The sequence below is a fragment of the Leptolyngbya sp. FACHB-60 genome (assembly GCF_014695775.1).
In the GTDB taxonomy this organism is placed as follows: domain Bacteria; phylum Cyanobacteriota; class Cyanobacteriia; order Phormidesmidales; family Phormidesmidaceae; genus Nodosilinea.
On sequence record NZ_JACJOX010000032.1, the window covers coordinates 1 to 41430 of the forward strand.

General features: G+C 55.7%; 28 protein-coding genes and 1 pseudogene. 13 read left to right on the forward strand and 16 right to left on the reverse strand.

Annotated features, from left to right (window positions below):
* Window positions 1-282: 282 nt before the first annotated feature.
* From H6F57_RS13545 to H6F57_RS13560, 4 genes are all read right to left on the reverse strand, one after another.
* On the reverse strand, window positions 283-2034 hold the full coding sequence (locus H6F57_RS13545) for an alpha-amylase family glycosyl hydrolase (RefSeq protein ID WP_190625386.1): 1752 nt from the start codon (window positions 2032-2034) through the stop codon (window positions 283-285).
* Window positions 2035-3094: 1060 nt separating this feature from the next.
* Window positions 3095-4198, reverse strand: a complete 1104-nt coding sequence (locus tag H6F57_RS13550) for a hypothetical protein (protein ID WP_190625387.1) — start codon at window positions 4196-4198, stop codon at window positions 3095-3097.
* A gap of 799 nt (window positions 4199-4997) precedes the next feature.
* Window positions 4998-5351 carry an antibiotic biosynthesis monooxygenase gene (locus H6F57_RS13555; RefSeq protein ID WP_190625388.1) on the reverse strand — a complete coding sequence of 118 codons (354 nt, stop codon included), beginning with the start codon at window positions 5349-5351 and terminating at the stop codon, window positions 4998-5000.
* A gap of 90 nt (window positions 5352-5441) precedes the next feature.
* On the reverse strand, window positions 5442-5948 hold the full coding sequence (locus tag H6F57_RS13560; protein WP_190625389.1) for an Hsp20/alpha crystallin family protein: 507 nt from the start codon (window positions 5946-5948) through the stop codon (window positions 5442-5444).
* A 126-nt stretch (window positions 5949-6074) separates the two neighbouring features.
* Here H6F57_RS13560 and dinB point away from each other — a divergent pair, with 126 nt between their 5' ends.
* Window positions 6075-7142 (forward strand): DNA polymerase IV, encoded by a 1068-nt coding sequence (gene dinB / locus H6F57_RS13565; RefSeq protein ID WP_190625390.1) that lies wholly within the window; start codon window positions 6075-6077, stop codon window positions 7140-7142.
* 8 nt (window positions 7143-7150) lie between these two features.
* On the opposite strand, the gene H6F57_RS13570 is transcribed toward dinB, so the two are convergent.
* Together H6F57_RS13570 and H6F57_RS13575 are read right to left on the reverse strand one after the other, a co-directional pair.
* Entirely contained in the window at window positions 7151-7669 is a 519-nt protein-coding gene (locus H6F57_RS13570) for an MAPEG family protein (RefSeq protein ID WP_190625391.1), read from the reverse strand.
* Window positions 7670-7768: 99 nt separating this feature from the next.
* Window positions 7769-7972 carry a hypothetical protein gene (locus H6F57_RS13575; RefSeq protein WP_190625392.1) on the reverse strand — a complete coding sequence of 68 codons (204 nt, stop codon included), beginning with the start codon at window positions 7970-7972 and terminating at the stop codon, window positions 7769-7771.
* 438 nt (window positions 7973-8410) lie between these two features.
* Here H6F57_RS13575 and H6F57_RS13580 point away from each other — a divergent pair, with 438 nt between their 5' ends.
* Both H6F57_RS13580 and H6F57_RS13585 read left to right on the forward strand, forming a co-directional pair.
* Window positions 8411-9919 (forward strand): NarK family nitrate/nitrite MFS transporter, encoded by a 1509-nt coding sequence (locus tag H6F57_RS13580; RefSeq protein WP_190625413.1) that lies wholly within the window; start codon window positions 8411-8413, stop codon window positions 9917-9919.
* A gap of 228 nt (window positions 9920-10147) precedes the next feature.
* Window positions 10148-11503: a chloride channel protein gene (locus H6F57_RS13585; RefSeq protein WP_190625393.1), complete on the forward strand. Its 1356-nt coding sequence runs from the start codon at window positions 10148-10150 to the stop codon at window positions 11501-11503.
* Window positions 11504-11697: 194 nt separating this feature from the next.
* On the opposite strand, the gene H6F57_RS13590 is transcribed toward H6F57_RS13585, so the two are convergent.
* The 3 genes from H6F57_RS13590 to H6F57_RS13600 all read right to left on the reverse strand — a co-directional run bounded on the left by H6F57_RS13590 (window position 11698) and on the right by H6F57_RS13600 (window position 14267).
* Window positions 11698-12441 carry an alpha/beta hydrolase gene (locus H6F57_RS13590; protein ID WP_190795011.1) on the reverse strand — a complete coding sequence of 248 codons (744 nt, stop codon included), beginning with the start codon at window positions 12439-12441 and terminating at the stop codon, window positions 11698-11700.
* 295 nt (window positions 12442-12736) lie between these two features.
* Window positions 12737-13423, reverse strand: a complete 687-nt coding sequence (locus tag H6F57_RS13595; RefSeq protein WP_190625395.1) for a class I SAM-dependent methyltransferase — start codon at window positions 13421-13423, stop codon at window positions 12737-12739.
* 199 nt (window positions 13424-13622) lie between these two features.
* Window positions 13623-14267 (reverse strand): Type 1 glutamine amidotransferase-like domain-containing protein, encoded by a 645-nt coding sequence (locus tag H6F57_RS13600; RefSeq protein ID WP_190625396.1) that lies wholly within the window; start codon window positions 14265-14267, stop codon window positions 13623-13625.
* 424 nt (window positions 14268-14691) lie between these two features.
* Between H6F57_RS13600 and H6F57_RS13605 the strand changes: the two genes are divergently transcribed.
* Window positions 14692-15756, forward strand: a complete 1065-nt coding sequence (locus H6F57_RS13605; RefSeq protein WP_190625397.1) for a hypothetical protein — start codon at window positions 14692-14694, stop codon at window positions 15754-15756.
* A 292-nt stretch (window positions 15757-16048) separates the two neighbouring features.
* Complete coding sequence (locus H6F57_RS13610; RefSeq protein ID WP_313933556.1) at window positions 16049-17929, forward strand: acetate--CoA ligase family protein; 1881 nt, start codon at window positions 16049-16051, stop codon at window positions 17927-17929.
* Window positions 17930-18243: 314 nt separating this feature from the next.
* Here the strand turns inward: H6F57_RS13610 and H6F57_RS13615 are convergent, their stop codons facing one another.
* Complete coding sequence (locus H6F57_RS13615; protein WP_190625399.1) at window positions 18244-19350, reverse strand: alpha/beta hydrolase; 1107 nt, start codon at window positions 19348-19350, stop codon at window positions 18244-18246.
* A gap of 510 nt (window positions 19351-19860) precedes the next feature.
* On the opposite strand from H6F57_RS13615, the gene H6F57_RS13620 reads away from it, so the two are divergent.
* Both H6F57_RS13620 and H6F57_RS13625 read left to right on the forward strand, forming a co-directional pair.
* Window positions 19861-20202 carry a cupin domain-containing protein gene (locus H6F57_RS13620; RefSeq protein WP_190625400.1) on the forward strand — a complete coding sequence of 114 codons (342 nt, stop codon included), beginning with the start codon at window positions 19861-19863 and terminating at the stop codon, window positions 20200-20202.
* Window positions 20203-20412: 210 nt separating this feature from the next.
* On the forward strand, window positions 20413-20700 hold the full coding sequence (locus H6F57_RS13625) for a hypothetical protein (RefSeq protein WP_190625401.1): 288 nt from the start codon (window positions 20413-20415) through the stop codon (window positions 20698-20700).
* Between the two features lie 173 nt (window positions 20701-20873).
* Here the strand turns inward: H6F57_RS13625 and hpnH are convergent, their stop codons facing one another.
* The gene (hpnH, locus tag H6F57_RS13630) at window positions 20874-21884 is read right to left on the reverse strand and encodes an adenosyl-hopene transferase HpnH (protein ID WP_190625402.1); all 1011 of its coding nucleotides are present in this window, start codon (window positions 21882-21884) and stop codon (window positions 20874-20876) included.
* A gap of 408 nt (window positions 21885-22292) precedes the next feature.
* Here hpnH and H6F57_RS13635 point away from each other — a divergent pair, with 408 nt between their 5' ends.
* From H6F57_RS13635 to H6F57_RS13645, 3 genes are read left to right on the forward strand one after another with little or no spacing between them, the layout of a single operon-like run.
* The gene (locus tag H6F57_RS13635) at window positions 22293-23138 is read left to right on the forward strand and encodes a phytoene/squalene synthase family protein (protein WP_190625403.1); all 846 of its coding nucleotides are present in this window, start codon (window positions 22293-22295) and stop codon (window positions 23136-23138) included.
* 34 nt (window positions 23139-23172) lie between these two features.
* On the forward strand, window positions 23173-24561 hold the full coding sequence (locus tag H6F57_RS13640; protein ID WP_190625404.1) for an aspartate aminotransferase family protein: 1389 nt from the start codon (window positions 23173-23175) through the stop codon (window positions 24559-24561).
* 8 nt (window positions 24562-24569) lie between these two features.
* Window positions 24570-25679 carry a sulfotransferase gene (locus tag H6F57_RS13645; protein ID WP_190625405.1) on the forward strand — a complete coding sequence of 370 codons (1110 nt, stop codon included), beginning with the start codon at window positions 24570-24572 and terminating at the stop codon, window positions 25677-25679.
* Here H6F57_RS13645 and H6F57_RS13650 read toward each other — a convergent pair.
* Window positions 25637-27265 (reverse strand): cyclic peptide export ABC transporter, encoded by a 1629-nt coding sequence (locus H6F57_RS13650; RefSeq protein ID WP_190625406.1) that lies wholly within the window; start codon window positions 27263-27265, stop codon window positions 25637-25639. The genes H6F57_RS13645 and H6F57_RS13650 overlap by 43 nt on opposite strands.
* A 151-nt stretch (window positions 27266-27416) precedes the next feature.
* On the opposite strand from H6F57_RS13650, the gene H6F57_RS13655 reads away from it, so the two are divergent.
* Both H6F57_RS13655 and H6F57_RS13660 read left to right on the forward strand, forming a co-directional pair.
* On the forward strand, window positions 27417-30164 hold the full coding sequence (locus H6F57_RS13655) for an efflux RND transporter permease subunit (RefSeq protein ID WP_190625407.1): 2748 nt from the start codon (window positions 27417-27419) through the stop codon (window positions 30162-30164).
* Window positions 30164-30838 carry a hypothetical protein gene (locus H6F57_RS13660; RefSeq protein WP_190625408.1) on the forward strand — a complete coding sequence of 225 codons (675 nt, stop codon included), beginning with the start codon at window positions 30164-30166 and terminating at the stop codon, window positions 30836-30838. The genes H6F57_RS13655 and H6F57_RS13660 overlap by 1 nt, the downstream gene beginning before the upstream one ends.
* Window positions 30839-30862: 24 nt before the next feature.
* Here the strand turns inward: H6F57_RS13660 and H6F57_RS13665 are convergent, their stop codons facing one another.
* Together H6F57_RS13665 and H6F57_RS13670 are read right to left on the reverse strand one after the other, a co-directional pair.
* Entirely contained in the window at window positions 30863-31417 is a 555-nt protein-coding gene (locus H6F57_RS13665; protein ID WP_190625409.1) for a Uma2 family endonuclease, read from the reverse strand.
* 60 nt (window positions 31418-31477) lie between these two features.
* The gene (locus tag H6F57_RS13670) at window positions 31478-32650 is read right to left on the reverse strand and encodes a glycosyltransferase (protein ID WP_190625410.1); all 1173 of its coding nucleotides are present in this window, start codon (window positions 32648-32650) and stop codon (window positions 31478-31480) included.
* Window positions 32651-32834: 184 nt separating this feature from the next.
* Here H6F57_RS13670 and shc point away from each other — a divergent pair, with 184 nt between their 5' ends.
* Window positions 32835-34805: a squalene--hopene cyclase gene (gene shc, locus H6F57_RS13675; RefSeq protein WP_190625411.1), complete on the forward strand. Its 1971-nt coding sequence runs from the start codon at window positions 32835-32837 to the stop codon at window positions 34803-34805.
* A 139-nt stretch (window positions 34806-34944) separates the two neighbouring features.
* On the opposite strand, the gene H6F57_RS13680 is transcribed toward shc, so the two are convergent.
* Together H6F57_RS13680 and H6F57_RS13685 are read right to left on the reverse strand one after the other, a co-directional pair.
* Window positions 34945-40839, reverse strand: coding sequence for an EAL domain-containing protein (locus tag H6F57_RS13680; protein ID WP_190625412.1), 5895 nt, complete (start codon window positions 40837-40839; stop codon window positions 34945-34947).
* 342 nt (window positions 40840-41181) lie between these two features.
* Window positions 41182-41430: pseudogene (locus H6F57_RS13685) on the reverse strand (hypothetical protein); the annotation flags it as partial.

Sequence of the window (41430 nt, forward strand, 5' to 3'; positions counted from 1 at the left end):
GGTTGGTTAAAAAGCCGCATTCGAAAACTCCTTCCCCATGACGATGGCTTGCGGGCTGCCATCGAGTCAATCCTCAAGCAAGCAGTGTCCTAACCTAAGTGGCTTTAGCTATAGCTCTGTGCGTGAAGTAGCGCTGCGCTTCCGTGGCAAATTCTGGCAGTTTGACTAGGTAGGCGTCGTCTTCCTCAGACCAAAGGATATTAGTCCGATATTAGAGTGATGTCATAGCCTTCTCACTCAAGGGGAATCTAAGCTATCTAGATCCCCCTCAAGGCTATTAGGCTACAGCAGCGTTGGCATAGTGTCGTCGTGGGCGGAGTTGGGCTTGTTGGTGATCCACACCGACTGATAGGGAGCCAGTTCATAGATGGCGCGATCATCGGTAAACCGGTGGCCGCTGATTAGGTCGTACCAGTCATCGGTGCTGACTAGATTGAGCTCACTCAGCTGTAGGTCTTGAGGCTGGTCACTCAAGTTGTGCACCGAGAAAATGCTCTGATCGCGGCTCAGACTCTGCCGCCAAAAGGCAAACAGGGCCGGGTTCATCGGGTGCAGCGTGTACTGGGTGGCGTTGGGGTGAAATGAGGTCTGCTGGCGACGAATCTTGATCAGTCGCTTGAGTTCCGCCAGTACTTTGGCGTGGGAGGTGGTGGGGTCAGCCAGAGCCGTTTCTAGCGTCTTAAGATCCCACTTATAGCGGTTGATGGTGCGGTTGTGACCGGTTTCTTCAACACCTTCGGTGTAGTTGTGGGTGGCCAGCAGACTATGAATATAAAAAGCGGGAATACCCTCCAGCGCCATCATGATGGTCTGGGAGCAGAGAAACCGCTCTACCTGCCACTGGTCTTCGCCCTTAACGGTACCCTTGAGGGCATCGAAAAGCGAAATGTTGAGCTCGTAGGGCGACTCGGTGCCGTCGGGGCGACTGCGCATGCTGATTTTGCCACCAAAATTACGCATGGCCGCAATTAGCTGCTCATGCTCGTCGCCCGTCAGCAACCCTTCGGCAGGGCGCATGCCAATGCCGTCGTGGGAGGCGGTGAAGTTGAAGTAGGCGCAGCCAATGGGGGCCGGCGGCATGCTCATCATCCAAGTTTTGAGGTGGTCGGCGCGGCCCTGCATGAGCGCGTTCAGCAGCAGCGGCGGCAGACTGAAGTTATAGATCATGTGGGCTTCGTTGCGGTTGCCAAAGTAGCTGAGGTTCTCGCGGTTGGGCACGTTGGTCTCGGTGATCAACGAAATGCCGGGGTCAACCAGCTGCAAGATCTCGCGGAACAGACGCACGATGGCGTGGGTTTCGGACAGGTGCATGCAGTTGGTGCTGTGCTTTTTCCACAAAAAGCCCACTGCATCGAGGCGAATGTAGCGCGCCCCGGCCTCGACGTAAGCCAGGATGATTTTGACGTACTCAATCAGCACGTCGGGGTTCTCGAAGTTGACGTCGACCTGGTCGGCACTGAAGGTCGTCCAGACGTGCTTCTCCCCTGCGGCGGTTTCTACGGGGGTCAGCAGTGGCGAACTGCGGGGCCGCACCACCTGAGACAGGTCTTCGCTGGGGTCAGCGGTGATGAAATAGTTGCGGCCGGGCAGTTCGTTTTGCTTAAACTGCTCAAACCACTCGTGCTGGCTGGAGATGTGGTTGATCACCAGGTCGGCCATCAGGTTGAAATTGGTGGCGATCCGCTTGATGTCTGCCCAGCTGCCCAGCTCGGGGTTGACCTTGAGATAGTCAATGATAGCAAAGCCATCGTCGGAGCTGTAGGGAAAGAAGGGCAGAATGTGGACGCCGGTAATGGTGTCGTAGAGGTGGGTTTCAAGAAACTCGGCCAGCACCGACAGCGGAGGGCGATCGCCATCGCAGATGGTATCCCCATAGGTGATTAGCAGAACGTTGTTGTGGTTCCACTTTTTAAGATCTTCGCGGCCTGAGGGGCACAGAGTGTCTTTAATCAGGGCAAAGATTTCGGTGGTCAACCGCTCGGCTGTTTCCGGTGGGTAAACCTTTTCTAGCAGGGGTTTGATGTTATTGGTCACGCGACAATAGGGTGGGCTATCTACAGAAATATCTAGCTTATTTATAGAATGATTTTGAGGGGCCGTCTGGGCTGCAACGTTTTGGTGTGAGGTGGGTGCAGATTGCTTAGTACGATTTTTAGCGACAGTCATATTAACCTACAGTTTTCAGTAGTGGTTTACGGTAGTCTTTGCATCAAAAAGCAGTTGCCGCCGGGGGGATATTTCCCCCGAACAGCGCCTGATGGTAAGCATTGACGGCCTACCCAGTAGGGCTAACCAGCTAGCCTATTGGGTGGGCCGCTTTGGGCCCAAAGCATGACGAGTAAACAGCTGCACCATCCCGTCGTATCGGCTTGGGAAATTGGATGGTACAAGCGTTTGCGTTGTTGCTAGAGCTGCTGTGGACTAATGCCACGCAATTACCATCGATGAGTTCCGAGGATTCCCGCCGCTAGGGGCGAAGAAAACACGGGGTAACGGTGGCAATGGCTAAATAACAGAGTTTTAGTGACGAATTTCAGATAGATGTTGTTTCGATCGCTGCGTAACGGCAGGTGATGACCGTCACACTTTTTCTCCCTGGGATAGTTCTGATGGTGGCATAGGTCACTTTAAAGCGTTGGCGCTAGGCCACGAAGTTCATAGCTTCTTAGGTATATCTTCGGAGTCTTCACAAAGCCTTGAGCACAGAGTCTTGAGGTGGACTGCATACAATACACAGCTGGAGCGTTTGTGCTGTGAGTACCTATAGATGAGGTTGAAATTTTAGAACGCTACTGAAGGGGCGATCGCGCAATTCTAAGGCCGGCTGCGTCTACGGTCAAACCTATACGGATCTGCGCAACTTCTACAAAATCGTGGGTCAACGGCTTGCCCTGCGATCGCCAAGATCTGGCGAGGGGGAAATGAGAGAATGGGGGTTCAGCGATGGTCTTTTGACCAGCAGTCTGTCAAACCGAAGTTGACAGGTTTATAGGGGTAAAGGGTCAAGGTCAATGGTTTGAGGCTTTCTGTGAACCTTGCACCTTAAACCCTTGACCCTTCACCCCTAACTCATCCACCCCATACCCATCAACCCCTATTTCCCAGTCACGACGCCCCACATATAGTCTTCAAAGGAGCCTTCGCCTAGGTCTACGGAGAAAATCTTCCCCCAGCTGTAGCACTTAAAGCGAATGTGGCCGCTGTCATGCTTATACCAAACGCCGTTGTCAATGCTGAGGTCGCCTTGGTAAGCAACCCAGTGGTTAGGATAAGCCACGGTGGGCGCACTACCGCCGAGCATAGCGGCGTCGATCAGGATAAAAGCCACACCCCCCTGGCGACGGGCAGCGTCTGCGCTTTTCATGGCGTCAAATTCGCCATAGACAAAGGTGGATTCGAAATCAACCTGGCTGTAGCCCAAAACTTCAGAAATCCAGCCCTTCATTTCCCAGGGGGTGGTGATGCCAGCAACGTTGTTTTCGAGGCTGCCAGAGTCGCCAGTGACCGGAAAGATCAGGTTTTCGGCATCGCGCAGGGTAGCAATCAACATCCAGTCGGCGGCAGACATGCCAGAGCGAATTTTGCTCTGCCGAAGCCCGTCGGAGGGGCGCACGGTTTTAGTGCGTCCACGGAATTGGCCAGTTTCGTAGAGAGAGCGGCAGAAGTCAACGTAGCGGGCGGGCTGTTTAGACACCAGCTCAAACACAATGGCGGTGGGGCCGCAGAAGGGGGTGTAGTTTTGGTCAATGTTGAGCGGGTTGGCCACCGTAGCGCGAATGTCTTGAATCAGCTCGGATTTGGTGATTTGAGGCCATACTCCCGGTTGGGAAGATTGCTCAAAGGCGGCGATCGCCGCGGCAACCGGGTCAACGTCAGGTATATCAACGACCTGGTAGCGCAGTTGGTAGTTAGCCCCATCGCGGGTAAACGCGGCGGTAGCGCCCGAGGTTAGCCCAGAGGTGATACGAACGGAGCCTAAAAAATCGTCGGCGTCGGGGGAGTCTTCGTCCCAAAGTTTAATGTCTACACCGTTGTTAAAGGCGTAGGTTTGGTTGAGAGACCAGGTTTGCCCATTGTTGAGGCTGCGCTTGAGGTGGGGCTGCAACGTGCCATCCACAAGAACTTCGAGGCGGCACTCGTCGGCACCCCAGTCCTCGGTTTCGTTGCACTTGAGCTGGCCCAAAATTAATTGACGCATGGGGAGATTCCTTAGGGTGAATATGTTGACTTCAAAAACTTCACCCCGTCCCCATAAATTTACTGACTCAACCCAACCTTTGAGACCAGAGAAAAATTTGGCACAGCGCTATCTGGACAGTCAGCCTTGAACGGGCTAAGCAGCGCTTCACAAGTTGCATTCAGCTTTTGAAAGAGCTGTAATTATCGATTCTCTTTGAGCTTTTTGCTGCTTGTAGGCGAACACCATAAAACCGTCGGCGTAGCCAAGCTGCCTTGATTGAATTAAGAAACAGAAGTCGAATTTGACTCAGAACCGGCTTGTAGTAAAAGAACGAAAATAGAAGAGCGAAAAATGAAAAAATGATCTAAAGGCTTGAGCCCTAACATTTTGAGCTGTTTTAGGCCCAGGCTTCACTTGCTATGGTCACAAATTACCGACCAGCTGCTGGCAGGTGTGCAAATTTCGCGATCGCCGCCAAGCCTACTGCATTCTGCGCACCTCGATCGCGCTTGCTGAGGCGATGTGAAGAACGGCTTGGGGTTTACGGGCAGCAGCGTCGGTGGCAGCGACAGCATTCAGCCAGTTGCAGAAGTGATAGCGGCGCTGGTGGGAGCGTAGGCGAATGAAGGGTGGGGGATGGAGTTAAGAAATTGGTCGTGGGAAATTTTTGGGGTTCCGGCTACTCTCAACATCATGGGCTCAAGGATGGTAGCCGCCTGGTGACGAGCTCCCATGGGTAGCTCGATCTAGACAATTAGGCTAAAGCTGAGCGCCTTTTGAAGCAGCACTAAAAACGCTCAGCTCGGCAGCATTTAAGCTATTTGGCCCCAGCACTGGTAGCGGCCAAAATTTGGGGCAGGCCAATTTCGCTACATACTTCGTAGAACGAGGTCACGGGCGGCGTCTCAAACAGGTGGGCGATTTTGCCCAAGATCTTTTGATAGACTTCGCTTTGGTTATCGTCCATATCCTCAATGCTATCCCAGAGAATGATGGCGATGCCGCGATCGCTGCCGGGTTCTTGCAGCAGGTAAGCTCCTTGGAAACCTTTGGTGTAGGTCGATACCGCCTTTTCATAAAGCTGGCGGGCTTCGCTAAAACAGCCGGGTTTAAACTCCCCAATAGCTACATAAGCGTACTTGTGGCGCAAAAAATCGTCGAAGTCAGTCATAAATGGAATCAGTCCTAGGTCTCATCGTAGATCTAGTGTCGATCAGATGTTGACACCCAATCCTTTTTCTTACCTAGGCTTTAGATTCTGTTACCGATCTTCTAACAGACGCTGCCCCCAAGCTTTGAGCGCTAGCCCTAACCCCACCCGAGCCCGCTGCCAGCTCTGCATGAACCGCTGACCCCAGCCTTTGGCCTTGGGCAACGTCACCACGATCGCCCCGCCCCGGTAGGCCACCTGCACCTGGCGATCGAGCACTCGCTCGGGCAGCGGCACCGTCTGCTGAAAATAGTTGATCCCCAGACTCTGAATCAGCGGACTACGGTAGCCCGACTGCCGCTGGCCCGAAAACGTCAGCGACTTGCCAGTGACCCGCACCTGCACAGCCTGGGGCTCTACACCCGGCAAAAAGGCTGTTACCACCAGAGCGTTGGCGGTGTCTTCAATCTCAATGGAGGGCAGCTGTACTCGGCCTGTGGGGGACAGCCCAAGGGGCATCAGGGCAGCAGCGATAGCATTCATCTGGGCCTGGGCTGCACCCAAACTCCACATGGACTGAGCATTCGGGGGTTGAGACGATGATTGCCAAGTGGCCATAGCCCTAACTCTCTGTTTTCTATACTTAAATCATCGCGGCAAGTCCGCTATTCCGTAGGGAGGAAAGCCCCCTGTCCTAAGGTGGTATAACCGCCATGCTCCGCTAGTCAATGTCCGCGATCGCTGATGCGAAAAATTATCCATGTCGATATGGACGCTTTCTACGCTTCCGTAGAGCAGCGAGACTTTCCCCAGTACCGAGGCCGGCCCCTGGTAGTTGGCGGTCGTCCTGAGCAGCGGGGGGCCGTCGCGGCAGCCAGCTACGAGGCCCGCAAGTACGGCATTCATTCCGCTATGCCCGCCCGCATCGCCCAGCAGCGTTGCCCCGAGCTGATCTTTGCTCGACCTCGCTTCGACGTTTATAAAGAAGTCTCGGGTCAAATTCGAGAAATTTTTCACCGCTACACCGATCTAGTCGAACCGCTGTCTCTTGACGAAGCTTACTTGGATGTCACTACCAACGCCCTAGAGGAGCCCTCAGCCCTGGTGCTGGCCCGTGCCATCAAGGCCGACATCCACAGCACCACCCAGCTCACGGCCTCGGCGGGGGTGTCGGTCAACAAGTTTCTCGCCAAAATGGCTAGCGGCCAAAACAAACCCGACGGCCTCACCCTGATTTTGCCTGAGCAGGCCGAGGCCTTTGTTGCCGCCCTGCCCATCGAAAAGTTTCACGGCATTGGCTCTGTCACCGCCCGCAAAATGCACGCCCTGGGTATTGTCACCGGGGCCGACCTGCGCCAGTGGGCTGAGGCCGACTTGGTGCAGCACTTTGGCAAGGTGGGGCACTTCTACTACCGCGTCGCCCACGGCCAGGACGATCGCCCCGTCAACCCCAACCGCATTCGCAAATCGCTCGGGGCCGAGCGATCGTTCTCGCCCGACCTGACCACTTTGGCTGACATGCTAACCGCCCTCGATCGCGTCGCCGACGAGGTGATCAGCCGCCTGCAAGAACAGCGCCGCCGGGGCTACACCCTCACCCTCAAGGTCAAGTACGCTAACTATCGGCAGATCACGCGCAGCCGCACCTTTGTCACCGCCATTGGCGCTGAGTCGCCCATTTTGCAATGGGCCGAAGAAATGCTATTGGCCCATTGCGATCGCAGCCAGCCCGTTCGCCTGCTCGGCCTCATCCTCTCTAACCTAGAACCGACCGGAGGGCCCGACCATGTGCAGCTGTCCCTAGAAGTTTAGGACGCCACCTAGGCTACCCCTTGGCTTAACGTCAGCAGCGCCGTATAGACGCAGGCTCCAGCACCGACAAGGTAGACAAACCAAGTCAGGAAGAACCCGATCGCCCGACCCGGCGACGGCCCATAGGTTTTAATCAGTCCCCAGGCGTGAGCGATGCGAGCCACAGTCAGCGTAATGCCCAACATCCACACTAGCCAGGCTGAAGCCTGAATCAATTCCAGTGCCAAAATGAACAGTAGGGCGAGGGGAACGTGCTCAACAAAATTGCCGTAGGCCCGCACTTTGCGCTGCAACAGGCCATCGTCGCCAGTCTTAGGGGCCACTATTTTTTGCGCATAGCCTTCGACAAAGGCAGCCCATTTACCTGGGTTTTCTAGGTAGTCTGGCTGGTTTGAGACATCGGCTTGAGATGCTCCGTGCCAAATGCGAGTGCTGGTGCGCTCCATCACTACTAGGTAAGACAGGGCTAGGGCAATGAAGCCGTGCAAGCCAATAAACAAGGTTGAGATGGGAATGAGGTTAGCCATACAGCTCACCCAATTGAGTAGCTGCCAAAATTTAACCACAAAACTCAAAGGCCGTTGACAACGGAGAGGGAGGGCCTTCTATCGGTTCAAACTGTACAGCTAGTCAGCTTTTTGCCCTAACCCCTGCCAAAGCGCGGCTTCGCTGGGCATCACCAAACTTTGGCCTGACGTTTCGGCCTGCTCGATCGCAACTAGGGTCGTGGCAGTGCCGACAAAAGTGGCGGCGGCAAAGACAGCGGCAACAGTGGCTACCATCTCTAGGCGGTGAAGGGCGATCGCAACTTGAGGATCTTGAAATCTCATCAGACGGCACGAGAAGGAAATTATCTGATCTAATTCTATCGTTTTTGTAGCTAAAGATACAGAAATTCTCCAGAAACCTTTTTCAATTTTTTACTGCGCAGTTGCAACAAACGCAGTGTGGCAGCGCAGAAAAGCCATCAGCGCAGGTGTTTTGTAAGCACTTACACAGAGCATTTGTGAGTTCGCTATTAGTCTTTCCCTATGAAAAAGATTTATTTGTCGGCAACCCTTTTCTTGGCGATTTCAGCTCACTGAGCTTAGGCTTGCCCGCGTTTAAGTTTTTCCAATGCTGACGAAAGTTCCCAGGTTTTCTAACCTATTAGCGCGCTTTTGAATAGATCTTGGCCCTATGGCTGAGACTGCGACCACGCTAGTTTATTGCCAATTCAATGCGGCTAGATTGGGTTTCTGGGGCAATCATCTATCTGGAGTTGAGTAATCATGGCTGGATTGTGGTCCTTTAACGGCAGGCACAAAATCCTGCATATGACGTGGTTTGCATTCTTTTTGACATTTGTGGTTTGGTTTAACTTTGCCCCGTTGGCCACGGCCATTAAGGCAGATTTGGGGTTGAGCGACCCGCAAATGCGCACCATTGCCATCTGCAACGTGGCGCTGACGGTGCCTGCCCGCATCATTGTCGGCATGGTGCTCGATCGCTTTGGGCCACGCATTACCTACTCTTGTCTACTGATCTATACGGCGGTTCCGTGCCTAGCCTTTGCCCTGGCTCAAACCTTTGAGCAAATGGTCTACTCTCGCCTGGCGCTGAGCATTGTCGGCTGCGGCTTTGTGATCGGCATTCGCATGGTGGCCGAGTGGTTTGAAGACAACGAAATCGGCCTGGCCGAGGGCATCTACGGCGGCTGGGGCAACTTTGGCTCGGCTGGGGCAGCTTTTACGCTACCCTCGATCGCCGCGGCGCTGGGCTTTTTGACAGCGGGCCAGGTGAACTGGCGACTGGCGATCGCCCTCACCGGCATCGCCGCCGCCTGCTATGGCGTGGTCTATTACTTCAACGTCACCGATACGCCGCCGGGCAAGGTCTACCAGCGCCCCCCCAGCAGCGCCGGGATGGAAGTTACCAGTCAGCGTGATTTTTGGCTTTTGCTGGCGACCAATATTCCCCTGGTGGGGGTGCTGGGGCTGATTGCCTGGCGTCTGACCAAGGTGGGCTTTATCGGCAGCCAGGCGTTGGTGGTGATCGGAGTGCTTTTAGTTGGGCTCTACCTATTTCAGTCTTACAACATTTGGCGGGCCAACAAGCCGCTAATGACCGGCGCAAAGCGCTACCCTCCTGAGGAACGCTACAAGTTTTCCCAGGTGTTTAATCTCGAAATGGCCTACGTGGCCTGCTTTGGGTCTGAGCTGGCGGTGGTGTCGATGCTGCCTACCTACTTTGAGCGCGGCTTTGGGCTCACCGCCGCCGTTGCTGGTGCGGTAGCTGGCATGTATGCCTTTATGAACCTGGTAGCGAGGCCGGGCGGCGGTTTGATCTCCGACAAACTGGGCAGCCGCAAGCTGACTTTGGTGGTGACCATTGCGGGCACGGGCGTGGGCTACCTACTGTTCAGCATGTTTGGCCAGGGCATTCCGATTCTCTTTGTGGTGCTGATGACCATGGTGGCGTCGTTCTTTGTGATGGCTGCGGAGGGGGCCACCTACGCCATTGTGCCGCTGGTGAAGCCCCGCATTACTGGGCAGATTGCGGGCAATGTAGGGGCCTACGGCAACGTCGGAGCAGTAGTTTATCTAACGGTGTATAGCCTCCTGCCCCAGGGTGTGGCGGGCGACAAGCTGTTCTTTCAAATGCTGGGCTGTGTGGCGTTGATCGTCGCCTTTTTGAATGCCTTCACCCTGAAGGAGGTGGTGGGTTCCCACGCCGAGCACGGGGTGCCGATACCCGCAGGCGTGGCGGTGGAGCAGGGCGATTCCCCTCGCCGGTAGTTTCTGTCTTAGCGAGCGTAGGGTGAATTGTTGCTGCCCACCAACCATTGGGCAGCAACAATTCACCCTACCGCTGCTGAATCAAATCATGAACCTCGTAGGGGCGCAGCACGCTACGCCCCTACCCAGCCTATATAGAAATTTTGAGGCGATCGCACAGCATCCCTTCAGGGAATCGCACAGCATCCCTGAGGAACCGCACCCTGTCCCATATTGTGAGGCCAGACCATGACGGCATCTATGGATTTTGAGGACGCGACTGCTGAAGAGACCGCTCCCCGCGACCTCGACTATGCCCAAACCATGCTGGCTGCCGCCGCCATCGGCCTTGTGGGCGGCATCGTGGCCACCACCTATTACCTGGTGCTGGAGGGGTTTATGCACCTGGTGTGGCACACCCTGCCTGAAATGCTCGACCCCCTCTTTAGCGAAAGCTTTCCCGCCACCAACTATGTGTGGATTGCAGCCGGCGTGGGCGGTCTGCTGGTGGGGCTAACGCTGTATCTGATGGGTCTGCCCGGTGAGGTTTCTTTTGTGGTTGAAAAGGTGCACGACCCTGGTCGCATCGACATTAAGCAGAGCCCGGCGATGGTGGTGGCGTCGTTATTCTCAATTGTGGCAGGGGGCAGCGCCGGGCCGGAGGCTCCGCTGGTGCAGGTCAATGGCAGCGTCGGCGGCTGGATGGCCCAAAAGCTGGGCCTCACCCTGCGCACCACGCGGATTTTCACCTTTTGTGGCATGGCAGCGGCGCTCGGAGCTTTCTTTGGTGCACCCCTAGGCGGTGCTCTATTTGCCCTAGAAATTCCCCATCGGCGGGGGCTGGAGTATTATGAAGCGCTGATTCCGGCGACTCTGGCAGCAATTCTCAGCTTTGTGGTGTTTCGCCTGACCACAGGGCTTTCTATTGGCGGCATGTATCACTTCACGTCGATACCACCGCTGACGCTGATAAATTTGGCAGAGGGGGCAGTGCTGGGAGCGATCGGGGCGGCGGTGGCGGCGCTGTTTGTGCTGGTGTTTCGCACGGTGGGCTGGCTGACGCGGCCCCTGGAACACCGCACGATTTTGCTGGCTACCCTAGGCGGGCTTTCCATTGGCTTAATTGCTCTGGTGTTTCCCCAAACGCTGTTTTTTGGCGAGCGCGAAATCGAGACCATTATCAAAACCGGCTCGACCTTTGGCGTCACCATGCTGCTGCTGATTGGCCTAGCCAAAATGCTGGCAATTAGCTGCACGCTGCACTCGGGCTTTCGCGGTGGCTTTATCTTTCCGCTGTTTTACATTGGGGCGGCGGTGGGGCTGGCGATCGCTCTCGGCTTTCCGCAGGTGCACCCCACCATTGGCATGGTCTGCATGATGGCGGCGGTGAATGTGGCGATTACCAAAACTCCAATCAGCACTACGGTGATTCTCAGCGTGCTGTCAGATACGGCGATGGTGCCGGTGATTGTGATTGCCAGCCTAACCAGCTTTTTGCTGACGATTAACTTGAGTATGATTAAAACCCAGCGGGCTCGTCCGCTGCCTGGCGGCAGCGCTTACAACCCCGAGAGTGCCGCGCCACGGCTCCAACCTCAGGGATAAGCCGCTATTGCCCTAGGGTTCAAAGAAGCAATAAATAAGTTTCCTGGGGAATAGACTTTTTCAAGTTATCAGTTGTTGCCTAACGACCCCGCTCACCGGACACAGATAACTTTTGTACATCAACCGACCATGTTTCTACGTTCCGGTGCAGCGCGATTGTTCGACTGCTGGAGCAGTTGTATCTCTTTCACTCCTCACTTCGATGCCACCCCCTCCAAAAACCGCATCACAGCTCGATTGAATGGCTCAGGAAATTCCATCCAGCAATTATGTCCACCACGTTCTAAGACTACCAACTCAGCTTTTGGAATCTTGGCAGCAAGTTCCTCTGAAAATTCTATAGGAATGAAAATATCATCTCCACCAATCAACACTAGGGTCGGAACTGAGATTTGGCTGATTTGCGATCGCGTGTCATGCTCCATAAGCGCAGCAACTTGTCCGGCAAAACCGTGAGTGGATAGCGGATGAGGATGAGCGATCGCAAGATTGACTGAAACCGTCACCCTTTCGTCATCTTCAAAAAATTCGTTTGTGTAAACCCACAAAAAGCCTTCTCGTATGCGGGTTTCTAAAGATACATTTTCGTTAAGCATCCTCAACCAGGTCTGGACTAAATGTTTTGCTTTAGTGGGAAATTGGGCGGCGGTTGTGTTGAGTAACAGACTTTTCACTACTTCTGGATATTTCAGCGCAATAATCTGGGCAATCATGCCACCCATTGAAAAGCCCAAAATATGAGCGTTGTCCACATTCAAAAACTTCAACAGGGCGACAGCATCATCCGCCATCATTTCGGTTGAGTAGTCCTCATTGGGAGCATCAGTTTGCCTAACACCGCGATTATCGAACACGACTACTTGATAATTCTGAGAAAAAACAGAAACTTGATTGAACCATGTGCTGCTATCCATGCTCAATCCGTGAATCAAAACCATAGGTTCACCACTGCCGTGAACTTCATAGTACATCTCAATGTTGCCAATCCTGGTTCTAGGCATTCTGCATCTTTTCCATTGCAGGACGACGTTCCTATTTTGCCTCATCAGCATCTCTGAATCGAGATTGAACGATTTTGGACAGAATTGCTAGTGATCACCTCTCACCAAACAATCTTCAAACTACGCCCTAACCAAACAACTGAACGAAGCAATCGAACGCTCCCAATCACCCGCCGCAGATAACCTCAATTCTAACCGATGAGCTCTCAACGGTCAGTGTGCATTGGGGTTGTTATGCCGCTGCTGGCTTCTCCCAAACCACTGAATAACGCCAGAACAAATGTTTCCTGACTTTTGCTCCTCTTAATATACTTGTGTAAATTCGTCGTGCTTGGGAAATACTGAGGTATTCATCTGTACGGAGATGCTCTCTTATAGCAGCGGCAGCTTCAGGCGATTGCTGAATATGGCTATTCTTGAATGCCTGAAATAACCAATTCAAGGGAACTGCAACGAAATCACTTATCTTATCTCGCCAGTTCTCATGTTCAAGCAAATCCAAAATTATCAATCTGCCACCAGGATTTAAAGCAGCTTTGAGATCGGGTAATAAAGTTTCAATCGGCACATGATGAAGGGTAGCGATAGACACGATCGCATCAAATTGTTCGGCTGTTGATTCCCACTGCATGACATCGGCAACTTGAAAATCAATATTCGAGAACTGTCTTGAACGTTGCCTCGCAACCTCAATCATATTGGGAGATAAGTCAGTCGCAATGACCTTTTCAAAACGTTTCGACAGAAGACGTGAAAACTCACCTGTTCCACAACCAACATCAAGAGCAACTTGGCGTTGAACTGGCAAATGTTTGAGTAAGAAGCTGTGATAATGGTTATTGTGATCCCACCCCTCTTGGTCATGTAGAGCAATGCGATCAAAATCATTCTGTATCTTCTGCTTCAGGCTCTCATTCATACCGATTCATGATTCGATAGTTCAACACTGAGTTATTCCTCCACTGACAACCTCAAGATAACTTAACCTTGAACACTGACAAACAAGCTTCAAGAACCGTCCCCGGCGAGAGCTTACGGCATAACGTTCCCGACCAGCGGCGGTAGATCACTTCGAACTTAGCACTAGTGGCTCTCGTCCGTCCGCTGCGTTGGGGTTGTTATGCGCCACTAGTGGATCTAAGCAAAGTAGGTTGACCAAATAGATGAACTTGGTTATTGAGAATGACTATACCCTCTTCGTCATTACATAGGTAAGTGTCATAGTTTCGTTGTATCACAAGCTGGTGCGCTCTATGGAGTTCTGTCTGTTGCTTTGTTGCATGGGGTACAAACATGAAGTTGACTAAGCCAAACGATGAGAAATCGCCAAGTCCGACGTGGTTTACGTCGCCACAAAGGGCTGCGGATTCTATCGTTGGGGTAAGAAGCATTGCACCAGCGCTAATCCCAATGAAGACACCACCCGATTGAGCGAACTTGATCATTTTTTCGCCTAAACCACGAGACTTCAGTGAATGAAGAAATCGGTAAGTGTTACCTCCAGATAGATGAACAATCGGTTTGCTGAGCACCCTATCCATTAGAGTTTCATCAAAGCCACTCTCAAAATCAATGTAGGTATCAAGATTGACCCCTATGGATTTATAGCCATCTTGAGCCTTATTGAAAAAGTACCGCTCAGCGTCTGGCTGAGATGCTATGAAAGCTGCCGAAGTATCTTTAAAGGAAAGCGATTCAACAAGAAACTTAACCGCTGTAGCACTGCTTTCAGTTTCCTGAGTACTAAGAAGGGCTAATTTCATTCACGTATTACCTTAACGCTTGTTGCATAACTTGTTATTAGAGGGAAATTTTCCACCTAATACGCTCATACGGCAAATTAGGTGGAAATCTGTCAGCCTAATTCCCCTATAGGGGTGATTAGGTAGAAATAATCAGTATAACTACCCCTCTATTGAAGACTGCAATTTTTCGACTTTCCTTTACAGATTGGCTCTCCTCAACGGCTGAAGGAGAGCTTTTGTACAGTATTCTCTTTTCTTAAGCCGCTTAAATAGACCGGTCACCACGCGGAAGGCTTACGTAGAGAGCTTACGCTAGGATTCTTGATGAAGACCAGCACAAGGTCGGTAAGCAGAGGGCTGGGACACCGCTATCTACCCCATTTTCCTGGAACTTCTGACGGCTTAAACGCATCACTTCACTTGACCAATCCAGAAAACAACTGTGACGCGTCGACCTACACTATTTCTCTCACGATTTTTACTCGGTTTATGGATTGTATTGGCCGCAACATTTCTATGGTTGCTCATTCCCAACGCCCCTGATGTACCGGACAACGCCCCCTTTGCCGGAGTATCTATCCAGACCGAACAGAATGTGCCCCTTCACTTGCCCAATCGGGGCTTTCGCTGCACCGAGACGGAGCAGGAGTTTCAATGCCAGATTGATATCCAAGACCAGTTGCTGACGCTCAACCTGACCAAAGGGCAGGGGTATCCCTACGACTTAAGCAACTGTCGCGCATCCTACGGCAGGCAGGCAGTTGGTTGTCGGGAGTCGGGACAGAATTATGCGCCTACCCTGGCAAAAATGTACGAAATTACGAACTTGAATTTGAGCCCGCAACAAATTCAGACAGTTCGACAAACCTATTGGGGCATCAATACCCTGATGCAGTTGGGTGAAGTGCGGCTGACCTGGATCAGCGCAGGACTTGCCATAACCGCAGGGATAAGTGCAGCCTTTTTCACCTGGCTTCACCCTGAATTTTGGAGCAAGGGATTTGTTAGCTTTGCCTGTGGATTTGGGGTGTATCAGTTAGTTGAAAGGTTCCTCAGTGGTGTGCCCTTTGATGTAGTTACTCCCTATGGGCTCACGCCAGAGGACTGGATTAGGGTTATTCGGGGAGGCGCGATCGCCGTTGGTATTGCCACAATGCTGGTTACAGCCCTCTTGCTATGGCGTCGAGTAAATCGCTTCAGCCGGGTTTTAATTAGCCTGGTTATAGGTGCCGGAATCTTTAGTCTCGCCTTGTGGTCATTCGGTTGGATTGGCTATGTGTTTCCTCTGTTTGATTGGGCAAATCAGTTTCTACCGCAAGGGCATCTATTGGCGTTGTTTTTTATAGTCATTTCGGTACTGGTAGCGATCGCAGCTGTAATTCTGATCTGGACATACACAAACTTATCCATCCGAAAATTTCTCTGTCTTGGCAGCGGTTTTGGTGCGATCGCCTTAGCGTCCAATCTATTCATGTATCTTCTGCTCGATTTAGGGTATATAGACTAAAAAGTAATAGTTAGATCACTAGTCGCTTATACAATACAACTTTGCACTAAACCTGTTGAATGCTGCAGCGCGTCGTCGCCATCGCTCTATACCATTTGATGGACGAGCAAGTCGTTTGAGGGTAAGGGGGTATCCCCCAAGTACCCTTTGCGACATGGAATAGGGCTTTTGAAGCACCGTTTACGGCTTTCTCATGCTTGCGGTACAGGATCGGGAAAGGGAACTCTGCCTAAAATAGGGCGTATTTGCTTTGGAGGAGAAGGTGATTCTCGATCAACTTCCAGTATCCCGCGTGAACGCTCGTAGCACCGATGCTTTTGATATTCACAACAGTCGGTTTTGTGAGGGCAGCAATCCTTACCTGAATACGGCGGCGTTCGTCTTCGACTTTGCCCTCTCCGGCAACAGCGATCCGTTGCCATTGGAGGCCTATGTCGAGGCGGTGGGCGATCGCTACCCTCACCTCAAAGAGCATACCTACGATTCTTTTGCTCACCTCTTTGCCCAGGTGGCCGCAGAGGTCAACCGGCTCGATATCGGGCTATATCTGCACCGCTGGAGCGTAACCCACCGAGGCGAGCGCTGCCGTATTGCCATCGAAGCCCTCCACGGCCGCACGACGCGATCGGTTGTCTACACCGTGTGGGACTGGTTTGAGGCCATCACCCAAGACCGTCAGTTTTATATCGAAGACCAGGTTGAAGTCTTTCAAAGGCTGTTTCGGCAGTCGGTCTACGGTGGCCCCACCGTCTATGCCCTCCTGCGCACCGCCCACGAAAAGGGAATTCCCGCATTTTATCTGTGGGATGAGGGACTGATGCAGTATGGCTATGGCAAAAAGCTGGTGCGCGGTGTGGCGACCACCTTTGATACCGATAGCCATTTAGACTCAGACTTTACGACCCGCAAAGACGACTGCAAAGCCTTTCTCAGCACCCTGGGTTTTCCCGTGCCCAACGGAGAAATTGTCGCCACCCGTAAGGAGGCCCTGGCCGCTGCCAACCGAGTGGGCTATCCCATTGCGGTGAAGCCGGTGACGGGGCACAAGGGGGAAGGGGTAACCGCCGACGTGCGCGACGATGAAGAGCTAGAGGCCGCCTTCGATCGCGCCGTTGCGGCCATTTCTGAAGACCAGCCAGTAGAAGTCATTGTCGAGAAGAGTATTGCGGGCTCCGATTTTCGAATTTTGTGCGTCAACGGTCGATTTGTAGCCGCCATGGAGCGCCGACCTGCTTCTGTCACTGGGGATGGTGAATCCACCGTCAGCGAACTGATTCGCGACGCTAACCGAGCCGCCAACCGCAGCGACACCCCCATGTCTCCGCTGGGCAAGATCAAAACCGACGGTGCCATGGAGATGTATCTGGCTGAGCAGGGGTTTAACCTAGAGAGCGTTTTGGAGGCCAATCAGACCGTTTATCTGCGCAAGGTAGCCAACCTCTCTGCTGGGGGAGTCAGCATCGACGCCACCCCCAACATTCACCCTGACAACGTGATTTTAGCCCAGGATATTGCTCAATACTTTCGCCTGACCTGTCTGGGCATTGATGTGATTACCCGTGACCTGTCGCGATCGTGGAAGGACGGGAATTTTGGCATTCTTGAAATCAACTCTGCGCCGGGGATTTCGATGCACCTCAACCCCTCCGTGGGCGATCGCGTCGATGTCACCTCTCCCATTCTAGAAACCTTCTTTCCTGAAGACACCAACGTCCACATTCCCATCATCACGTTTAATCGGGTTTCAATGCGCGATTTGCAAGAGCTGATTGACCATCTCCTGTTGCAATATCCCAACTGGGTGATTGGTGCGGTGTGTCGAGAAGGCGTGCTCATTAACCGTTCTGAAAAGGCCTTGAGCCCCAACTACAACGTCAACGTGCGCAACCTGCTGCGCAATCCCAGACTCGACATGTTGATTGCAGAATATCGAGGCGAGATCTTTGAGCAGGACGGTGTGTTTTACTCGGGCAGCGATATGGTCGTCTTAGATAACCCTACCGAAACAGAGACCCTACTGACCCGCGATGTTTTGCCCCATTCAACCGTTGTAATGCGCGAGGGCAACAATGTCTCGATTCGTCGCCAGGGGCTAATTGAGCAATACCGTTTGGGTGAATCAGAACCTTTTAGCCGCGTTTACCTAAAGGAGACGGGGACAATTTTGGCCTAACGGTCAAACTCAGCAATGCGCAACCGCTGATCACAGGACTTTTTGTCTGGGCATGAGCGGTTGCGCCTGCCTTACAGGTTTTAGTTTCAAGTCAGCCTGGTAGTCTGCCAAGCCGAAGGTGACAGATTATTGGGGTATAAGGTCTCAGGTTCATGACCTGCCTTGCACCCAAAACCTTAAACCTTATACCCTAGGTTGCTAGAGCTTGTCACAATCGACCCAAGTACTAGGAGTGTTAGTAGCCCTAGAAAGCTGTGTTTTCAACGAGAACTTAAGCGTCGTTCTGGTGCAGCAAAGTTGTTATGCGGTTTGGTTCATTTTGATTTCAAGCAAGCAGTACTAAATGCCCGAACAACGTCTGCAAACTGTTGATTGCGCTCCATTAGGGCCATGTGCCCTCCTGGCGACAATACGCTCAATTCTGCTCGGGGTACTTTCACACTCATATGTTTGCTGGCGAAAGGTTTGGTAGCAATATCGGACTTGCCAACCACAACAAGTGTGGGAACAGAAATTTTAGGTAACGTTGCTGTCTCATCAAACCTGAACATCGCTAAGACGCCTCGGGCCAAAACTCCTGGCGGTGGCTTGATACCAATTAAGCTAGAAAAATTAAGCTGCCCTCGAGTTTCTGTGCCAGTAAAGCCAGATATTTTAGTTGTGAGCAACACCGAACCATTCAAATAGCTTAACCAGCTGGTGAGCCATAGCAGAGGGGAAAACGCGATCGCCAAGTGCAGCAGCGGCTCTAACAGAGGTTTTTGCAGCGCCATTAGCAGTTTGCTGAAAGTAGTAGTTTTAAGCGGATTAGTATAGGTGCTATCAACAAGAATTAAGCCCGCAACCTGCTGCTCCAGGCGTTTTGGAAACAGGCGACTAAAAGTCAGCAGGATCATACCCCCCATGCTGTGCCCCACTAAAATGGCCGGCTGATCGTCTACTAAGGCCAACACTGCCTCCAGGTCACGGGCATACTTTTCTAGGGAATAGTCTCGGTTCTTCGGCTTTTGGGATTTTCCTAAGCCTGGTAGATCCCAAACAACTACGCGAAACTGATCGGCAAGCTGCTTCTTGGCGTAATACCAGGCTGTGCTGTCGGGTCCCCAACCGTGGGTCAAGATTAGGGTTGGAGCGCGATCGGGTCCATAAAACTCGACTTCAATTTCGCTACCATCTGGTCGAACTAAACGCTGCACCCGTTTGCTGCGAAGCGGTGTAGGTTCATCCTTTCCACGACGATGTATTAGCAGAGTGGGTAGAAATCCTAAAAATGACCACAGCAATAATCCTATGCCCAGATATAGCCAGCGATCGCTAACCAAATCGCCTTCATACCATTGATAGAGAATGTAAGATCCGCCGCCAAGAAGGGCAACTACTCCCAAATTAGACAACAGACGCAACAAAAAATCGAGGGGCATGAACATGACAGAGTTCAACCTTCTGAAGGAATGTAATGTATCCAAGATTACAGGAAAGATCTAAACAGGCACAAGCCCCTGAGGCTAGAAATGAAACTTTCTAGGTTGGGAATTACTCTGGTTTTAACCTCAAAACCAAAAAAGTCTCCTATCCATTACGATTCGCGAATTCATTTTGGTTTATACAACCTGCAAGGTGTTTGTGCGCTAAGAAAGTCGTTTTTATCGGATGAAGTAACAATGCCGTTTGGGTGGCACAAAATCCTTTATTCACCTTTATCTGAAGGAGATTAAAAAATCTTGGTTTAATGGTGAAATTGCCCAACCCTAGGGCCAGACTCCATCATTAGAAAGATGCTGCCTGGCCCTGGTTTTTCTTAGGATGCAGTTGTTAAAGCATTTGGCCAAGTACTGTCAGGGCCGCCCAGTCGCGCGCAACCAGAGTCACCGCTGCGGCCTTAAACACTTGCACCTACCGCCGAATCTAGCTCAAACCGCAATCATAAAATTATGACTGATACAACTGTCATCAAAGTCACCTCCGAAACAGCACCGATCGGTGCCATGGGGCAAAAGCATCTGGCCCTCAGCAAAAAACTGGCGATGCGCCTGTGGGAGAATGAGCAGCCCGGTGAGGCCAAACCCGAGACCCAGCGGCCCTACGAGGCGATCGGCTACGTTATTAGCGGGCGGGCGGAGCTACAGATCGAAGGTCAAACCGTCGTGCTAGAACCCGGCAACTCCTGGGTTGTCCCCGAGGGGGCATCGCACACTTACAAAATTTTGGAACCTTTCACCGCTGTTGAAGTGACTACGCCTCCAGCTGTGATGCATGATCGCGATCGCGCCTAAGCACTTTTCCACGGTTTATCCAAGAAATGTCTTGAAGGTTTGTTCCTGAGTGCAGCTACAGAGCGAGAATGGGCATGAACCCAAGAGCCTGGAGCAAGAGTAGTGCCTGTGCTACGATTGTTGGCCGTTCATCTTAGGCTGCGATTCCCGTAGGGATACTTGTTTGGAGTCGATGCTCGAACGTTTCGTGAATCGCTCGGAGCTCCTGAGATGCCCCTACCTGTCATTGTCAACGGTGTTGTGTGCGTGGCGGGAACCCTCCTTGGCATTCTGTTTGCTGGGGCGAGCCTAATTAGCATCGCGAACATGAAGGTGCCCTGGGTTGAGTTACTCATAGTCGCCGCGCTGCTAGTTCCCGTCATGTTTGTCGTGTCGGGGGTCGGCGTGGCAATAGCGTACGGCCGGATGCCGCTAAGGGTTGTCTACGGCCTAGTCGCATTACCGTGGTTCTACGGCACAGGCTTTGCGCTACTAATGCTCCGCTCTTTCGAGGGGTGATGCCCTCGCTTCAAACTTCACGATTTAATCTCACTGCCAACGCCTTCGTTGGGGTGTTGCTGAACGGTAGCTTGAATTTGGGCATGGGCAAACGGCCGTTTGCCCATGCCGGAGACGTTGGATTTTTGATTTATATCTATCTCCAGCCATCCCAGTGTTGACAAGGGGATTGGCTAAAAGAGGCTGCCCATGGCGCGCAACATATTCTGCGGTTGCATGGCCGCTTCTGCCGCCGTCGGCTCATAGCCGCAGTGCACCATGCAGTCGGCACATTCGGGGTTGCCGCTCTTGTGGCCGTACTTCTCCCAGTCGGTATTGTCGAGGAGCTCTTGAAAGGTTTCGTAATGGCCTTCGTTCAGCAAGTAGCAGGGTTTTTGCCAACCCAGCACGCTGTAGCTAGGGCTGCCCCAGGGGGTGCAGTCGTAGTCTTTTTGCCCTGTCAAGAAGTCTAAGAAGAGCGGGTTGTGGTTAAATTCCCACTTTTTTTTGCCCGCCGTAAACGGGGCCAAAATTTCTCGAAACAGCGCCTTGGTTTGGTCACGCTTGAGGAAGTGCTCCTGATTGGGGGCCCAATCATAGCTGTAGCCCGGCGACACCATCATGCCGTCTACTTTCAGCTCGGTGAGATAGTCAAACAGAGACTGGATTTCCTCGGGATCAGTGCCCTCAAACACGGTGGTGTTGGTGGTGACGCGGAAGCCGCGTGCCTTGGCGGCCCGAATGGCGCTGATCGCAATATCAAAGACGCCATTGCGATCGACGCAGCGATCGTGTAGGTCCTTCATGCCGTCGAGGTGGACGCTAAACGAGAGGTAGGGCGATGGCGTAAACTTGTCAAGACTTTTTTCGAGCAGCAGGCCGTTGGTGCAGAGGTAGACAAATTTTTTGCGCGCTACTAGGCCCTGCACAATCTCGTCAATCTGAGGGTGCAGCAGCGGTTCCCCACCGGGGATCGAAACCACCGGGGCACCGCATTCTTCCGCCGCCGCAAAGCAGTCTTCGGGCGACAGGTTCTGCTTCAAAATTTCTTTGGGATGCTGAATTTTGCCGCAGCCTGAGCAGGCCAGGTTGCAGCGAAACAGCGGTTCTAGCATCAGTACCAGGGGATACTGCTTGCGGCCTCTGAGGCGCTGAGTGACTAAATATTGCCCCACGCCCAGGGCCTGCTGCAGACTGATTGCCATTTCTCTTCACTCCTCGGTTGGGGAGGATCCGAAAGCAGAGCCGCTGACTTGGGCAGGTTCGTGCCTGGCCGCCGCTGTTGCCTATGATTCGAACCCTGATCATGAATACCCAACTACCGTAATTCATTTTGGCAAAAACGGTCGTCTCCACCTAGCCATAGGCCTCTCGACGCCGAGCGTTGGCGCTGTTTGCAGCCTTGCCCCCGCTGCCGGCAGGGTCTGACGTTGATAAGATGCGTTTGCCCATGCATCTGCTACTGGCTAAGGGCAGTTCACAGATGCCTCAGGTATTGGTAATCTCAGATACCGTCTATCCGAATCTATTCACCGTTAATGCTCTATTAATGCTTATTGGATGAAATTCAACCAATATGGTTGAAAACTCAAGTAGTGTGAGGAGATTGCTCAATGCCGTCTATTAAATCTGCGTTGGACTTGCTGAGGGAGACCAGCCGAACATTCTTTATCCCGATCAGCTTACTCCCTCCTGGGCTTCAGGAAGCGGTGGCATCTGCGTACCTGTGCATGCGGGCGATCGACCAGATTGAAGACCATCCGACTCTAGACGGCAGCACCAAAATCAGTCTGCTGCGCCAAATTAGCCTCAACCTGCAAGCGGGCACAGAATCCTCAGCGGTAGCAGATTTTGCAACCGGGCTAGAAGGTCATAGCGAACAGCTCGAAGAAGTAACCCTGCGCATTGGCGAATGGGCCTTGCTGGCCCCCGATACGATCGCCCCCCGGATCTGGGATGCCACAGCCGCCATGGCCGATCGCATGGCCTACTGGGCCGAGCAAAACTGGCGGATCAAAACCGAAGCCGATCTCGATCGCTACACCTTTAGCGTGGCTGGGGCCGTGGGGCTGATGCTGTCTGACCTCTGGGCCTGGTATGACGGCACTGAAACCAGCCGGATGGAGGCGATCGGCTTTGGGCGCGGCCTGCAATCGGTTAATATTTTGCGCAATCACTTGGAAGATAAAGATCGCGGCGTAGACTTTTTCCCGGAGGGCTGGACGGCGGACGACATGCAGCGCTACGCCCGCCGCAACCTCAAAATGGCCGATGCCTATACCCAAGCTCTGCCCACAGGGCCAGCCCTGCTGTTTTGCCGCATTCCCCTAGCCTTGGCTACGGCCACCATCGATGCTTTGGCCCAGGGCCGCGAGAAGCTCAGCCGGGCCGATGTGATGGCGATCGTGACGCCGCTGCTCGGCGTTGGCAAATCGATCGAACTTATGACTAAAGTCTAGTTAGACCGGTTGCCCCTCTTTACCCCGCTAGTGAATGAACATTCTGGATCGCATCGCCGAGCGGCAGCGAGACAATTTCTCGCTGCACGCGCAGTACCTCAACCCGCAAATGGTCAACGTACTCAAGACGATCGGGTTCGATCGCCACTATGTGCGTGCGGAGGGGCCCTATCTGTTTGACGACCAGGGCGATCGCTACCTCGACCTGCTCAGCGGGTTTGGCGTCTTTGCCCTGGGGCGCAACCATCCCAAAGTCGTGCAGGCCTTGCAGGAGGTGCTGAGCGCCGAACTGCCCAACCTGGTACAAATGGATGTTTCGATTCTGTCGGGGCTGCTGGCCGAGCGGCTTCAGCAGATCACGCCGCCGGGGTTAGACCGCATCTTTTTTGCCAACTCGGGCACCGAGAGCGTTGAGGCGGCGATTAAGTTCAGCCGCCACGCCACCGGGCGCAGCAAAATTGTCTACTGCGCTGGCGGCTACCACGGCCTCACCATGGGCTCTCTGTCGGCCACCGGTGATCCCCACTTCAGGGCGGGCTTTGGCCCTTTTTTGCCCGACTTCATCGAAATTCCGTTTGGGGACCTGGCCGCGCTGGAGCGAGCCCTGTCGCGCCACGACGTAGCCGCCTTTATCACTGAGCCCATTCAAGGCCACGGGGTGTGGATTCCGAAGGCCGATTACTTACCAGGGGCGGCGGCGCTCTGCCGTAAATACGGCAGCCTGTTCATTGCCGATGAGGTGCAGACCGGGCTAGGCCGCACGGGCAAATGGTGGGCGGTCGACCACTTTGGCGTCGAGCCCGATTTGCTCTGCATGGCCAAGGCCCTGTCGGGCGGGTTTGTGCCCGTGGGGGCCGTAGCCTGTCGGTCGTGGATCTTCGAAAAAGTGTTCAACCGCATGGATCGGGCCGTGGTCCATGGCAGCACCTTTGGCAAAAACAACCTGGCCATGGCTGCCGGTTTGGCCACCTTGGATGTGCTCGAGACCGAGGGCTGGATTGACCACGCGGCTCAGATGGGGCGGCAAATTGTGGCCGACTTGCAGCCCCTGGTCAGCCAGTACGACTGCCTTAAGGCGGTGCGGGGCCTGGGTATGATGATGGCGCTGGAGTTTGGCGAACCTAAGAGCCTGACCTTAAAGGTGCCGTGGAAGATGCTAGAAACCGCCAACCGGGGCTTATTTTCTCAAATCATCACGGTGCCGCTGTTTACCCGCCACCGAATTTTGTCTCAGGTGGCGGGCTACGGCATGAACGTGGTCAAGTTTATTCCGCCCTTGACCCTGCAAGATAGCGATCGCCGCTGGATTGTTGAGGCCGTCACCGACGTAGTGGCCGACGCCCACCGGGTGCCGGGGGCCGCCTGGGAATTTGGCAAGACCCTGGCCACCCAGGCGATGAAAACCAAAGCCGGAGCCCGGTAGCCCCAGCTATGGCGAGCCTGTTTCATCCGCTGTGCGGCAGCAACCCACCGACCCTGCTCAGGCTGCTGCTGCAAAATGGATTTCCTGCTGCTAACCGCTGCCCCCAGATTGCCTTAGCCCTGGCGGTGTCGCTGGCCCGCTGGCCCTTTTCGACCGTAGAACAGGTGGCGTTTGCCCTGGCCCAAAAGCAGCCGATGCCTGACCCCGTCTTTATTGTGGGCTACTGGCGATCGGGTACCACCCACCTGCACAATGTGATGGCCCAGTGCCCGGCCTTTGGCTATATCACTCCGCTGGCAACGGGGATGCCGTGGGATATTTTGGGCATTGTGCGATCGCTGGAGCCGCTGCTAGAGCAGGCCCTGCCCCAGGATCGCTACGTCGATAATGTGGCAGTCACGCCCACCTCGCCCCAGGAAGATTCCATCCCTCTAGCGACGATGGGGGCGGAATCCTACTACCACGGCATGTATTTCCCCCAGCAGTTTGAGGCGCACTTTCGGCGGGAAGTGTTTGGCGGTGCGATCGCCGATGTGGAGCGGTGGAAACACCTGCATCGCCTGCTGCTGAGGAAGGTTTCGGTACACCAGGGGCACCGCCCGCTGCTGATTAAAAACCCGGTCTATACGGGCTATATTCGCCATCTGCGGGAGCTGTGGCCGGGAGCCAAGTTCATTCACATCTACCGCAATCCCTACCGAGTGTTTCCCTCGGCGCGGCACTACTTTACACGGCTGCTGCCCGAATTGGCCCTGCAAAACTACAGCGATTTACCGATTGAATCACTGGTGTTGGAGAGTTACCCGTTTCTGTTAGAGGCGCTGAAAACCGATACGGCAGATCTGCCTTCGGAGCAGTTTGCGGAGGTGCGTTTTGAGGACTTGCAGAGCGAGCCGCTGCCGGTGCTGAAGCACCTGTTTGAGCAGCTAGAACTGCCCGATTTTGAGGCAGCGCGCCCCTATTTCGAAACCTACCTAGCAGGTCTAGACGACTACCAGCAAAACCAGTATTTGCTAGAGCCCGAAACAGTTAGCAAGGTTGAACGCCATTGGCAGGCTTATCTTCAGCGTTGGGGCTATGACTTAAAGGATGCGGGGCTTTGCTCAAACTCGATCTGACCGTAGTTGAGCTTGAGAATGCGATCGCCCACATAAAAATAATGGTCGTCGTGGCTGATCACAAACACCGTCTTCCCCTGGGCCTTGAGATCGGGCAAAAACTGCGTATAAAACACCTGCTTAAAGGCCGGATCTTGATCGGCAGCCCATTCATCAAATAGGTAAATAGGGCGATTTTCCATATAGGCGCTGAGCAGGGCCAGGCGTTTGCGCTGCCCCTGGGATAGATTCACCGTTGAAAATCGGCCCTGGTCGATGCTCACCTTGTGGCTGAGCTGTAGCTTTTTTAGATAGTCTTGGGCTTTGCTGTCGTCGGCCTCGCTACTTAGCCCCAGCAGTCGATCAAACAGGTAAAAATCGGCAAACACCACCGAAAAATGCTGCCGATACCACTCCTGATTCTGCTCATCAATGGGCTGCTGATCGAGCCAAATTGTTCCAGATTGGGGGCGATAGAGCCCTGTGAGCACCTTTGCCAGGGTCGATTTGCCGCTGCCGTTGCTGCCAATGATAAAAATTAGCTCGCCGGGGTGCACGGTTAGATCCACCGGCCCCAGGATAAATTCGGTGCCCTCTTGATCGGTGCGATAGCTGTGGGTAACGCCCTTGAGCTCTAGCCGCTGCCAGCCTGGGTCGATAGGCAGCACGGCGGCAGTGGCGATCGCGGCATCAATATTCAGGCCCAGGGTTTTGAGCTTGTCGAGGGCCACGCTGGCTTGGCCCAGCAGCGGCAGCTTGTTCACCAGGTTCTCCATCGGCCCTAGCAGATAGGTAAAAGTCAGCACGTAGGCGATGCGAGTGTTGGGGCTAATGCCCACCCAGTTGGGCAGGGCAAACAGCACCAGCCCCACCGCAAAAAAGTAGATAAACTTGCCCCAGCTGTCGAGCACGGCAAACAAGCTCAACCCCTGCTGGTTGTAGCGCTTGACTTGAAGCGCCGTGGGTCGGAGGTCGATCGCAAAGAAGTCTTGGCGGCCCAGGTAGTGCAGCTTTAGCTCTTTGATGCCGTCGATTAAACTGCGAAAATGCTGAAACAGTCGTTCTTGCTGGTCGCGGGCAGCGGCCAGACCGCGCCGCCCCGCCACCAGAAACCAGCGGCAGCTGAACGAAGCCACCAGGGTAATCAGCAGCACCAGGGCCAGCACCTGCCACGACAGCCACGACACATAGACCATGCAGCCGACGGTGCCCGCGATATTGATCATCAAAACGGGCAAGACCCCGGCGGCAGCGGCGATCGCTTGAATGTCCTCAGTCAGCAACACCAGCAGGCTGGGCAACCCGAGGCTTTCTAAGGATTTCAGCTCAGCCGCTAGAATTTGGCGACAGAGCTGGAGCTGAAGCTCTACCACCGCCGCCTGAGAAAACCGCACCAGCAGAATGCGCGACACCATCGCCGTGGTCAGAGCGATCGCGCCCAGGCCCACAAACGCCGCCGCCACTACCCCTCCGGTTACCCCTTGGGCGATGGTGTAGCTGATCAGCGCAATCAGCGCGGCACTACAGCCGCCGCTCACCAGGCCGGTGGCCAGGGCAATCCCCAGGGCTGGCCCAGAGGTCTGCAAGAGAAATAAAACTAAGCTCATGGCAGTCTCGCAAATGGTGGTGCACCCAGAGTCTGGGGGTAGTGACGCGGCCTAGGTGGCGATCGGTGATGGTGGTGACAGGCACAGACATAGGCTGATCGGCAGGTCGAACAAGCTATGATATCTGCGTTTCTGTTCTCCTTCTAAAGCGATGCCCCGCCCCAACCTAAACCAGCTGCGAGAACAATTAAATATTTCTCGATTGGCCCTGCAAAACCGTGGGCTGACGATCTTTTGCTGGATTGTGATTGGAGTGGCCGGGCTGTTTGCGTTTAGCTCTCTGAAGTATGCCTTGTTTCCCGACATCACCTTTCCGGTGGTGCTCGTCAACGCCACCGCCCCAGTCGAAACGGCGCTAGAAACTGAAGCCCAGCTCACCGTGCCCTTAGAGGCCCAGCTGCAACCTCTAGCCGGATTGACCAAACTAAACTCGACTACCTCGCCGGGGCGAGCGATTTTGCGGCTCAATTTTGAGGTGAACACCGCTTTGGGAGAAACGACGGCTGCGGTCGAGGAGGCGATCGCCCAGACTGAGCTGTCAACCGGGTTTGACTATGAGATCATTCCGCTCAATTTGAATGAGGCGACGGCGATCAGCTATGCCCTAACCAGTGAGGATTTGCCCCCGGCTGAGCTGGCGGCGCTGGTTGAAGCTGAGATCTTGCCGACGCTGCGCGACATTCCCGGGGTGCTGCGGGTAGACCTGCGCGGCACCGGCAGCCGAGCCACCGCCAGCGGTGACGGCAGTTTCTTGGCGGAGCTACAAAACCCGCCCACGCTAATTCGTTTTAATGGTGAAACGGCGCTGGCGGTGCAGGTGGTGAAACAGGGCGAGGCCAACACCCTCGAGGTGGTCGATCGCGTCGAGGCGGCGATCGCGCAAATCCGTGACCAGCAACCCCAGGTCGAGATTGCTCTGGCCGCCACTCAGGCCGATTTCATTCGCTCGTCAACCCAGGCCACGATCGATGCGCTGGTAGGGGCGATCGTGCTGGCGGTGCTGGTGATTTTGGGCTTTTTGCGCAGCTGGCGAGCCACGGTGATTACGGCCCTGGCGATTCCGCTGTCGGTGCTGGGCACGGCCATCGTCATGGCCATTTACGGCTTTAACCTAGAAACCATTACGCTACTGGCGCTGGCGATCGTAATTGGCATCATTGTGGATGACGCGATCGTCGAAATCGAAAACATCATGCGCCATATGGAAGCGGGTGCGACCCCGCAACAGGCGGCCCTGCGGGCAACCGACGAAATTGCGCTCACGGTGTCGGCCTCGACGCTGACCATTGTGGCCGTATTTTTGCCCGTGGCACTGATGGGTGGCACCGTGGGGCAGTTCTTTAAACCCTTTGGCCTGACGGTGTCGGCGGCGGTGCTATTCTCACTGCTGGTGGCGCGCACCCTGACGCCAGTGCTGGCAGTTTATTGGCTAAAGTCCCCCAACTCGCCTCAATCCGCTGCCCCTGCGCCCTCTGAACCCGCTGCCGAGGTGATCCCCGCGCTCCTGGCGGATACGGTGGCAGACTCCTGGCTAGAGCAGCGGTACAGCCAACTGCTGGCCTGGTCGCTGCACCATCGCTGGATTGTGGTGGGGCTGGCGATCGCCAGCCTAATCGCAGGCATTGCAATTATTCCGCTAATTCCCCAGGGGTTTATTCCCCAGCTTGACCAGGGCCAGTTTTTGCTGAACTACCAGGTGCCCCTGCCTCAGCGCCCCGGTGGAGCCCAGCTACCGCCGCCCGGACAGTTACCGACGGGTCTGAGCGCATCCCAGGCTACGGCAGCAGCAGAGGCCGCCGCAGCCGCAGGGCGATCGCAGCTCTTACAGCGGACCCTTCAGCAGGCCGACGACCTGGAGGCGACGGTGGCCCGGCTGCCCGAGGTCGAGTCGGTGTTGACCACTGTGGGCGGTCGGGGGCGACCCAACGAGGGCAGTCTGTACATTAAGTTGCGGGAGGAGCGCGATCGCGACACCGCCGCCGTGCAGGCCCAGCTCCGCCAAGACTTACCCACGCGGACGGGCCTGGAAACCAGCGTTGAAGACCTCCAATTTGTCGACACCGGCGGCGAAAAACCGCTCCAGGTAGCGCTGCTGGGCGACGATGTAGTGGCGCTACAAACTGCCGCCGCTGAGATCCAGGCACAGGTGGAAGCGCTGCCCGGTTTTGCCGATGTGCGCATTTCGGGGGCTGAGAACACCGCCGATGCGATCGTAGAGGTCAACCGGCAGAATGGCGAGCGGGTCGCCATCGTCAGCGCCAACTTGAGTGACGGCAATGCCCTAGGCGACGCCACCTCCCAAGTGGTAGAAATTGCGGAATCGGTGGTGCCCCCTGGTGTACGCATTGACCTAGCAGGCGACTCAGCTCGGGCGGGTGAGGTGCTGGGCAGTTTTGGCCGCATCCTAATTTTGGCGGTGATCTGCATGATGCTCGTGCTGCTAGTGCCCTTTGGGCGGCTGTTAGAACCGGCGGTGGTGGGCCTGTCGCTGCCGCTCTCGATTGTGGGTGCCATGCTAGCCCTGTGGATTACCCGCAGCGACTTTGGCATTGTTTCGCTGCTGGGCCTGCTGTTTTTGCTGGGCCTGCTCGACAAAAACGCAGTTTTGCTGATGGACTACATCAACCAGCTGCGCCGCGCCGGTGTCAAGCGCACCGACGCGATTATGAAAACGGGCCTGGTGCGGCTGCGCCCCATTCTCATGACCACCGCTTCGACGGTGCTGGGCATGGTGCCGATCGCGATTGGTCTGGGGGCGGGGGCCGAGCTGCGGCAACCGATGGCCGTGGCCATTATTGGCGGGTTGCTGACCTCAACCCTGCTGAGTCTGGTGGTGGTGCCGGTGCTCTACACCCTGCTCGAGGATGGCTGGCTCAAGCTCACTAAACGGTCAGCCTAATGACAATTCAGGTGATTCTCGTGCCCGTTGGGGCCGAATATCAGGCAGTGATGCGGGGCTTGAAGGCGGTTCCCCATGCACCCCTAGTGGTTGCCGTTCCGGCGGGACCAGCGGCGTTTCGGGCCTTTTTAGAAAGCTGGGAAGACAACTCTCGCTTCGCTACCCAGGAGATTTTGCTGATGGGCCTAGGCGGTAGCCTGTCGCCCCAGCATTCGGTCGGCGACGCCATTCTGCTTGAGCAGGTTTGGGATGGTTCGGAGGGGGATGGTTCGGAGGGCTACTTCTGCGATCGCACCCTCACCGATGAGCTAGCCCAACGCCTTGGTGCCCCAGTGGGGACGGGGGTAACGTGCGATCGCGTGATCACTACAGTTAAAGAAAAGGGGCGGCTGGGCGATCGCTACCAGGCCGCTGTGGTGGATATGGAAAGCGCCGTGCTGCTTGAGACCATGCCTCAAGCCAAGGTCGCCATTCTACGGGTGATCAGCGACGACTGTAGCCACGACTTGCCGGATATTGCCGGGGCGATCGGCCCAGACGGTAGCCTCCGCGCCAACACGCTCGCCCGCAGCTTTTTGAAACGCCCAGTTGCGGCTCTAAAATTTATTAGCGGCTCACTCCAGGCGCTCAAAACCCTGGAGCAGATCACGCTTACTCTTTTCAACCCGAATTAATAGTGTTCCAAACAAACAAATTGATCAACCGCTTGTTTGAGCCAACAGCCTTTTAACGGAAACGGCTACACTGCCAAAAGCCAGCGGCATGATGTTGCCGTCTTGCACTGTTGTTTGCTGTCTATATTGTCCTGCCACTGGTTGCTGAAATATTGTGATTTGCATCGTCACTAAATTCACAACCCAGTATTCTGGAATCTCAGCGGTGGCATAAACAGCCGCTTTTACGTCCAAATCTTGTTTCAGGCTGGTGTTGGCGACTTCGACCAGCCAAAAAATATCCTCAGGGTGTGGATGGCGATCGCGGTAGGTCGACTCAGGTAGGCGAACAATGGCAATATCAGGCTCTGGCTCAGAATCTCCCAGGGTAACAGGCCCATTGAAGCGGACTTCAGCCTTTCCTGCCAACAGCGTTTCTAAATATTTGGCCCCCTGTTTTGCCGTTGTGTAGTGAATTGGGGTTTCTGGACTCATCTCAACAATCTCTCCCCGCAGCAACTCGACGCGGCGCGCCTGAAGAATGCCGGCCTGAATCATCTGGTGGTAGTCGTCTACAGACCATTTAGCAAGGGTTTTCATAGAAGCTCATCTTAGACCGCCCCATCGTTATCAGTATAAAGGTGCCGCCAGAGAGAGCCCCTACCCTAGATCGCTATAAACCCGTCCCTTCCAGGCCCCGCCCTGCCCCGCCCTGTGCCGCCGTGCCGAATCTAATGTCATTAGCGTATAAAGCAGCGCAATGACCGGCAGCGCCAGCGCCAGCAAGACGTTTCCCCCATAGAGCTTCAGCGTTGGCCAGTAGGCCAGAGCCATCAGCAGCCATCCCGCCAGCCCGGTCAGCACCAGGGCGAGGTCGGCCCAAACCAATCCCAAAACCACGCCCAAGGGAGAAACCAGGTAGACCAGCAACATCCCCAACACCGTGCCGACCAGCAGCCAGGGCGAGTAGTTGAGTTGGGTGTAGGCGCTGCGGGCAACCATATTCCAAATGCTGTGCAAATCGGGGTAGGGGCGCAAGCTGTGAATGGTGGTGCTGAGGCCGAGCCAGATCGGGCCATTGGCTTTGACCGCCATCCCCAGGGCGCAGTCGTCAATCAGCGCCTGGCGAATGGCCTGAAGCCCGTCGATGCGCTGAAGGGCGCTAAAGCGAATCAGGGCGCAACCTCCCGCTGCTGCTGCCGTTTGCTTTTTGGGATTATTCACCCAAGGGAAGGGGTAGAGCAGCTGAAAAAAGAAGATAAACGCCGGAATCAACAGCTTTTCCCAAAAGCTCTCACAGCGGAGCTGCACCATCAGCGACACCAGGTCGAGCCGATCGCACTCGGCCTTTGTCACCAGCTGTTGCAGGCTGGCGGCATCGTGCTCAATGTCGGCATCGGTAAAGAGCACATAGTCGGGCGGGCTGGGCTGCGACGCCAGGTAGCGAAAACCTTGCTCCATCGCCCAAAGCTTGCCCGTCCAACCAGCGGGGAGGGCTGCGCCCGAGAGTACCGTGAGGCGATCGGATTGGTTTGCCGCAGTCGCAGTTTCCTGCGCCACCGCTGCTGTACCATCTGTGCTCTGGTCATCCACCAGCACTACTTGCAGGCTGCCGGGATAGGTCTGAGTGAGGTGCGATCGCACAGCTACCCCAATCAACTCCGCCTCGTTGCGGGCCGGAATCACCACCGCCACCGTTGGCCAGGTGGCTAGGGGCACCAAACTCTCGGAATCAAGCCGCTGATCGGCCTGCCAAAACTGGCCCCAGAACAGCAGCATCCCAATCCAGATCAGGAGCGCCAGACTCGTCAGGCTCAACGCTAAGATTGCCATCGGCTTATGTACACTGATTGGTCTTCCGCATCATAAATCAGTTGCTAAATGCAGACCTACTGCCGAAAACGGTCAGAGCCCAGGCCGTCCACTTCAGCTATCTTTCCTTGATGGAAGCATTTGCATTATGCTGCCCCAGTGACCGCAAGTTTTGACCGCAAAGTTTTGACCGTAAGGGGTGCCCATGCAGACGCAAGAACCGCAGCAGCTAACCGGGCTTGATTCGACAATTCGCGAAGCGATCCCTGAGGGAATCGCTGCCGCCCAAAACTACCTGCTGGCACTGCAGCACCCCGACGGCTATTGGTGGGCAGAGCTAGAGTCTAACGTCACCATTACCGCCGAAATCATTCTGCTGCACAAGATTTGGGGCACCGACGGCGATCGCCCCCTGGCTAAGGCAGAGCACTATTTGCGATCGCACCAGCGCGACCACGGCGGGTGGGAACTGTTCTATGGCGACGGCGGCGACCTCAGCACCTCCGTCGAGGCCTATATGGCGCTGCGCGTGCTGGGCGTACCCGCCAGCGATCCGTCCCTGCTGAAGGCCAAAGACTTTATTCTCAGCCGGGGGGGCATCACCAAAACCCGCATTTTCACCAAGCTGCACCTGGCCCTAATCGGCTGCTACGACTGGCGCGGTCTGCCCTCTCTGCCCGCCTGGGTAATGCTGCTAGAGTCACCCTCGCCCTTCACCATCTACGAACTCTCTAGCTGGGCCAGGGGCAGCACCGTGCCACTGCTGGTCGTCTTTGACCAAAAGCCGGTCTACAAGGTTGAGCCTGCCATCACCCTAGACGAACTCTACGCTGAGGGCATCGCCAATGTGCGCTGGGAATTGCCTAAAGCCGGAGACTGGAGCGACATCTTTGTCTGGCTAGACGGCGCGTTTAAGTTTGCAGAATTCATCAACTTCACTCCCTTTCGTGACGAGGGCATTCGCAAAGCCGAACAGTGGATTTTAGAACGGCAAGAAGCCACCGGCGACTGGGGCGGCATCATCCCCGCCATGCTGAACTCGATGCTGGCCCTGCGCTGCCTCGGCTACGACGCAGATGACCCGGTGGTGCGGCGCGGCCTGCGGGCGATCGACAGCTTTGCCGTGGAAACCGATGACACCTATTGGGTGCAGGCCTGTGTCTCCCCCGTGTGGGATACAGCCTTGGGAATGCGATCGCTCACCGACTCGGGCCTGGCCCCCGACCACCCCAGCCTGGTGCAGGCGGGCGAATGGCTGCTAGAGAAGCAAATCTTGGACTACGGCGACTGGATCGTCAAAAATCCCCAGGGCAAGCCAGGGGGCTGGGCCTTTGAGTTTGAGAACCGCTTCTACCCCGATGTGGACGACACAGCGGTGGTCGCGATGGCCCTGCAAGATGTCACCCTGCCCGACGAGGCGCTGAAGCGCGAGGCGATCGCCCGCGCCGTGCGCTGGGTGGTCACCATGCAGTGCAAAACCGGGGGCTGGGCCGCCTTCGACATCGACAACGATCAAGACTGGATTAATGCCGTTCCCTACGGCGATCTCAAGGCGATGATCGACCCTAGCACCGCCGACATCACCGCTCGGGTGCTGGAGATGCACGGTCGCCTCTGCCGCGAACCCGACCTCGCCGGCCGCTACGCTAGCGATCTCACCGCCCACCGGCTCGAACGGGGCCTCACCTTTCTGCTCAACGAACAAGAGGCTGATGGCAGCTGGTTTGGTCGCTGGGGCGTGAACTACCTCTACGGCACCAGCGGGGCGCTATCGGCCCTGGCTTTGATCGCGCCAGAACACTGCCAAGGGGCGATCGCACGCGGGGTTAACTGGCTCATCAGCTGCCAAAACCCCGACGGTGGCTGGGGCGAAACCTGCCGCAGCTACGATGACCCCACCCTCAAAGGCCAGGGGCCGAGCACACCGTCTCAAACGGCCTGGGCGCTGCTGGGGTTAATCGACGCCGGAGATTCTAAGGCCGCCGCAAAATCGGCCATCCAAAAGGGTATTCGCTATCTGATTGAGACTCAAACCCCCGAGGGCACGTGGGACGAGCAGGAGTTTACTGGCACCGGCTTTCCTCGCCACTTTTATATTCGCTATCACCTTTACCGCCACCATTTTCCGCTGATGGCCCTAGGCCGCTATCACCTCAGCTGTGTCCCCAGTGCTTAACCAAGCTGATTGTGCAGGCTCTAATAGCCTAGGTTTAGGGTTTAAGGTGTCGGGTTCAAGGCAGGTCGTGAACCTGAGACCCTGAACCTTGAACCCCCAATAAGCTGTCACCTTTAGCTTGGCAGACTACTACTCGCCCTTAGCCGGGGTGCAGCCACTGCGCAGCAGACGCTGTAACCAGGGGTGGGGCAAACCAATAGCCTTGGCCAGATTCACACCCCAGAGCTTTAAGAATGTCGAGTTCGGCGGCGGTTTCGATGCCCTCGGCAACCACGTCTATATTCAAGCTGTGGGCCAGGGTGAGAATCATCTGTACCGTCTCTAGGGAGGTTTGGGGATCTGTCCCTGTAGGGCTCAGGCGCTGCACAAAGGAGCGGTCAATTTTGAGGGTGTCGATGGGAAATTCGTGCAGGCGGCTGAGGGATGAGTAGCCCGTGCCAAAATCGTCGATGCAGAGCCGCACGCCCAAGGCCTTGAGGCGCTTGAGCGATTGAGCCTCGGAGGTGAAGGTGTCAAGGATGCAGCTTTCGGTAATCTCTAGTTTGAGGCAATGCCGAGGAATTTGGGTGGCCTGTAGCACCGCCTCTAACCGCTCGATTAGCTCGGCTTGCTTCAGCTGTATGGCCGACAGGTTGACGTTCATGGTCAGCGGCACCGCCTGGGAGACCGTCTGCCAATGCATGAGCTGCTGACAGGCGGTTTCGAGAACCCACCAGCCGATCGGGCCAATCAGCCCGGTCTCTTCGGCCACTGGGATGAATTCTAAGGGGGAAATTAGCCCTCGGGTGGGGTGTTGCCAGCGCACCAGGGCTTCAAAGCCGCGCACCTGGCCGGTAGCTAGAGAGACAATCGGCTGGTAGTGGAGACAAAATTCTTGGGCCTCAATGGCTCGCCGCAGGTCGCTCTCTAACTGGAGCCGCTGGGTGATCTGGGCTTGCATGGCGGGGTCAAACACCACGTACTGGTTTCTGCCCTTGGCCTTGGCCTGGTAGAGAGCAATGTCGGCATCGCGTAGCACGTGGGTGGCCACCTGATAGTTGAGGGTGCTGTAGGTAATGCCGGTGCTGGCGGTGGAAAAGACTTCGTAATCGCTTACCAGAAAGGCCAGTGAAAACTGATCTTGAATGCGCTGGGCGATCGCCAAGGCAGCATCGGGGTGCGGCAAGTTTTCGAGCAAGATGGCAAACTCGTCGCCGCCAAACCGCGCTACAACATCGGCGGCCCCTACACAGCGTTGCAGCCGTTGACTGGCCAACTTGAGAAACTCGTCGCCAATTAAATGGCCCAGGCTGTCGTTGATGTTTTTGAAGCGGTCGAGATCCATAAACAGCACCGCGTAGAGGCGATCGGGGTGCTGGGCACTCATGTGAATGGCGTGGTTGAGCAGATTGAGGAAGCAGGCGCGATTGGGCAGGTTGGTGAGGCCATCATAGAGAGCGTCGTGCTGAAGCTTATCGGTGGCCTGAACCAGCTGCGTCTGGGTTTTTTGCAGATTCTCTAGCGACTGCTGCAGCGTTCGGTTGCTCTGTTCCAGGTTTTGGTAGAGATTGGCATTCTCAAAGGAAATGGCCGCCTGGGCACAGAGAATGTCTAGCACCTGAATGCGATCGCGGGTAAACGCGCCCGTGGTCAGATTATTCTCCAGGTAGAGCACGCCCATCGCCTGGTTTTTTTGAATCAACGGCAGCCCCAACACCGATTTAGGTAAGTGCTGCACTAGGTAAGGGTCGGCGGCAAAGCGCGGCTCGACCCGCATATCATCGATTACCAATGGGACGGCGGTGCGATCGACAAAGTGAATCAGGCTCACCGGCAGGCGGTGGCTGGTTTGCAGGGGCACCAGATCTACCAGGCAGGTTTCGCCGCTGAGGCACTGGGCCACCACCACGAGCTGGTCGGCCTGGCGCAAAACTAAGGCCCCGCGTTCGGCCCCGGCATTTTCTAGCACCAGCTGCATCAGGGTGACGATCAGCTGATCGGGCCGCAGCTCCTGAGAGATAGCCTGGGACGCCTGAACCACGGCGGCCAAATCGAGGGCGGCGGTGTCGCTGGTGCGGCTGCTGATCTCGTCGCTGGTGCTGAGCACCCCCGGCGCTGGTAGCACCGATGCTGCCTGCAATACGTCGGGGTAGAGAGTTTCAAGCTGTTGAGTTTTGGCCTTTGCCCCCCAGTGGGCGTAGGCGTCGTAGGCGTCGTGTAGGTAGAGCTGGGCCAGCTTGTCTCGCCCCCAGGCCAGGTAAAACCGAGCCGCCAGTTCGTTTGCCAGCCCTTCATCCTGAACAAAACCGTGGGTTTTGGCGGAGGCGATCGCCCCATCGTAGGCCTCCATCGCCTCCAGGTAGCGCCCTTCGACTCGGGCAATTTCGGCCTCAACCAGCTGCCAGCGGTGGCGGTGGTTGCTGGGCGCAGAGTTTGCCCACTGGGCCAGCTTTTCCTGCTGCTGCTGAATGCGCTGCCAGCGGGTGGCGTGGTCAGCGGCAGTCTGGTCGCGAGCCAGCTGAATCAGAGCATCGTAGAAGGCGTAGAGGGCAAAGGGAAACTGAGCCCGCCCCCCATCCAGATAAATGGCCACCTGATCGGCCTGCTGGGCCGCCTGCTCAATCTGCCCAAACAGGTAGTAGAGCACCGTCTGATTAAAGTGGTAGTGGAAGAGGGAGGTGCGATCGCTGTGCTCCAGGTGAAACCGCACCGACGACTTGGCCTCGTACACCGACCCGCTCAAGCACAAGGGGTGCTCCCCTTCCCCCAGCAGGTTGAGCACCGTTTGCTGCACAATTTCTAAACACTTCAGCGACACCTGCTTGAGCTGACGCAGGGTTTGGCGATAGGCGGCCATCTCCGCCGCCAAATCCGCCAGGGGCTGCCCGGCGAAATAGGCATAGTGGCCATAGGCCTGGGCGTTGAGCACAACACATTCCAGATCGCCCGTCGCCAGACCGCTCTGGTAGGCCTGTACAAAAGCGGGCAGGCTTTGCCGCAGGGGGTCGCGCCAGTGGCAGATAAAGTTGTGTACCAGATAGCCAGCCCGGCTCTCGCAGGTGGTGGCCTGGAGCTGCTCTAGCAGCCTCAGCGCCAGCTGGCCAAACCCGTAGCCCGCTTCGATCTCGCCCATGCTGCACAGCGCCATGCCGTAGCCCGCGTAGGCAAAAATTGAGATCGGACTGTTGCCAAAGCGAATGGAAAATTCTACCTGCTTGGCCATCAGCATGGGCAACAGAGCCGGTAGCGCCCGGTAGGCTGGGGCGGTGAGTTTGGTCATAATCTGCATAGCCGCTAGCCGCTGCACCGCCGTCATCCTCGGCAGGGTCAACAGGCTGAGGGGGTCTTGTCCGGCCCAGAGCTGGCGCGTGTCGGCCAGGGTCTGCTGCACCTCAGCCGGGGTAGGCTGTTCTACAAAGTCAACCTCCAAAATGCGCAGCACCTGTAGCCCGGTGCGCACCGCAGCCAGATAATTGCCCTGGGCTCGATTGGCCAGCAGCCGCACCTCGTAGACGGGCAGCTGATCGAGCAGGTTGTAGGCGTGGCGGGTGGTGAGGTCAGCCCAATGCTCCACCTGTTCAAAGTCGGTGCAGAGGTAGGCGGCTTCGGTGATCTCTTGGTGCAGGGCCAGGGTCAGATCGTACTGCTGCCCCCAGGCATTGACCGGTAGCAAGGCAATGCCCTGGCGCAGATAGTCTAGCGCTGCCGAGTAGGCGGTGGCCGTTTTGGCCCTACGGCCGGCCTGCAAATTGAGCCGAGCCAGCTGTTCCCGTTCGGCGGCGATTAGCAGCGCCTGCCCCTCGTTGAGGTGGTTGACGATGGTAAACAGCTGCTCTTCGCGCTGGGCCGGGGACGATTTGTGCCAGAGCAGCTGGCCGATGGTGAGATGGGTCTGGGATCGTTGGTCGGCCGGAATCAGCGAATAGGCGGCCTGCTGAATGCGATCGTGCAGAAATCGGTAGCTCAGCTCTGGCCTATCTGAGGGCAGCAGGGCTGGCTCTAGGCTCCCTTCCGGCAGAAACAGGGTGTAGATTTCGCTCTGGGGCAGCACTAGCCCCAGTTCTAGGGCACTCCACAGGGCGATCGCTACGTCAGTTTCGGGCAGCTCTGACACCAGCGCCAGCGTGCCCAAATTAAACGGGTTGCCAATGCAGGCCGCCAGCTTCAGCATCGCCTGGGTAGACGGCCCCAGCTTTTGCAGCTGCTGGGCCATAAACGCTACAACATCCTCGTTTATAGCCGCGCTGCGGGCCTGTCCCAGGTCACACTGCCAGGCCCCCTGCACCGGGTCAAAGACGATAGTGCCCTCTTGGTGCAGGGTCTGCAAAAACTGGGTGGCAAAAAACGGGTTACCCCCCGTCTTTTGGTAAACCAAATCGGCCAGGGGCTGGGCCAGAAGCACTGGGCAGACCAGGGTATCGGCCACTAGCTGGTTAATGCTCATGGCCGACAGCGGCTCTAGGGTAATGGTATTGATGGTGGCTCCGCCCTGGCGCAGGGTGTCTAGGGTGAGCATCAGCGGGTGGGCTGGGCTGACCTCGTTGTCGCGGTAGGCACCGATCAGCAGCAGGTGCGGGCACCGGAGATCGCCAATCAGCAGGTTTACCAGCTGGAGCGAGGCCAGATCGGCCCACTGCAAATCGTCTAAAAATACCACCAGGGGGTGCTGGGGCGCGGCGAACACCTGAACAAAGTTCTGAAATAACCGATTAAAGCGATGCTGGGCCGCTTGGCCAGAGAGTTCTATCACAGGCGGCTGGGGGCCGATGATCTGCTCCAGCTCAGGAATGACATCGATCAAGAGCTGGCCGTTGGCACCCAGGGCCGTCAAAATGTCGGCGCGCCAGGCCTGGAGCTGAGCCTCAGATTCGCTAAGTAGCTGCTGCATCAGCGCTTGCAGGGCGGTTAAGAAGCCCATAAAGGGGGTGTTGCGCTTAAACTGATCAAACTTGCCCTGAATGAAGTAGCCCTGCTGGCGGGCGATCGGCTTCTGCACTTCGCTGACCACCGCCGTTTTGCCCACGCCCGAGTAACCCGCGACTAGCACCAGTTCGCTGCCGGTCACTCCAGCCGTGCTGACGCGCTCAAAGGCGGCCAGCACGGCCGCCACCGCTGGCCCTCGACCGTAGAGCTTTTCAGGAATCAAAAAGCGATGGCTGCGATCGCGCTGCCCAAGGTCAAAGGAGACAATCTGCCCCATCTGCTCTAGCTGGTGGCGGCACCGTTCGAGGTCGTGGTGTAGGCCCGCCGCACTCTGATAGCGGTCCTCCGGATTTTTTGCCATCAGCCGGCTAACTATGGCCGCCACCGCCGCCGGTACGCTTGGGTTGACGCTGGCGATGGGTGGCGGTGCCTTGGCGATGTGGCAATACACCAGGCCCATCAGGGTATCGGCAGTAAAGGGCACCCGCCCGGCCAGCAGTTCGTAGAGGGTGATGCCGAGGGAGTAGTAGTCGGTGCGGTAGTCGACGCCGCGATTGATGCGCCCGGTCTGTTCGGGTGAAATGTAGGCCAGGGTGCCTTCTAACATGCTGTGGCGCTGTCCCAAAATCGCCTGCCGCGGCAGACGCGAAGCGAGGCTAAAGTCGGTCAGCTTCACCTGCCGGGTTTCGGGATGAATCAGCAGATTGCTGGGTTTAATGTCTTTGTGAATAATGCCCTGGTCGTTCAAATGCTTCAAGATATTGGCAAGTTGCTGGGCAATTTCAAGAAACTCTAGCAGCCCCAGGCCGCCCTGGCCCTCACCCCAGCGTTGCTCCATCCAGTGCTTGAGAGAAATGCCGCCGAAGTCTTCTAAAATCAGCGCGTAGCTCTGGCGGTAGGGCAGCAGCTCGTAAGGCCACACAATGTTGGGCCCATGCAGGCTGCGGGCGATCGCAAACTGATGCTGCAATTGCATCAGCTCGTCGGGCGTTGGCCGATCGCTGCGCAACACCTTGATCACCACCGTCTGGCCATCCGCCCCCCGCCGCCCACGGTAAACCAGGCTCTTCACCCCGACGTGTAGCTGATCTAAGAATTGATATCCAGGCAGCTCAATCATCGAATGAGTCATTGAAAGCTCTTTTCTATTCTTCCCGGTCTTGCCTACCGTGAGGCGGTGCCGGGCAGAGCAGAGCTTACCCGGCCCCTGATCTAAGCTCACAGCAAAGGCTATAGCTCTTGAGCTACTCTTGCTAGATAAAATCTTTATTGATTACTTGTTGGGAACCCTGCTCGTTGTTAGGCAATCGAGAACAAAAATGATCGTTTCAATAACCTCCAGCGGAAGTCATTGAAGAGCGCGACAGCAAGTGATACCGAATCTTGTTTGTGTACCCCGTAGGGGCATTGCAGTGTGTCACGCGCTGTAAGGTTGTGCCCCCATAAGCGACACAAGGTTATGCCCCCTGATGCATCAGGGGTTCTTTTTTTTGAAGTGGGTGAGTTGCAGGGTTTGAACGGCTTGAGGGGTGAAGGCTTGGAAGCGATGTTGAGCAACCACTTGGCCTTGGACATCCTCAATAATCCAGGTTTGAGTCTGCGCCTCAAAGCGGATAGACACCATCTGGCCCTGATAGGTGCGTCCGACGGAATAGTTGCGGTTGTAGAGAGAAATCTGCCCCGTCTGAGAGACTTTTCGCCACCAGTGATGCTGAGCTAGGTA

What these genes read in the sequence shown, in the direction of transcription:
- H6F57_RS13670 (WP_190625410.1), bottom strand. Translation starts at nt 32,650, where the DNA reads ATGGCAATCTTAGCGTTGAGCCTGACGAGTCTGGCGCTCCTGATCTGG.
- H6F57_RS13570 (WP_190625391.1), bottom strand. Translation starts at nt 7,669, where the DNA reads ATGGCTAACCTCATTCCCATCTCAACCTTGTTTATTGGCTTGCACGGC.
- H6F57_RS13585 (WP_190625393.1), top strand. Translation starts at nt 10,148, where the DNA reads ATGACGGCATCTATGGATTTTGAGGACGCGACTGCTGAAGAGACCGCT.
- hpnH (WP_190625402.1), bottom strand. Translation starts at nt 21,884, where the DNA reads ATGGCAATCAGTCTGCAGCAGGCCCTGGGCGTGGGGCAATATTTAGTC.
- H6F57_RS13660 (WP_190625408.1), top strand. Translation starts at nt 30,164, where the DNA reads ATGACAATTCAGGTGATTCTCGTGCCCGTTGGGGCCGAATATCAGGCA.
- H6F57_RS13635 (WP_190625403.1), top strand. Translation starts at nt 22,293, where the DNA reads ATGCCGTCTATTAAATCTGCGTTGGACTTGCTGAGGGAGACCAGCCGA.
- H6F57_RS13665 (WP_190625409.1), bottom strand. Translation starts at nt 31,417, where the DNA reads ATGAAAACCCTTGCTAAATGGTCTGTAGACGACTACCACCAGATGATT.
- shc (WP_190625411.1), top strand. Translation starts at nt 32,835, where the DNA reads ATGCAGACGCAAGAACCGCAGCAGCTAACCGGGCTTGATTCGACAATT.
- dinB (WP_190625390.1), top strand. Translation starts at nt 6,075, where the DNA reads ATGCGAAAAATTATCCATGTCGATATGGACGCTTTCTACGCTTCCGTA.
- H6F57_RS13655 (WP_190625407.1), top strand. Translation starts at nt 27,417, where the DNA reads ATGCCCCGCCCCAACCTAAACCAGCTGCGAGAACAATTAAATATTTCT.
- H6F57_RS13600 (WP_190625396.1), bottom strand. Translation starts at nt 14,267, where the DNA reads ATGAAATTAGCCCTTCTTAGTACTCAGGAAACTGAAAGCAGTGCTACA.
- H6F57_RS13640 (WP_190625404.1), top strand. Translation starts at nt 23,173, where the DNA reads ATGAACATTCTGGATCGCATCGCCGAGCGGCAGCGAGACAATTTCTCG.
- H6F57_RS13645 (WP_190625405.1), top strand. Translation starts at nt 24,570, where the DNA reads ATGGCGAGCCTGTTTCATCCGCTGTGCGGCAGCAACCCACCGACCCTG.
- H6F57_RS13680 (WP_190625412.1), bottom strand. Translation starts at nt 40,839, where the DNA reads ATGACTCATTCGATGATTGAGCTGCCTGGATATCAATTCTTAGATCAG.
- H6F57_RS13590 (WP_190795011.1), bottom strand. Translation starts at nt 12,441, where the DNA reads ATGGTTTTGATTCACGGATTGAGCATGGATAGCAGCACATGGTTCAAT.
- H6F57_RS13615 (WP_190625399.1), bottom strand. Translation starts at nt 19,350, where the DNA reads ATGCCCCTCGATTTTTTGTTGCGTCTGTTGTCTAATTTGGGAGTAGTT.
- H6F57_RS13560 (WP_190625389.1), bottom strand. Translation starts at nt 5,948, where the DNA reads ATGGCCACTTGGCAATCATCGTCTCAACCCCCGAATGCTCAGTCCATG.
- H6F57_RS13555 (WP_190625388.1), bottom strand. Translation starts at nt 5,351, where the DNA reads ATGACTGACTTCGACGATTTTTTGCGCCACAAGTACGCTTATGTAGCT.
- H6F57_RS13650 (WP_190625406.1), bottom strand. Translation starts at nt 27,265, where the DNA reads ATGAGCTTAGTTTTATTTCTCTTGCAGACCTCTGGGCCAGCCCTGGGG.
- H6F57_RS13550 (WP_190625387.1), bottom strand. Translation starts at nt 4,198, where the DNA reads ATGCGTCAATTAATTTTGGGCCAGCTCAAGTGCAACGAAACCGAGGAC.
- H6F57_RS13575 (WP_190625392.1), bottom strand. Translation starts at nt 7,972, where the DNA reads ATGAGATTTCAAGATCCTCAAGTTGCGATCGCCCTTCACCGCCTAGAG.
- H6F57_RS13625 (WP_190625401.1), top strand. Translation starts at nt 20,413, where the DNA reads ATGCCCCTACCTGTCATTGTCAACGGTGTTGTGTGCGTGGCGGGAACC.
- H6F57_RS13620 (WP_190625400.1), top strand. Translation starts at nt 19,861, where the DNA reads ATGACTGATACAACTGTCATCAAAGTCACCTCCGAAACAGCACCGATC.
- H6F57_RS13595 (WP_190625395.1), bottom strand. Translation starts at nt 13,423, where the DNA reads ATGAATGAGAGCCTGAAGCAGAAGATACAGAATGATTTTGATCGCATT.